The organism is Chitinophaga sp. 10T418 (assembly GCF_056394125.1).
In genome coordinates this window covers 1-57,671 of the sequence record NZ_JBFTHG010000011.1, presented here as the reverse complement: position 1 = coordinate 57,671, position 57,671 = coordinate 1, and the positions used below count along the sequence as shown (strand labels likewise).

Sequence of the window (57,671 nt, the reverse complement as noted above, 5' to 3'; positions counted from 1 at the left end):
ATCAAGGCGTATGCTTACAGAACCTTATATGGTGGTGGTAGTTATGCAGACATCAACGGTTTCTCCCAGTTCCAGATCGGTGATCCGAACCTGAAATGGGAAACCTCTAAAAAACTGGATATCGGTATCGATGCGACCCTGCTGAAAAACAGGATCACTGTTACCGCTGATTATTTCCACAGTAACATCAATAACCTGATCCTGGATGCTCCTGTACTGGCTACTGCTGGTATTCCATGGGATCCAACCGGTATTGTTGGTTCTATCCTGACCACCAACGTTGGTGCGATGTGGAACAAAGGTATTGAGTTAACCCTTAACACCCGTAACATTGAAACCAAAGACTTTACCTGGTCTTCCAACCTGAATGTGACCTTTATCAAAAACAGGGTTACTGCTACTGCTGACGGATCTGACCTGGTAAAAGTTAACAACCGCGCCAGCGTAGGTAAAACACTCGGTGTATTCCGCCTGATCGAATGGGGTGGTGTGAATCCGGAAACTGGTTTCCCGATGTACTACAATAAGAACCATGAGTTGATCATGTACAACCCAACTCCGGGTGCTACCGACAAATGGACCAGCCCTGACGGCAAAACCAAAAAGACGCCGATTTCCTCCAGTGATGCACAATATCAAGACAAATCAGGTTATCCTACCTTCTTTGGTGGTTTGAACAATACCTTTACCTACAAAGGCATTGACCTGAGCATCTTCCTGCAATACAGTGGTGGTAACTATGTGTATAATGGTACCCGCGCAGCTTTAATGACTACTTTCTTTGGTAACAACCTGGAAGAAGTGAAAAACAGATGGACACCAGAAAACAAAAACACAGATGTTCCTAAGTTGTTCCTCGCTGATGCTACTATCACACAAGCATCTACCAGATGGCTGGAAAAAGGTGACTTCCTGAGAGCACGTGAAATCAGCCTGGGTTACACTTTCCCTGGCATCAAACAAAAACTGGGTGTAAGCACTTTACGCATATACGGACTGATACAGAATGCCTTCATCATCACCAAGTACAAAGGTTCTGATCCGGAAGTAAATACCAACCGTGACAGCAATATCAACTTTGGTGTAGATAACAGAGGTGTACCTATTCCAAGAATATACACACTGGGGTTAAATGTTGGATTCTAATTGTTAGTGATTTTAAAAAAGAGAATTATGAATTTTAAAAATAAATCGAACTTCACAACAAGGCTCAATAGCCGCCTGGCCATAGGCGCTGTAGCGCTGGCTTCTACGGTGATGTTTTCCTGCTCTAAAGTAAATGATCAGCAACCATACGCCAAACTGGATCCGAAAGATGCATTCAGCAACCCTGAGAGGATTGGTAAAGCAGCGGTGGGTATGTATGATGCATTGCAAAATCCGGAATTCCTCGGCGGCCGTGTATTGTTATATGCCGACCAGCGTGGTCTGGATGCAAACAGCTCCGGCTTTTTTACCAACCTGGGTACTTTTGACATGGTGTCCAGCAATGTATATGCTTTCAACTGCTGGTCCGGTGGTTACAGAACCATCAACGAGACCAACTTCTTTAGCATGAACCTGAAGGCAAACGAAAGTGTGGTAACACCAGAGGAAGCTGCAGGTTATTACGCAGAAGCAAAGTTCATCCGCGCGCTGTCTTATTTTTACCTGGTGAATACTTTCGCTCAAACGTATACCTTCGCTCCCGGCGCTACACAACCAGGTGTGCCACTGATACTTACAGCTCCAAAAGACGGTGCAGAAGCAACGGATCCGAGCAACAAAGTACCACGTAAACCTGTTAAGGACATATATGATCAGATGATCAAGGACCTGACGGAAGCTGCAGCTGTATTACCAGTATCTACCGGCGATGCTTTTGCAAACCATGCCAGGGCTACCAAAGGTGCCGCACATGCACTTCTTTCCCGTATCTATTTATACCAGGGTAACTGGGCTAAAGCCAGGGATTTTGCGGACAGTGTATTGTTATCTACCGCCGGATACGACCTGGATGCTACCCCTGCCACGGTTTTTTCTGCAGGTAACTACCAATCCTCCAAAGAGCGTATCTTTTCTGTAGCGATGAACTCCGGTGATAACCCCAATACCAATAACGCATTGGGTCAGCATTATGGTTCCGGTGGTCGCGCCGATGTTTCCATCAGCGCCGCGTATCGTAACTTACCGAACTTTAACTACCAAACGGATCTAAGAGGTAAACCGCTGTTTAGCTATAGCATCGACAAAGTTACCAAGGATACCATTGCCTTTTATACTACCAAATTCTTTGGCACCAGCACCTTCGATGCATGGGTACCTGTGATCCGCCTGGCAGAAGTAATGCTGATCAAAGCAGAAGCACTGGCCAGACTGAATACGGCTGCTCCTGATGCCGGCGCTGTTACCTTGCTGAATACCATCAGAACAAGGGCAAAAGCCAGCGTATTAGCTCCTGCCACCCAGGCAGAACTGATCACCAACATCCTCACAGAACGCCGCATAGAACTGGCTTTCGAAGGACATGGTGTGCTGGACTTCCAGAGAACACAACGTGATATTCCTGCTCATGGTAATGTTGGCATCCAGAAATGGAATGGTAACTATACGATCTTCCCACTGCCTTTCGCTGAAGTAGAACGTAATCCAAATATGGCACAGAACGAAGGTTATTAATACTGACTGACTTCTCCTTAAATAAAAGAATCCCGGCTGCAGATGTAGCCGGGATTTTCTTTGTTTATGAAATCTATCAGCGCTTACTTGAAAAATATCTTTCTCACAGCCTTGTTAAAGCGTTCCATGATATACACATTTCCTTCCCTGTCGATAAACAGGCTGCTGATATTGGAGAACGCCGCCTGATTCAGGGTGCCATCCACATATCCGCCTGAAGGAGGCGCAGTACCACCTTTCCAGCCTGCTACGGTAATCACCGCATCATCGGTGAGCATACGGATGGCATTATTATCTGCCACGTAAAACACACCCGCAACCCTATCGCTGACAATGCCCGTCAACCCGGAGAAACCGGCGGTCAGTAAAGGACCATCGTTGTAACCGTACTGAGAACCGGCATACGCTGTTTTATTCCCATCTGCCAGTTTAAATACCCTCGGATCATTGTCGTTGGTATAAAATACATTGCCCGCGTTATCGATGGCAATACTGCTGCCCGGTGTTTCATAACTGTTACGTGCAACGGCAGTGGCATTACCTGCTGCATCTATTTTCCATACGCCTCCATACTGCGCACCTACATACAAAACACCATTTTTATCAATCCCCAAACCAATGGGCGTGAAAGAAAATTTGGCCACCGTAGTGACTACGCCCGCCGGTGTAATTTTACGCATGGCTTTGGCAAACTGTTCTATCACGTACAGGTTATCCTGTGCATCAATAGCGATGGATGTTACAAAGTTGAACGACGCTGCTGTACCCGTGCCATTCGCATTACCAGATGACCCATTCACCTGTCCGGCAAACAGTGTCACCTTGCCATCAGGAGTTACTTTCTTCACCACATTCACATCTGTTACAAAGGCATTACCGCTCCTATCTACTGCTAATGCCGCCGGATACGCAAAATCCGGCGAGTTGGGTCCACCCGCTATCGTCATTACACCAGCACGTTTAAACACCGGACCTGTGGCAGCCAGACTACCTACTTTTACTTCCACGGTTCCGGTGCTGATACCAACGGGAACCACTACACGCAGTGTAGTATCAGTAGCAGCAGTTACAGGTAGCGTAATGCCGTTAAAGGTGACCAGGTTATCACCTGCATTGGTGCTGAAGCCCATTCCTTTCACGATTACTTCTGTACCTGCCAGCCCATTATCCGGGATCAGTTGCTTTACACCCAGCGACTGCTCCTTAAACAACGGACCATCTGCCTGCTGACCATTTACGGTCACCAGCATTTTCCCGCTGCCCGCACCTGCAGGCACTTTCACGCTCATTTGTTTATCGGCGGTAGTGGTGATTACTGCCGGCTGTCCGTTGAAGCTCACGCTTACTTCATCTGCCAGGCTGCTGAAATAATCGCCGGAAATATTGACCAGCACTCCTGCCGGCGCACTCAATGGAGTTACTATTTTGATAACAGGTTTAGGTACCACGGTGAATACATTACCAATGGTTTTCTGTCCGTTGATGCTCACCGCTACCGGGCCGGTAGCCACGCCTTCCGGCGCTGTTACCAACAGCTTACTATCTGTAGCACTTACCACGGTTGCTGGTTTACCATTAAAGGTTACGGTGTTGCCCGCAGCGGTGGCAAAGCCTTCCCCACTGATAGCTACCTGGGTACCTGCACCACCCTTCACCGGCTTGATAGCGCTGATGTTCTGGAACGTAAATTCAGGACCATTTACCGCTTTCCCATTCACCGTCACCGTTATTTTACCGGTACCTGCGCCTACCGGCACCGCTGCTACCAGCAAGGTGTCTGAAGCGCCGGTAATCAATGCCGCTTTACCGTTTACCGTTACGGTAGCCGGACCATCCAGACTGCTGAAGCCGGCACCATGGATCGCGATGTTCGTACCTGCGGGACCGTTAGACGGGCTCACCTGGTGTAAACTCAGTGCCTGGTAAGTATAAGTACCCAACTCCACTTTACGGTCACCGGCCTTTACAACCAGTGTACCGGTACTCCCCTGCTCCGGCGCCAGTACCATCAGGATGGAATCCCGGGCATCTACCACTTTTGCATCTGTACCATTGAAACTTACGGTAACATCCTTGTTAAGGCCCTGCCCCTGCAGGGTTACGATGGTACCAGCATTACCGCTGTTAGGCCAGAATGTTTTTACATTCAGGGCTACGGCATCGTTGTTATTGTTTTTCCTGCAGGCAGCTAACAGTATACAGCAAACTGCCAGCAGCGATAAATATTTTCTCATGTTGCTTGTATTAATCACTTTAAAAAGAATACCGTAATCCCATCTGCACCTGTGCACGGGAATTAAAAAAGTCAACAGAATAAGGCTTGCCCGGATTTTCAAAAGTATATACCGGGTAAGCGCCCGGATTCTGCAATGCCGGGAATACCGGTGTTAAACCTGTACTGGCAGTTGAGTTGAAAGTGTTCGGTGAAAAATACACTTTCCCCCAGTTGCTGTTCACCAGGTTAGTGAGGTTCACGATATCCACTGTGAAGGTGATGAACTGTTTACCTCCGAAATGATACTCCTGCGCAAAGTGCATATCGGCCTGGATATTCCAGGGGGTGCGACCCGCATTACGTTCCGTGAACTGTCCACGGCGGGAACGCAGGTACTTATCGCCATCAATGTAGGCATTGAAAGCAGCCGCCTGTTCTTCCGCGCTGATCGTTTTGTTCTGGAAATAATTCACGGCTTCTTCTGCTCTGGGGATATATAGTAAGCTTACCTGTTGTGGTAAACCCTGTATGCTGTTATTCACGACACCATAGGTAAAGGGACTGCCCGACTGGGCGGTAGCGAATATGGTCAGGGTACTTACCCAGGTGTTGCTCCAGGCTTTGTGGTAGGTAACGTTACCGACTACACGATGACGAACATCAAAGTTAGACCATGCCAGTCCCGGGTTGTTGGGATTCAGTGCCTGGTTCAGCTGCCAGTTACTTTCCATAGAGTTACGGATACCATTGGAGATATCTTTGGAACCGCCATAGGTATAAGCCAGGGAAGCCTGTATACCGGAAGGGAAGCTCCTGTTCACGCTACCGGTGATGCTGTAACGGTACCCCTTGCTGGTATTGCTTAACAGGTAGGCATTGGAGAAATGAGGATCTACCGTACCACCGTAAACAGGTTGCTGGCGGTCTTTATCATAACCATAATATTTCGGATCATCTTTGATGTTTACCTGCTGGAACAATACATCTTTCAATGTCTTGGTGTACATCGCTTCCACTGTGTATTTAAATCCTGCCGGGCTCACATAATCCACGCCTACACTACTACGCCATACCTGCGGCATCACAAAGCTATTGTCCAATACATCGACCTGTGTTTTACCCGCATTACGGTTATTCATCAGGGCGCCGTTCTGTTCAATAAATTGTGCAATACCATTTGGATTCGGTTTCAGCGGATCGCTGCCAGGTGCGAATGCTTTGGTATCTGCTTTCTGGTCAAAAGAGCCGTAGTTGATACCGTTGTTATAATAAGCGTAAGCTATCCAGGCGAAAGGAATGCGGCCGGTAAACAGGCCCGTTCCACCACGGATGATCAGGCTTTGGTCACCTTTCCAGTCGAAGCGGAAACCAAGACGGGGCGATACCTGTACCTTGCCCAGGTAGCCGTTGTTAATACGGTTGAGCGGCGTATAGGTGTAGGTGTTACCAAAGAAACCATCGGTATATGCATGCTGTGTTTTATCACTCAGCGCCGGCTTTTGCGGCAACCAGGTATAGTCTGCACGCAGCCCCGGAATCAGTTTCAGTTTATCCGTTACCTGTATTTCATCCTGTGCATACACGCTGTGCATATTTACGCTGAACTTCGCTTCCGGATTTTCCAGGATATAATCGCGGCTGTTGTTGGTGTAGTTATAACTACCTCTTACGCGGTAAGGGTTGTTATTGAGATAGTCTTCTATGCTCAGGTAATCCACACGGCCATTCCAGCTGTTCACGAAGCCGTAGTTGATGCGGTACAATTCATTGTGGGTACCGAGTAACACCGTGTGTTTTCCTTTCCGCCAGGTCAGGTTGTCAGAGATTTCGATGGTACGTTGTTTCATATCAAAGATGCTGGCTTCACGGTCGGTACCGAGATAAATGGTGGTACCGGGAGTGCGGCCCGCAATCTGTACCTGTGGCAACGTAGGATCGGAATCCGGGTTACGTTTGTCATGTACCACGCTGTAGCCGGCAATGAAACTGTTAGACCAGCGGCTATTGAAGCGGGACTTCAGTTCCATCACGGTGGAGCTCTGGTTATTTACCTGCTGGTAAGCCATGCTGCTGAAACGGAAATCCTGCTGATCGCGGTCCATGTTCATGGCTTTGGAGGTAATGGTATTGTTGCGGACAGACAGCTGATGTTTATCGTTGATATTCCAGTCGAGGCGGTTAAAGAACTTCTGCGAGCGGGAATAGGCGCTGTAGTTGCCGGCGGTGCCGGGATCGAAAGCAGCACCGTAGCGATCAAGCGTAGACTGACGAATCTGATCCGCCTCTTTCACGCTGAGGATATGAGCCGTTTCTGCCTGTCCTGCGAGCAATTGTGAAGGGTCCTGTCGGGAAGTAATTTCTTCGTTGGTGAAGAAGAACAGTTTGTTTTTGATGATAGGAAAACCTACTCTCACACCTGCCTGGTAATCATAAAAGTCGTTGTTCATTTTAATGCCGGTGGGGCCCTTGCCGGTGAGGGCAGCATTACGGCCAAAGCCATATACCGATCCGGTAACGGTGTTGGTACCGCTGCGGGTAACTGCGTTGATACTACCACCGGTGAAGTTACCAATCTTTACATCGAAGGGAGCGAGGTATACCTGCATGTCTTCAATCGCATCCAGTGATACCGCGTTGGTGCGGGTGCTTGAGCCGGGCATACCGGAGCTGCCGGTAATACCACCTGCAGAAGGGCTGAAGCCGATCGCATCGTTATTGATGGCGCCATCGATGGTGACGTTGTTATAGCGGAAGTTGGTACCGGCGAAGGAGTTATCCCGGGACGCCTGTGGTACCATTTTGGTCATGTCCTGCAGGCTGCGGGAAACGGTGGGCATGTTGGACAACTGGGTGCGACTGATGTTCTGACCTGCACCGAAGGTGTTGGCAGAGGCGCCTTTCTTCGTGCCTTTAATGGTCACCGCCGACAAGTCGGTACCAGCTACTGCCAATATAAAATTAAGCTGCATCGGTTCCCCGAGGCGGATGTTGAGTTGTTCTCTTTTCTGCGATTGCATACCCATCATGGTCACAGTAACGGAGTAGGGACCGCCGATACGTAAGCCGGGTAAATAGTAGCGGCCATCGGTGCCGGTGGCTACGCCGTACCTGGTACCGGAAGGTTCATGCAGGGCTACTACTGTCACGCCGATGAGTGGTTCGTTTTTATCGCCTGTGATTTTTCCGCTGAGCGTACCATTTGTTTCCTGTGCCATTGCCGGGAAACGGATACAAAGCAGGAGCGCAAAAAAATAAGCTATGTATAAAATTTTATTCATCACAATTACTCGTTTTCTTTTAACAACTGATCGATGACATGTAACACGCCATTACCGGCGATGAAATTTTCTTTGGTCACGTTGGCCGCTACTTTGTTACCGGCGCCTTTGATGGTGATGCTGGTGTATTTCACGCCTTCATTGTCTTTCAGGAGGGTAATGGCTACGTTATTTCCGTTCTGCATGGCTTGCTCCGTTTGATCGGTGGCGCCGGTGGTGAGGATATAATCGTAAATAAATTTCCGGCCGCCGAAGAAGTGATACAGCAGCAGGTCTTTTAATATTTTCGGATCTGTGCTATTGATGCTGTCTATCGTAGGAAAACCCGCAACGCGGAATGCGTTGTTAGACGGTGCAAAAAAAGTATAGGTCGAATTACCCGCGATCAATTCTTTCAGTCCGGCTTGTTGCAGGGCTACATTTAAAAAAGTAAGACTGGTATCTGCAGAAATGGCGACGGAGAGGTTGGGATGTACAAGTGGCTGCAGTACGGTATTTAATACCTGTATCATGCCATTACTGGCAGACAGGTTGTAGGCCAGTACCGGGCTACCGTTGATGGTAAGCACAGTATCCGCTCCTTTCACCCAATGTGTCACAAACATTTTAGCGCCGGTGACCGCGCTAAGTTCCTGGTTAAATTTAAACGGCAGTTTATTCAGTTCCCAGGTACCATTTACGATATGATAGGATACCAGTTTATTGAGGATGTCACCACTTTCGGTGAGCACCTGTTGGGTGCTGCTATAGCCGGCTTTGATGAACGCGTTGTTATCCGGGATCATCACGGTGTATGGTCCTGTTTGTGCCAGCATGGCGCGATAGCCTGTTCTGCCCAGGGCCGTGCTGAAAGAAGAAAAGTTAAATTTATTATCGTCGATAACGTAGGTGAGGCGATTGGTTTCGTCGGCGCCGGCAAGATTATCTTTATCCTTGCTGCAGGCGGACAACAATAATATCAGCAAACCTGTATATATAGTTCTTTTCATTTTGTCTGCTTTTTAAAAATTATCTTTTAAAGAGATCACCTACTTCATGCACTACACCGTTGATCACTCTGACATTCCCGCTCTTTAAAGGGATATAGGGATAATTAGTTCCTAATCTTTTCGCGGCGGGTTGTCCGTTGTTGCTGATAAAAGACAAGTTGATCCCTATTGGCCCACTGTTATAGGGTTGCCCTGCATACAATACGAGGCCACTGAGAGCTGCTGCATTGTTGGCGAGGTCGTTGGTAAAAAATACCGGACCTACGCGGGAGGTACCGGCAACATCTATTTGCCCTGCATTCATGACTTCGGGACCACAGGCCTGCAGTATAGAATCCATTGCGGTAACCGGCTGCTGCCAGAACATATTTTCATCATATCCCGGGTCCGGCAATGGCCAGGAACGAAGACAGTATTGCAGGATATCGTCTGCATTATGAAAACCGTTTTTGATAAATGCATCATTATCAGGTGCGAACATCGTGAACTGGAAGAATTGGGAAGATGATTTCAGGAAGGGCACTATCTGGGTCATATATACAGATTCGTAGAGACTATCGTTGATACGAAGGGCTTCCGTATATAAGCTGAATTGGGGCTGGCTTTGCAGGTATTCCCACATCGACAGTGTTGGTTTGGCCATCAGGTGATCAATAGGATAAATCACCCCATTGGTACCTTCGGTTTGCTGTCCCCATTTGCTCATGGCCATACCATTCACCAGTAAGCTATCCCCATTTTTTCCCAGGAACTGGAAATCCACATAATTTTTATACCAATCTTCTCTGTCGGCAAAAGAGCGGGATGATAAAGTAGCTACGGCCGTGTTGCCTTTGAGGGCGCTGATGTTATCTGGTTTCAGGCCAGCCGGCATTACATAAAAAGACAATAAATCGTCCAGTGTAGCGGCATCAGTGGCCTGTATTTTTGAGGATGTCCATCCGGCTTCATCGAAAGCTTTGTCGGTAGGTACGAGCAGGGTATAATACCCGCTGCCACCTTGTTTTACTTTCTGGTCCATACCGGAGTGCTGCCATGCCTCCCGGAAACGGGTATGCGAAGAAGCGGCGAGTTGCTGCTGCCAGGTTTTATCCGGGCCAGCGCCATGCGGCACGGCTGCTCCTACCGGTTCCGGTTCAATATCCTGTTTGCGGCAGGCGGCAAAAGCCAGGATCAGTAATAAGAGTAAAGATATTCTTGCTGTCATCAGTTTCATTTTTATCGCTTCATTAAATCCGGGTTCAGGAAAAGGTCATCGATCACATGCACGACACCATTGTTACAAAGATGATCTGCATTGACAAGGCCATTTTTATACTGCACAGCTGAAGGGCCTTCCTCATTGGGATACCAGGTGTTAGATTTCCATTTATAGATGCCTACGCCTCCTGTTTCTCCGCCATAAGACGGGTTGTAGTCATATGAAGGCCAAAGGGAGTATTTACCTATTTTAATTCCCCTGTCTCCCGATGGCAGATTGCTGTTGAGGAGTATTCCGTCGGCACAAAAAACATGCATCTTTCTCATTTCGAGCGGGTAAATAGCAAAAACGAGGGGATCATAATCCGCTACATTCATGGCTGCAATTTTTGCAGCCGTGATACCGTATTTATCGAAGGCGCTGTTGGCGGGAGCAAATACCGTGATAGGTTTATTGGTTTTGAGGCCGTCCCATAGATTGAACTTTTTCATGGCGGCGGCAAACAATGTTAAACTGCTATCTGCGGCAATATAATCCTGCACGGTGGCTTGTGTGAGCTTTAGCGGCTTGGCCAGTACATGGACCACCCCATTGGCTAATGGAATATTCCGCTTGCTCTCCGTCAGGATCAACGCGCCGTTTATATGAATTTCCTGATCAGCCGTTGCGGTAGGTGTTTTCAATACAGACAAATATATTTGTTCACCTGCCAGGGTAACGTACTTGTTATCCAGTTGCATCGGGAAGTTGCTGGTAAAGTAACGGTTGCGGAGGATATGATAGCGGAGCATAAAGCGCAGACTATCGGTATTCATATTAGCCACATCAGCCACTCCCTTTACCCCCATTGCGTTGAAGGCGTTGTTATCGGGTGCAAACAGGGTGAAGGGGCCTGCCTGGTTCAGCGTATCCAGCAAGCCTGTTTTTTTGAGAGCTGCCGCCAGAATGCTCAGGTCATAGTTATTCTCAATGAATGCGCCCATCTCGCGCGGCGTAGAGGTTCTGTCAATGGGCGGGATGAGATTATCTTTCCGGCAGCCTGTTACCAGTGCCAGCAGCAGCAATCCTGCCATGAACTGTTTTATGATAGAAATATTCAGCATATTGAAATAATAAAGACGTTAATAAACAGGCGGTGCAAATTTTCTTTGAATCGTGGTGATGTAAAATTTGCGGTTGATATATTCCACTGTATTCACCGTAGCAAATGAGCGTGGATTGTTGGTACCGGAGTGAATACTCACTACCAGGCCTGTACGCAAATCACATTTCACTTTAAAAGGCAGGTAAGTGGTTTTACCCTCTGCGCCATAGTCGCCCATGATAACCGCAGAAAAAACGCCTTCCGGCAGGAAACCGGGATAACCGATATTATCCGGTGAAAATCCGGCGGCATAGAACCCGAACTGCTGACTCATGTTGCCCGTAAATATTTTGTTGCTGCTGCTATCCGGGAACAAAGGGAAGCTGAAATAAGGCGCTACCACCGGTTTCAGCGAATGCACGATCTGCCCCATCGGAATCCCTCTATAGCCGGGTATCGCCACCGGTGTACTACCTGCCAGTTTATTGAGCGAGTAGTAAATATTCATGGTGTCTCTCAGCTTCGTATTGGAAACATCCGAGTTAGGCACTTTATCCGGTGCCTGGGTATAAAAATTTTGTGAACTGAGGTTATAGAAGTTCACATATACCATAGAATCGGCGAAAGGTTGTTTGGGAAATGTTTCCTGGCGCAGGTACAGGAACGGACGCTGACTGCTGTATTCTTCTACCAGTGCGTGCATAGTATATACTTCGCCGGCACTCAGGTCTATAGTGGTATCGATGAGCGTCACGCCTCTTTCCAGTCTGTCCAGTTCGAAGTAAGGTGTATTGTTCTTAGGCCTGGTCTGAAAAATGATGCGGTGTTTACCGGAAGGCACCTGCGCCCAGCTGGACAAATCATAGCCATTCACGATCGGCGCGGCCAATACTCTTTTGGTACCGGGATATTCCTTTTGCCAGAGCACATTGCTGGCGGCATCCGGGTAAGGGCGTGCCCAGCTATCGCGCTGATCGAGGAAGTCGCCGGTGATGGCAGCACTTACCGGTATCCCGTACTGGTCCAGTTCAGGATCTACCAGGAAAGCGAGAAAAGGTTGCGGCGCATCTTTATTATCGAGGGAGATGTTAAATTCCAGGCAGTTGAATACCCGCAGATAAGCGGGATTATTCAATACCACATATTCTGTTTTACGACAACTACTGACAAACAGCGCGGCCAGTAACAGTGGTAATAAAAAGTATTTATTGTTCATAAGACTACTCAATTGTTATGTTTCACAATAATCATCCGGGCTTTTTCGGTGGCGTTGGCGGCGGTGCTGCCTACCAATGCTACTGTATAAATGCCTGGCTCACTCTGTGGTAATTCCGGTGTTTTATATAGTTCCGGGCTGGCAATAAAGGCACTGCTTTTCACCGGGGCAATGTTGCGGAGCCAGTCACCCGGTGTAATACCCGGTGAAGAAGCATATGCCAGGATCGTATAAGGGAAATTGACAAGCATCCTTTCATACGGTTCATTGATGGCTGGTTGGCCAAGATACAGATGCTGTGAAGCCAGTCCTGCACCGCGAATCATTTGTCCGTTATCCTGTGTAAAAGTGACTTCACCGAGATCCGGGCAGAAGTTCATGAAGCGGATCCAGAAAGGATAAATATCTATAAACGTACCATAGGAGCCATTGTCGGTAGATGTACCACTGTAGTATTTACCACTGAGATTATTCGCCACAAAAGCAATACCGGCGGTTCCGTCCTTACGGGTATACAACCAGGCAGTCTGGTTATCTGCGGGTTGCAGATCGAGTTTACTTTCAGCTATTACCTTTCCATCTTCTCCCAAAGCTTTTACGATATGCGTACCTGTTATATAGCGATTGTAGTTGGTTTGTTTACCAAAGGTGAGCGCATTTCCCAGGGCCTGTCCGTCTACCTGCCAGCTGATTTTTTTTCCGGCGGCAACGTTCACGCCCTGTAAGCGGGCGTAGGTAATATTTACCGGCTCTGAGATATCCGCGATGACACGGAAACTATTGTTTTCTGATTTGTATGTTTCTCCATTCGGGTTACCGGTAGGAATACTCGCATCATAAGTACTGGCTACTACAATGGTATAGATACCGCCGGGCTGATATGTTTTTATCGGTGCGTAAGTGAGCCAGGTATCTTTATTACCCCCAATACCAGGTGTACCGAGTAGGTCCATCAGGGTGCCGGTAGCCGGATTCAGCACGTTGTACAGGCTGTTGGATGCCGGTACCTCCTTTCCTTCTGTACTCAACACTTTGAACTGATAGGTACCATAGGGCAGTTCCACATAATCAGAATATTTGCCGGGGGCCACATTACTCAGACCGGGTACAGCAGTACCATCTGCCAGTGTTACCGACATAGGGCCTGTACGGAGAATACCGGCAGGTATACTACCACTGTTGATAGAACTGAGATTCAGCAAACGGACCTTAAATCCGGCCGGATCTGCTGCCGGTGATATACCGCGTGGCACCACGAACAAAGAGTCCGGGAATCCGTCCGGATTAGGGCGGAAACGCACAAAGTAATAATCATTCGGATGGGCGTCATCATCTTTTGCCCGGAAGGGGCGGGCCGGCGGCACATAATTCCTGGCAGACAGGCTGCTGAACATAATACTATCCAACACCCCATTTTTCACCAGTTCACGCGGCACCGTATAGGTAGTACCTAAACGACCGGATTCCGGAAACCAGAAAGTAGCTCTTGTTTCGTTCACGCCATAGTAGCCTTCCGCATCGGGTAGCATGTAGCTGGTAAGTTTTTTTCCACCCACCGACAATTCTGTGGCTCCATATAAATTCACGAGTCGGATCGTGGAAGCCGTCATCGGCTGCTGTACCACCCGGTTATCGTAACTGTAATCCAGCTTTTTGCTACAGGCACTCATCATCACTGCAGCCGCTAAGAGTATATAAGTAGTTTTCATTTTCATCATTCAAATTTTTACAGGTTGAAAGTCAATCCCAGCATAAATTCTGTTCCGCGGTAAAAACTTCTGCGTACATATTTCTTTCCATAAAAATTTCCACCGGTACCCGGGTTGGCATACACTTCTTCCACCAGTCTGTCGAGTATATTTTTAGCGAAACCTTTTAACTGCAGGCGTTTCAGCAGTTGCTGGGAAAACACGATGTCCAGCACCGGATTAGGTCTGGAATACAGATCCGGCGTACCATCCAGGTTTACCTGGATCAGGCGCTCCCCTACCATGTTAAAAGTGGTAGTGATATCTGTACCTGTTTTGCTGTTGTTATAGTTCAGGAATACGTTCACCGAATAAGGGGCCTGTTCAAACAGCGGGCTGTTGGCAGGCGCGCGGCGATCGATGGCACGGGAAGATTCCAGTCTCTCCGGTGTTTTCTTAATTTCACTTTGTGCCAGCAATAAGTTCGATCCCAGTGAAAAGTTTTTCATCATCGGACTCAGGATGCCCAGGTTCTTTACTACCTCCAGCTCTATCCCGTACACCTTTCCTTTGTTAGGATCGTTCTGGAATTCAATGGCCGGAAATTCCGGAAAACGGGCGTTCAGCCCGGAGGAATTCTGTTTGAATACCTTTGTTAACTGGTTATTGATTTCTTTATAAAAAAGAGAGGCAGAGATCACTTCTCCCGGATGCGGGAACCATTCCCAACGGAAATCATAGTTGGTGGTATGCTGGTTTTTCAGCTTCGGATTACCTACTACCAATGCAAACTGGAAAGGATCGAAATCAAATACGTTGGTGAGCTCTCTCAGCTCCGGTCTTGCCAGCGTGGTGTTGTAGCCCAGCCGGAAGTTCATGTTCTTATTCAGTGTATAGGTAAGGTTAGCAGAGTAGTAAGGTTCGTAATCTGTTTTATAGATAGAATTCGGTTCCGTATATACCAGGTTCACTTTATTACCGCTGGCGTCTTTGGTAGTGATAGAAGGATCCAGGAACACGTTAGACGTATCCACCGCCGCCTGTATATCCGTCATTTCAAAACGCACCCCACCTGTAAAGCGCAGTTGTTGGGTGAGATGCAGATCGAGCATACCGTAGAAAGCACGGGTTTCGTAGTAGCCCTTGTAGTTGTTAGGCGACTTCTGGATGTTATATAAGAATCCACCAACGCGGGGCGCCCCTTCTTCATTATAAGATGATGGCGGGCGGATACCAATACGGTCGTAACCTACCAACTGATCCAGTTGACCATTTACTTCATACAAAGGCAATGCACCGTCGGTGGAGTAGTTAGATCCGGGGAGATAGAGTACGTTCTCTGAAAAGCTTCTTCTGCGGTGCAGGTAGTTCACTCCTGTTTTAAATTCCTGCTTTTTATCGAGGGCTTTAAAAGGGATGGTCACATCTGCCTTATAGTTGTAATTATTTTCTTTGAGATGACGGAAACGGCGACCATTCGGATCTGCCTGGATGATACCGTAAGGACCGTATCCATTTACATAACCGGATACCAGGGAATACAGACTGGGACTGGATATCACCGGCGGGGTGGCACCTGGTGTTGTTATAGGACCTGTATAAGAACTCCCGCCGTTGATGCGGTAATCTGCCAGGTTCACAAAGCGGTAATCCGGATCATCCTGTGTAGACGAAGAGCTGGCCATATTGTAGCTCAGTCTTGGTGCATATTCATTTTTTCCAAACTTATGCTCACCCTGTAAGTTAAAGGTGTTGAGTGTGCGGTAGCTTTGGCGCAAGGCATAAATGAGGTTATACACTTTGCCGGGCAGACCGGTGTACTCGTAGGCGCCGTGCAGGTTGGTGGCTCGTGTTTCCGCACCACGACTGCCCAGATACTGCATACTTATTTCGTGCTGAGGGCTGAAGCGATAAGTGAGTCCACCCAAAAATCCATAGTTGAGTGTTTGTGTGCCGGTATTTTCCTTATAGTTTAAGTACTTCCCCAGGTTGATGTTGTTAGGGGTAATGTAGTTAGGAATCACGCGGGGACTGTACAATGCGCTGTTGCCCGTTAACACGCCCTGGTATACACTATACTGGGTCAGTGATCCATCGTGGATATCGTTGGTACGGTTGTAATAGTTGGCGCCGGCTATTAATCCTACCTGGTGTTTCTTAAATACCGTGTAACTGTTGCCGTAAGTGATGGAATAGATCTGGTTTAGCGGCGCCCTTTTATATTTAGTCGTTAGTACCGGGTCAAAGCCATGCATAATTTTGTTGATGCGGTTGGCTTCTGTGAGCAGTGCAGGATCGTTGCGGCTGTTGGCGATTTTGCGTTGAATATCGCCTAATCCGTTTGGGTATTGGGAGGAGAGCTGTTGAAAATCGTTGGTCAGTCCCTTTCCTTTTACCTTTTGTCCGAGGAAGCCCATGTCGCTGTTATAGAAACTGTTGACATAGCTGCCTGTTTGCGAGTTCATACCGGATTGCACGGTGATGCTCAGCGTTTGCCGGTCGGGGACTGATTTTGTTTTCAGTTCCACGATACCGGCGGCCGCATCTGCAGGTTTATCAGAGGTAGTCGTTTTATAGATGGTGATGTTATCCAGCAGGCCGGCAGGTACCAGGTCCAGGGGAATGGCGCTTCTATCCGGATCTGAAGATGCGAGGCGGATACCATTCAGCTGACCGATCACACTACGATCGCCCAATCCGCGGATGGCCACATACTTATCATCTGTTACCGTAACACCCGACACCCGTTGTAGTGCCTGGGTGGTGGTGATGCTGGCAGTTTTTTCAATGTTCTGTGCCGAGATCCCATCGGAAATCATGGCGGAGTTTTTACGGTCGTTGAGCAGCATGGCTTCCGTGTTAGCGCGTCTGCGTGCATCTACCGTTACGGCAGCGAGGGTTTTACTGTCTGCTTTCAACAATACAGATAAAACAGGCGAATTGCCGGCCTTCACCATCTTAGTAGCGTAACCTACATAATACACTACCAGTACATCGGTGGTATCTTTCACGTCAATGAAAAAGCGGCCGGATTCGTCTGCAGTAACTACGCTGCCAGTGCTTTGCGCCATGATTTCCGCGTGGGCCACCGGGTTGTTTTTAGTTGCGTCGATGACGATCCCGCTGATGGTTCTTTTGCGGGGAGCTGTTGATTGTTTTATAATGATTTTGCGGATCACAATCTTTTTGCCGTCTACTGCTTCATACTCCAGGCCCGTATTCAGGAGCAGGTAGCCAAGTACTTCCGCTACCGTTTTATTATTCAGATCGGCATTGTATTTCTTATCCAGCACTTTGATATCAGCAGGGTTGTAAAAGAAGGTGACTCCTCCTTTCGATTGCAACTGACTGAAACATTTTGCGATGCCTTCATTCCTGAAACTGATGTTGATCTTCTGCTGTAAGACGTTGTTTTGCGCCATTGCCGGGAGCGCCATCAACAGCAGGATCCACATACATCCGTGTAAAATTTTTTCCTTCATTCGTTTGATGATTTGAGACAACAGTTAGCCGTTGCCAACAGTTGTTAGCTGTTAGCTTTTAGCAGTTAGCTTGCCACATGATTTAATACCGTATACTATTTGATTAAAATGGTTCCGTCCTTCTTTTTATGTATCGTTAACCTGTAGGAAAGGGAAATTACTTTGAGCATGTCGTCGAGAGAATCACTTTGCTCGAAGGCGCCGGTGAATTTCAAACCCGCCGTAGCCGCGTTTCCGCAGATGATTTTTACCCCGTACAATTTTTCTATCTCACTAAAAACTGCTGACAATACAGACTCATTGAACATTAACTTGTTACTGATCCAGCCGGTATTCACTTCCTGCTGTGTATATATTTTTATTTGTTGCGCTGTTTTGTTGAATACCAGCTCCTCTGCTGCACCAAGCTGCCGCGTGACCGTTTCCGCTGTTACCGCTACCCTACCCGATTTCACACTTACCCTGGGCGACTGAATACCGATACTATCCGTCACTACAAACGAAGTTCCCAGCACCTGCACTTTCAGGTTAGGGCCGGTAATAATAAAGGGGGCTGTTTCCGGGGTGACATCAAAAAATGCCTCCCCATTTACTTTGATGCAGCGTTTGGGTCCCCGGAAATATTTCGGATACATCATGGTGGTACCGCCGTTTAATACTACCACGGAGCTATCCGGCAGTATTACTTTCTTTACCTGGTACTTCAGGGCAGTCACCATTTCGATGGGTATGGGATTGAGCCAGTCCTGCAGTTCAAAGCGGTATACCATAGCTGCCACCAACAGCGATACACTCGCCGCTGCCGCCATACTATACTTCCAGATACTGGTTTTGCGGGGTTCGTATATCGCTAACCGTAAGTTGTCGAGCGCCTGCTGCCGCTGTACATCAGCATCTGCCGGAAGCTCCTTCTCCACCATGGCCTTGTCCAGCCACTGCTGTAAAATTGCCGCTTCCCTGCGGGAGGCATTTCCCGCCAGGTAGTTATCGACCATTCTTTTAAACTGTGATATATTCATCCGGAACATGCTTCTATAGATATGTTCCCGGAAAGGGAGTGCTTGTCCCGAAGAAGTACGTTAAGGAATTATTAACTGATGAATTCTATCAGTAACATGGCTACAGCAATATGGTGCCGGAGCGCCTTCAGCGCGAGGTGCAGCTGATTTCTCACTGTTTTTTCAGAGAGATTTAATTTTTGGGCAATCTCTGTAATGGATAAATGGTGACGGCGACTCAGCAGAAATATCTCCCTGGTTTTTACCGGGAGGATATTTAATTGTTCATCTATCTCCCTGAATACATCCGCTTCCTCCATCTTCTCCCAGATATCATTTAATACGGGTAATATATATTCCTGTACCCGGTCCAGTTCCTCCGGGCGGTTCATGACTTCCTGCAATTTCTTCAGCGACTGAAAACGTACAGCCTGCAGCAGGTAGCTTTCCAGCGGGCCCTTTATATTTATTCTCTCCCGCCGCGACCAGAGGGAGATATACACCAGTTGTACCACGTCTTTGGCATCATCTGCCGAGCCCAGGATCTTTAGCGCAAAGGCATATAATACCGGCCAGTGACGGTTGAAACACCTTTCAAAAGCTTTCTGATCACCGGCACGGATAAGATTGAGTAACTCGATATCTTCACTAGACTGCATGGCTGGTCGCAATTTAACAACGCGAGGCAAAATAGTGGATTTGGGGTTGCCGGGATTTTAAGTTAGTGTTATCTTTTGCCTTCCATTCTTTAATAGCCATACTGCGCCTGCCATTGCAAGCAATACAATGCTCGTCCACGCAATCTGATGCACGTTCGTTCTGGCAATAGTCATTCCCCCTACCGTTGCCCCAATGGTGACCGCCAAATTGCCACAGGAAGTAAAAATACTGTTTACGAATTCCGGTGACTCCGGCGCCGCGGAAGTAACATTGATATTGCTGATCAGGAAACCACCGGTGTGGATAAATCCCCAGATGATAATAACACCAATCATTAACTCTTTATGTGCACCCGCCGTGTACAGGATGATATGTGTTATCGCTAATGCTGTTATGAATACGATGGTAGTATTGCTGATACTTTTACTCAGCATCTTCCCCGCCAGCCAGTTGCCACCCACACCTGTAATACCAAAGATCAACAACATAGCGCTGATTTCACTGCCGCTCATGCGCGTAACGTTATCCAGGTACGCCGCCAGGTAGCCGTAACTGGCATACATCGCCGATACCATCAGACAGGCGAGTAACAACTGCGTCCATAGCTCCTTTTTCTTAAGGATACTTAGTTGGCTACTGTATGATACTTTTTCTGCCGGCATAGCCGGCAACCATACTGCCATGCCTATTCCCGAAATGACATTCACCACCACGCATAAACCGAATGCCGCCTTCCAGGTAAACAGGTCCGCCATCAACGTAGACAACGGCACGCCGAGTACACTTGCAATCGTAAAGCCGCCAAAGACGATGCCCACTGCCCTGGGCGCCTCTTCCTTCTTAACGCTGGTTGCCGCCGTGGATAACGCAATAGACCAGAACACCGGATGCAGAAATGCAGGAAGGATCCTGGCGATCAGCAACGTATTAAAATTCATCGCCTCATAAGAGATGACGTTCGAAATCGTGAAGATGCCCAGCACAAAGAGCATCGCCTTCTTTTTATCCATATTACCAAACAGCAACACCATGAACGGCCCGAAGATCGCAATCACCAACGCAAAAGCACTCAACAACCAACCGGCTTTGTCTATCGTAACCTGGAAATGTGCCGCTATCTGCGGTAAAATACCTATTACGCCAAATTCTGTTGTGGCAATGCCGAAAATGCCTAAAGCCAGTAAATAAAGTGTTCGTTTCATCCTGCTAATTTTTATGCAAATTTGCAGGGTGGGGTTCATGCTTTGAGGTTGTTTACTTTTTAGTGTGATACTTACTTTTTTGAAAGTATCTTAATCAGTTTGAGTTATGCCGGAATTTTTTCATGATAGTAAGTTGTATTATACGCCGATCGAGTTTGCCCTCAAGCATATTGGTGGCACCTGGAAGATGCCCATTCTCTGGCGCCTTCATTTACGCGTGATGCGATATGGAGAACTCAAAAACGATATCCCCTACATCACGCATAAAATGCTCACCTCGCAACTGCGGGAACTGGAGGAACTGGGGATGGTGGAACGAATCGTTTATCCTGTAGCACCGCCCAAAGTGGAGTACAAGATTACTGCTACCGGCATGCTTGCAATTCCGGTGATAGAGATGATTATGAAGTATGGCGTGGAGATGATGGGGGTAGCGGGGGTGGCGTATCCGCCGGTTGCTGGTTGAATGCATTTTGGTTGCAGGGTTGTGTCTTAAATTCGGAATATGAGACGAGCACGGGTTATATTGGTTCTTATTTTCATCGCTGGGTTAGCCGGTGGGGTTTTGGCACGTTTTACGCCGACGGTTTATTATAAGCCGGCGTATGAAGGTGGGGAGTGTACGGTGGCGTTTACGCCCTATCATAGTTTGTCACCAGATACCTGGAATTCCACTTTGCAGGGGAAGAGAGTGCCATTGGCAACAGTACCTGGAACATGTAAGACTTTTGTTATTATTGGAGACTAAAATTCACCTTGACCACAACCAGAATTCCCTTAGCTAGACGATGCTCAGAAAGATCGACATTTTTCATTAAGTTAGGCAGTAAAGAGATTAACTATCATTTTGATAATTAAACTATTATACCAGTATATAAGATAAAAAGATTCCTATATCTCAATTACGTTAACTACTAATATTTCTCAACAACAATGGGAGCAGATAATGATGTCAATTGGGTGATTTAATCATCAGATTGTTTAGTCTACTATCCTTGTAAAATATCCACAGGGAAAGAGTATTTAAATAGACTACAAATACCACCCTTTTACCAATTTGATTATTTGTGAATTTTCACAACACTTTCTATGTAGAATGGTTATAATAACATTTGGACTGCAATTTGGCAACATTCATTTGAATTCTCGCTCTTAGGAAACAATTTTACCAGGGGAGTCACTTTCTTTATGTCGTTTTCATATTAAGAAAAAAATATTCTAAACGCGCTCCACATATTGAGATTAGAAATTTCAACTTCATACTCACCTAAAAGATAACTATAAAATGCTTATGATCATTTTACATGAGATTTCGACATGAGGCATATATACACCGTGATTTAATCGTCCAAAATACTTAACAATAAATAAGGAGGAGCATACAACAAGATGTAAATAGTATCTCATTCATATCAAAATGACAAAGAAAAAATCGCGCAACATTTTTAATAAATCCTTTCAAATGATAAATAAAAGTGGAGAAGTCGAAACCATTATAAAGAATAGAAAAATTTCCCAAACAAAGTTTATTATTTTGAATAAAAAATATTTATTATTATGAAACAAGCTAAAGTTGCATTAAAAGTTGTAGCACTTCTTGCTGTTGTTGGTAGTGCTGTCGCATTTAAAGCTAATAGAAGCATAAATACATTTTATGCTTATACAACAACTATAATTGGCGGTCATCTTACAGGAGTTTGTAAACCTACCGTAACATTGAGGTATATCACACATCCTGCAGGCATAATACTTATAACTTATGGAAGTCTACCATTTACAAACGTGACTACTTGCACTGCTCGCGTAGCACCAAGTCTTTAGAAACAAGAATATCTGATCAAGAGGTCTGCCGAAAAAAGGGATGCCGTTAAGTCATTTTCTACAACTAGAATAAAAATTATCGTAGCCTTGCAGTGAGAGAACGTAAGAGGTTTGGAACTGTATCTTTGATTGGACAGATAGTTAAGTACTTTTCTTTACTTTGAAGACAATGGGTAAAAAGAAAGAGTCATTGTAAAGCCACCAAGCAGATGATAGTAGAATTGCACAGGAGCGGAAAACCGATGGGAACTGTTGTAAAAGAATTGTGCATAGACCTATGTATGGTTCGCCGTCGACATGGCAGCCCTTAAATAATTTGCAGAGCTCATGTAGGCTCCCCTTTATTTAGTGCCACTGGTTTTAGAAGATTCAATTATTTTTCAAGCCTTCGTTATAGTGATCGGCATATGTTAACGGCGATAAATATCTCAGTGCCTTATGCGGTCTTTCTGTATTGTAATCGATACGCCACTCTTCACTGGTCGCTCTGACCTTTGAAAGTCGGTGGAAGATATAGGCGTTAAGTAACTCCGCCTTAAACTGCCATTTTTTCGCTCGATGTAGGCATTCTGCATTGGCCCACCGGGCTGGGTATACTGTAAGGTAACTTCATTTTCAGCGCACCATTCCTGTAGACGATGACTGATAAATTCAGGGGCATTACCTGTTCTGAGATTAGCAGGCTTCTCACGCCTGGCAATAATCTGGCTCAGCGCTCTGATAATACGTAAAGATGGTAATGACGTATCCACTTCTATCACCAATGATTCACGATTAAAGTAATCGATTATATTTAATAACTGAAACTTCTTGCCAGACTGTCACTCATAAAATCAAGGCTCCAGCTCTGATTGGGGGCAGTCGGAACAATTAATGGCTGTTTAACCCTTTCCGGCAGCCGTCTTTTAGCTCTTCTACAAATATTCAACTTCATGATCGCATATACCCGATAGATCCTTTTATGATTCCATTTGAAGCCTTTGTTCTATAACCTGTAGCAACACTGCCAATAGCCTATGGCTGCATGCTTATCCGTCAATTGAGATAAAGCATCCTGTAATTAGCCATCATCTTTAGGTTTTGAGTTATACTGGCAAGTAGTGGGGGAGATATTCATCAGTTTACACGCCTTGCGGTTACTTAGCTGCTCTTCTGTCGTTAAATAACTAACAGATTCCGATTTTTCCCGGGGCGCCATAACTTTTTTTTCTATCAGATTCTTCAAGGCCCGATATTCCAGACTCATTTCTGCAAACATCTTCTTAAGCTCGGCATTTTCCTCTTCCCAATCGCACATTTTTCCTACGTCACTTACTTCCATACCACCATATTTCGCCTTCCAGTTATAGAAGGTAGCTTCGCTGACTCCAAGCTCACGGCAAACTTCCTTGGTGGCTACACCGCTTTCCTGTTTCTTAATCGCAGATACAATCTGACTTTTGGTAAATTTCTTTCTCGTGGTTGTAAAATTTAAAGATAACAATCATTTTCTGTTACCTCTAAATCTGATGGCCGAAATTTGGGGGAGCCGACAGAGCCTACAGACGGACTTTGTGGCAAGAGAACCTGCTTGATGGACCCAAATTCAAGACGTCACCTTTAATCGATAAGTTAGTCGCGAACACCTCTTACTTGAAACCTAATATCTAATATTTTGCTGCCTACTGTACTATATTTCTATGAACTCGAATAGTTCCATTTTGCAGCATCTTTTGAATTATACGTGGTATTGTAATCTGTTTCTGAACTAAAAATCTTAGAGAAATTCTCTTTAACTGCATTACTCGAACAATTACCCTTTCTACTCATCCTCTGCTTTATAACCCTCTCTTTTAGTAAATCTCTGACCTTCCCGCTGGCATCCAGCCTCCCTCTATCTGAATGAAAAATCATACTTGGGATTGCCAGTCCATTTTTTAATAGCCATATTCCGGATGACGGTTTCTCCTACTATCATACCTATACTCATTGACCATCCAACAATCTTTCGGTCAAACAAGTCATGATTGCTGTTAAATAACGTCAGCCATTTTTGCCCGGATGTAAGTTAGATCAGATAGCCATTTCTCCGATGGCACCACGGGTGCAAACACACTATTGAGAATATTGAAAGATACTTCCAGGTCATGATTAGAATCTGTGGTAAATACGTTGAGCCTACCAGTAATAATACAGCGAAACCTTTTACTCTTCATTATTCTGACAACTCTGGATCCGGATGCGTATAGCCCCGTAGACCTAAGCTCCGCAAACCATTTGACAGCTGCCATATTAACGGCGAACCAAACATACATCTATGCCCATTCTTTTACTACAGTTTGCACGGGTTTTCCGCTCCGGTACGCCCCTATTACCATCAGTTTAGGAGATTTATCATAACAATTTCTTATTTGCATTGTCGTAAAAGTTAAGAAAAACACCTAACTATCTTCCCAATCAAAGGTAGCAGCTTCCAATTGATCATTTCTTCACAATGCAGAATCAGGCTTGCAAAATATATTCCAATATATACGATTCCCTCCTCCTAAACGTTTAGATGACAACTAATTTAGGAGTCGTCTCAAAATTGAGGCGACTCCTAATACTTAAATTACAGATCTCAGATAGAAACAAATACCAAAATATTTGATTTATCCTAAATCAAAATTAAAGTGGGCTAACTGCCACACGAGCAGTACAAGTAGCAGTACCACTTAAAGTGTTAAGTGCTGAAGAGTAAGTAGTAATTATAGCACCAGCTGGATTGGTTACATAGTCCAATTTAACCGCTTCCTTACAAACTCCAGTAACTTGACCACCGATAAGGGTTGTAGTATACTTGAAAAAGGTATTTGGTTGCCTATTAGCTTTAAATGCCAATGCGCCACCAATAACGGCCAGAAGGGCTACAGCTGTTAATGCGAATTTTGCTTGTTTCATAATGATAGATGCTTTTTAATTCAAAAAGCTAAACTTTATTTCATGAACTTGCCTACTCGTTTATAATGGTTTTCGGCTTCTCCATCTTGTTTGGCTGATCTTCCTTGCAAGTATCCAATCAGCCTATATTGCGCAACAAATTAATCTTCACTAACCTCTTTGATTTGATCGTACTTAAGAGTTCCCAGGTAAACTGAATTTAATTTTCTGTTAGCATTATAAATTGCAGTGCATGGGACAACCGTAGTATTAAAGTACTTCCCAAATTGAAGATTATAGTCAAGCCCGATTTTAATATTGTTATACTTATCCAACTCATTCTTATTGCAAAAGGATTTCATTTCCGTATATGAATATACTGTAACCATAAAGATCTCTATATGTTGCAGGGACTTTATGTGTTTAATGATATCTTCTGTTTGTGCTTGGCAATACGGGCAATATGGTCCAAAATAAAAGAGCACTATTGGCTTTCCTCCTGGAATATCTGCAATATTTATGTGTGTGGTACTATCTAACAATAAAAGGTCCACATTGGGCAATAATTCCCCTTCACGACCGGAATAAACGGGCATAACGTAACCCGCCTTCCTCGCATTGCCGAAAATGGGATATCCCATTAGCTTACATGCTCCAGCATAAAAAAGCAAACCCACAACAGATACAATAATTATAAATAAAATGCCCTTTCCCCTCATAATATACACTTTCATTTAAAGATATTTGTTTATAATATTGATACTTGCGCTGACGCCTTTACATCAGTGCTCTCAAAAAAATCCATTTCTCCATCTGTTGTTCCTCTCGCGGCTTTTATCAGGAATTCCACAAGTAAAAATGTAAATGCGAGGGAGATTATAATCGRAAACAACTGGAACCTAAGTGCAATTGGGGATGCAAAAACACTAAACCCAAAATTCACTGCCCATAATGCTGCCAATAATGTCAATCCCTTCTTTAGTTCCCGATGTTTCCTATAACCACGTAGTATGATGAAACTAATCAAACTAAACACAAGTACAACATTCATTGTACCAGTCAATACTGGATAAAAGTCAAGTACAGTTACTTTAAAATCTTTGAAATAACATCTAATCTTATTGCTTTTATAGTCAAACCAAATTTTAGCTGTTTCATTAACGCTATCCACATTAGTACTATAATGATCCAAGAACTCAACCGGAGGCGCATAATATTTTATAGCGTTAGGTATTAAATAAAATTTAGTGAACTCTATTGGATAAGATCTAATCAGGAATGACCCATAATCTTTCATCATAGGAGCAACCGACGCCCATTTCTTCAAAGCTGATGCAGTAGAATCGCTATTAAATTTCCTCTCCATGTATATTGAAAGTGGTGAGTTTGGATCCCACATATATACAGTATTCGCAATTAATGCCTCTGTTGGATGCGTTCTTATATCTCTGCTTGAATCAAAATAGTTACGCACCATTTTGTCCAATTCCTGTAATCTAGGCGGCACATCTTTTCTATTTGCACTGTCTACGAATCTATATGCATATAACGCATTATTTGCCAATTGCCAACCTGTAAAGGGCGTAAATTGTCTATGGCCAGTTCCTTTCTMATACCGATTTGTTGTTGTCCATATGAATATCCCTATTAGTAAAATGCTTACTAAAAAACCCGAAATATTCATCATTATTCTTTTCTTGGTTAATAGCAAGGCAATTATACTTATAACAGGATAAAACAAAGCATTATATCGTACTATAAATGCCATAAAAAGGAGAAGTGCATTTACAAATATCATCCATTTATTAGGCCTATTCATAATCCATATCAATAAAGTGAACCAAGACAAACTTAGTGAAAGAAAAAAAGCATCACTTGATATATAGTTCGCAAGGTATAAGTACACCGGATTAAATAGCATAATTCCAAACAACAGTATCCTTGTCAATTTTGCTGGATTATAAAAATAAAACAATGTAAATATTAATGCTAACGTACTGACTTGCAATAATACGTACTGTAATACAACAACTACTGTATCGGAGTGGGTAAAAACGCTAATCAGGCGAAGAAATTTCGAATATCCAATAGGATAAGTATTAACAAAAGAATTATGATAAGCTGCCTCTATATACACGTAGGAATCGCCATTTATAAACCCAGCAAATGGATACAAAAACTTAAAGACAATCAACTGTAAAAAAACAGCAGGAATAGCCAACCAGACAAACCATTTGTTTACAGGATTCTTAAATATATAGTCTATCAAATTTTCTTGCATAAATAAGGTTTCATCATTGTACTTTCGCGTTAAATAAATGTCTACATTCTTGGAAAATCTAGCATCCATACTCTTTCCACAATAGTCTCTTTTTTTATTAGAGCCCAAGACACCTTCTTTTCTTGCTGTATCCTCGTAAATATTATCTACTGAGACCATGGCAGCTAATATTTTCTCGCCTGAACCGCCATCCTTATACATGTTATCTCGTTCTATTATAAAAAGATTTTCAAAATGATCCGTATACTCTTTTACTATATTATTTCGTAGATGTCTGTCATTATAGAAAGAACAAATAATTCTCTACTTTTACTAGGGTAGCATCCAACAAACTTGAGGCAGTAGCTAACCCCAAACTCTCTAATTCCTCCATAGCTAATTGTTTCATCTGCTCATCCGTCAAACTCCATAAATCATCTGCTCGTCCGCAAAAGTACTCTATTCCCATCCATGTGGTGTGCGGATCATTTACCATAAACGGACTCCAATTATTAAATATTTGTAGACGTGCAGCTTTTAAACTCATTTCTTTTATATAAATCGAAGTGTCCTTTAGCTCAAGGARCTTGTATTCACCCGTTCCGACATCCTTAATAGACAAACGTTCCAACAACATACATACAGATATGCAGCACCTACTTTGAAAGCCTCCCACCTTATCCTCAGCCCCCCAGGTACATTCTCCCGCTACGTCATTAATAAACTCAGACATTGGAATAGTAGAAAAAAAAATAATCCGCTTCAAATGTGCTAATTTCCTGCGTATCAAAATTCAAAGCTCGAACTGCCGTAATGAGCTTATCTTTGGTCGACGAAATTCCAATTGCCTCAGACCCTTTTTGTATACGCCCTCCCATCTCCTCAATTTGATTCGCCACTTCCTCCCAAATTTGGCCAGGTCCCAATTTCGGATACCAAAAATGGCCAGGAGAAATCTCATCAATCAATTCCAGTCCTAATTCTGCGGGAAGATCATTGCAAGGCATACCCCACAATTTTTCTACATAATTCTCAAAGAAAAAGCTATAAAAAAAATGCCCAAATCGATTAATTAAAAAATCCTTTAAGTTATGTTCAGCTTTGCGAGGAAACAACTTCGCTTTCAAATAAGAGAAATAGAAAATAAGGGATTTAATAATTCCAAAACTAGAAATAATATTATAATTCATCCTTTTATCGCATGCAAAAAACTGGCGAAAAAAATAAAACCTTGATGAATTACTACGCCTAATCACCATGATATCATCCCCTCCAGAACTACCAACTTTTGAAACTACATCCTTGTCCACCTTTCTTGTGAAAAAAAAATCGGAACACCAGTTTGTTACTCTTTCCGACCTAGAAATAAAGCGATGCCCCCCAATATCAATAAGATTACCCTTATAGTCAATTGTCTTTGAATTCCCGCCAATAGCATCTGATTTCTCAAGAACGACTGGTATTATATCCGTTCGTGTTAATAACTCATATGCCGCCACCAACCCCGCAGGCCCCGCACCAATGATGATAGCTTTCTTACGTCTCTCTTTATCTTGGGCAAATACGCTATCMCCCAACCTATTGCTCTCTGTTGATATTGGAAAATCAGATGTATTCATCGATATTTCTTATTTAGTATCATAGCTATTCAACCAAATATTATGTAAATAATATCAATTATTATACAATACGTTTTGGCCATAATCTCATATGAATAAACAATAAAATAATGGAATTATTTTTGCTAATAAAAACGGGACACCATACCCCCAAACCAATAGATTATACTATCAGATGGAACCGTTTCAGCGTCTCTTAAATATTGACATGGTTCATGTTGTCTGAGGTTTTGGGTAACTCAATCTACAACTGTTGATGATCATTGAACTTCAACTCTTGGAAAAAAGATATTATTAAAGATTATTTATCCAAAATTATAGTTAATCACTGCAATCCCCACACAGCGATCATCTTTTATGATAAAATATTGAAACTTTCAAGCAATTATTAATTCCCAACTGATACTGCTATTAGACTGCATGTAAATTCTATTATTTACATGCACCGGTAATTTGTCAACATGAAGCAATTATTGATCTTACTATTTATTCTTTTGTTTACCATACAAGCGTTGGCACAGTCTCCTCTTACCATGCAGATTAAAGGTAGTATCCATGACAAAGAAACCAATATTGGACTACAAAATGCGTCAATTATTTGCTTATACGCCAAAGACTCATCTCGCGCAGCGCTAAGTTTCACTGACAAAAATGGAAATTTCATATTTGATAGCCTTCCTCGGAAAAATTTCATTCTATACATCACCTATATCGGATATCAACCATTGATGTACAACGCCAAAGTGCCGTTACAAACTGAGCATGTCGATGTAGGCAATATACAGATCAAAAGAACAGGCCTTACCTTATCTGAGGTAGAAATATTACAAGCAAAACCTCCGGTAAAAATCACAAAGGATACAATAGAATTCAATGCCAGTCAGTTCAAAACAAAGGATAATGCTTCGGTAGAGGATCTATTCAAAAAAATATCTGGTATACAGATAGATCAAGATGGCACTATCCGTATGAACGGACAAGTGATAAAATCAGTTATGGTTAACGGCCGCCTTTTGCTTGGTAGTGGCGATCCAAAAACTATCAGCAGGAATTTACAAGCAGATCTAATAGATAAAGTACAGGTGATTACTAAAAATACAGAAAATGGTCTAAATAGTGGCGAAACCAACAAAGTGATCAACATCACAATTAAGAAAAATAAACAAAATATAATTTCAGGCGAATTGGGAGGATCAATTGGTTCGTCTGATCGATTTGCCACGAAAGCAAATGTAAGCCGCTTTAAAGAACATCAACAGATATTGTTGATAGGTAATGGTAATAATACAAATGGTATACCTGATATTAATTACGTTAGCAGCGGTGGATTAACAAGAACCTGGAGTGCAGCGGGAAGCTATATAGAAGATCTAAGTAAAAAAACAACAATTAATGCCGGCTATTCAATGGATAATAAATTTAACACAGAGCAACAAAATAATCTTAAGCAAAATTTCATTGGTGATTCCATTCTATTCAATAACAAAAATTCAAGTACCAATAGTTATAGCACCAATCACGTAGTTTTTATCCAACTTGAATATAAGCTTGATTCTCTTCAAAAAATTACATTTTCAAGTAATAATCTATTGTCAAACAATCGGGATATTATCGCAAGCTCCTATGAATCGACTGTAAACAACCGAAATATAAACACAGGACTAGTAAACAATAGTGGAGAGAGCAAATTAAAAGCCCTATCTAGCGGCTTAACCTATGAAAAAAGATTTAAAAAAAATGGTCGCTCACTAAATATCAATTTAAGTTATTCAGCAGGCGTAAGTGTGGCATCCCAGTTTAACACGTCAAGAAATTCATATTTCCTATATAACGGAGAAACGAGCGGTGACACACTTAATCAAAATAGTAACATAAACAACAAAAATAAAAAAATACTAGTATATATTAATTACACGGAGCCGATCATAAAAGGTGGATTTCTCACCTTTTTCTTTGGGAGAGATCAGACAAATAGCTCTTACGACAAATCCACATTCAACTATAATACAACAACTAAATTATATGATAAATATATTGACACTATGAGTGTTTTGTTTAGAAACACATCTATTCAACATTGTGAGAGGATAAGCTGGTTTTTCCAAAAAGGCAAATTTAATTACGATGTTTCGCTATCCAGCCTCTTCTATAATTTTAACAACAGTGATCTAAACAGACCAAACAATCTTTCTCAGAACAATGCCGCATTATTACCTTCAGTCAACTTGGGATACACCCTTGATAACAACAAGGAATTTCGGTTACGTTATTCAAAAGAAGTTCGCTTTCCTGACATCACTCAATTACAACCCATTCCAGACGTCAGCGATCCATTAAATGTAAAACTCGGAAACCCTGGGCTTAAGCCTATGAGCATACACAGAATCAATTTTTCCTACAACACCTTCAACACAATATCATTACGTTCGTTATACATTTCAATCAGTAGTGACTTCACTAATAATCAAATCATTAATGACTCAAAAACCGACTCTATTGGGAAACAAATAACGCAGCCATTTAATCATTCTGGAGGTTACTCCATCAGTTTTAACCTAACGGGTGGATTGCCTGTAAAAAAAAGAACTAATTCAATCACCACTATTACGCAATCCACCCTTCAAAAATCTATGAACTATATTAATGGGGAGAAAAACATAAATGACAAGTTATCAATTACACAGTCAATTAGTTATAGATCTGAATCCACGAAACTATTTGATTACCTAGTATCGGGTAATATCAACTATAACAATATTCGTCTTTCCAATATGGCTGATAATAATACATCATATTTAAATTTTGGAGTATCTTCAACCGTCAATCTCAATTTTCCACTTGGCATTACCATGAGCACTTTCTTAAGCTATAATTATTCCTCTGGTCTTACAGCAGCGTATAATAATAATGTATGGATACTCAACGCCACCATATCCAAATCATTATTCAGATATAAACAAGGAATTATCGCTTTTCAAGGGATTGACCTGCTGAAGCAAAATAAGAGTATCACTCGCAACGTACAGGTTGATTACATCGAGGATATTAGAACAAATACGCTAAATCCCTTCTTCCTTGTCAAATTTTCTTATTTCCTAGGGAAAGGGAAGAATTGAATCACGAAAAAATTGCACACTCTAGTCATCAATAAGAGATCAGCTTCGCTCTCTTTAATCCAATTTACATTTAAGGGCCTAGATGAGAGGTGGCCATCCATTTAGGCTCAGGACAATCAAATAAATAATGATCGAAAAATTGTTTCATTCGCAAACTAAAATCCACGGCATCCAGACCATACAATCCATGATTTCCTTTATATAATAACATCCATGACTTCTTCCGTAAAAAACATAGCGCTGTGAAGAACTCTTCTATATTAGACAAATCACAGATCATGTCTTTGGTTGTATGCATCACTAATAATGGGGTGGTTATTGCCTTAGCTTGAAATATTGGAGAATTTTTAATATACAGTTCCGGCTTCTCCCAAAGTGTAGCCCCCATCCGAAACTGCCCGATCTCGAACATACCTTGCATGCTCTCACCTGTCCCTGCAACATTTCCATAATCGCTCACCCAATTAGCGATGCCGGAAGCGGAACAAGCCGCCGCAAACAAACTGGTATGTGTAATAATATAATTGGTTTGTATGGCTCCCCAGCTGCAGCCCTGCACACCCATTCTTTTTGAATCTACGTAAGACAATCCTCCAACATAATTGGCAGCTGAAATAACGGCATCATATGTCCCTTGCATTGGATCTCCAAAAGGATATCGTATATCAGGGCAAAACACCAAGTATCCATTACTAACATAATATGGGATATTAATGCCACAGCCGTTATCCAGAGTGTTTGGCTTCAAATATACATTTAACCCATCGGCTCGCTTTTCGTAATAATAAAAAATAACAGGATACTTCTTTGTACTATCAAAATCCTCTGGTTTATACAAAATGCCTTGCAACATAATGTTATCAAGTGATTTCCACTCATGCAACTCAGCATTATACCAATTATACGGGAGATGCGGCTGTACGTTACTTAATGGTCTGAAGGATCTAAAATCGGTCGTTAAAAAAAAATTAGGGGCTTCTTTCGCACTCATTCTTCTTACGACATATTTTTTAGCATTTGATGCTTTAACGGGGGAATAATTGATATCTTGGGGAATATCCGGATTATCCTTTATATCGTACACATAGGGGCCCATACTCAATGAATCGGGATCCCCCTTTTTACCAATAAATTTCCTGTAAAATCCATTGGTCTTTGTGTCCAAATTAAATGCAGTCAATAAAATCGATTCCTTCGCGAAAATGCCCTTCCGAGCATACTCCTCCAGCGATAAGGAAAAAATAATATTATGCTTATTTCCATATCCGTTGGTTAAGTTAATAGGAGAAATCGATCGTGTAAGATCAATTTGCCAAATATCCCGCTTCCCATTTACAAATACAAATGCATCATCCATGCCCCAGGCAGCGATATACTTTCCATAACTATCGTCGTCTTTATTTTTCTCCCAATTCTCTTCAATCCCGTTGGTCAGACATCGCTTATTTCCATTCTCTGTTTCATAGATAAAATAGTCCTTCTTCTTACTATCATAGTAAATTACATATTTTCCTAAAGGCGATAATTGTACAATCCAATTTTTGCCGATATCGATTAATTTAACTCTTCTACCATCTTTCATGGAAACAATATACCATGAAAACTCACTATGGATGTTCCAGTTTACTTCATCCACCGGTGTTATGACTTCTTGGTGACGTATCAAAGCGACGCTATCCAATAATGTCGGGAAAAATAACCAATCATTGCCACTATCTAATCTAAAAAAATGATGATCTGACAAACGAATAGCACCCGTATACTGTCTAGGAGACAGCTCGGTTAACTGTTGTGATTGAAGTTTACTATCTGTATAGCTCCAAACATTCAAAATAGATGCTTCTTGTGAAATAATAGGACTGCGCTCTATCAAATTCAAAAATAAACACTTATGATTGCTGCTAAAATGAGATAGTCCACCAAAGATATAAGCAGAGTCAATTGGCACATGTAAATTCACAACTGAGTTCATTCCCAATTTATAATAAAATAACGTATTCGAGATATTTCCGGAAACAAATGCCATCTGTCCTCCCTTATCATCTTTTATAATATTATTAATAGCCTCTCCTTCCCAAATAATTCTCTCTCTATATCCATTCTTTCCTGATCTTAAAATCAATTGATTTTTATCATTATTCTTTTTCAAAAGTAATTGTAGCTGCCGATTTCCAATGACGATTCTTACTTTCTCAGGAATGTGTTCTTTCCTTATCCTCTTCCTGAGATTAATTATGACCAATTCATCCTTGGTATACTTTGGCTGATAAGTTAAGTAGTCACCGGTAACATTAAATGATAAAATATGGGGAACATATTGTATAGTATATGTTCCCAAGGTAGCAATACAAAGGCTATCATTTGAATTTATCCAAACAGCTTTATCTGCATTAGCAGAAAAAGAGTAAGGACTAATAATAGTTGACTCAACTTTCCAATTTTTCACAGTTGATATTAAAATCAATCTAGTAGCTGTTGTTAGATTATGGTCAATAACGTAACCGCAGTATTTTCCATTATTACTTACTTTTAATAACGCAACCTGTGGCCAATCTTTTATGCTATCTAAATTCAGAGGCGGCTTTGAAACAACAACAGCCCCCTCCCTTTTACTGTATGTGATCGATTGTGTTCTACCGTTTACAAATAAAAGCACAAGCAATAATAACATGTTATATTTCATATAAAGTATGCATTATTTCCTTTCGTATTGAATGTTATAATTTTAAGTTAGCTATTATAAATGCAGGTGTACTGCACTTCCAATAACTAACTTAAAAGTTGGTGTGATCCAATTACAGTAGTATAATTTACCTTCGATCTAAAATCACCACTTTATAGTCCAACTTGAGCATACATTTACCAGTGCATTAAATACGAACCTGTTAGCACTATAAATTTTAGCGAGATCATCTTGGCTCTTTATAATAAAAATATTTGTTCACTCTAAATTTTAGCTTTTTGATACTAAAAAGCAAAATATCTATGCKAAAAGGCAAAGCTCTTTTAACTATCCTAGCAATGCTTGCTATTGTCGGCGGAGCATTAGGATATAAAGCCAATAGGGGAGAAAATGTATTCTATTTAGATACAACAACAGTACAGGGTGGTGCTCCTCACTCGATTTGTTCCAGAACAACGACATACACACTCGTCCCTAACCCCGCAGGAGTTAGAACAATAAAAGCCAGCCCCATACCACTCGATATGACTTGTCCGGTTATATCTGTAGTTCCAAGCTTATAAAAATAAAACTACTAATGGCTTTATTGAAACTTACAAGTCGAGTCACAACAAATATCATCCTCATCACATAGGAAAGCAGCTGACCAGTCAGCTGCTTTAAATCATTCACATTCAGCAATTTATTCTCAACTATTAGATTCAGCTAAATGCGACTAAATAAACTAATTCCACCAACTTTATCATTTTTTCTCTACATCCACTTTTAATAATCCATTTCCTGGAGTCACTATATTGGGATCCAAATCATATCCTTTATCTATTCCTTTTAGTCTTGCCGGAATTCCCCGAGTCATCCACTTAGGGGCCGAGGTATTCATCAAATAATGGGAGAAAAATTGACTCAGGCGTATAGCAAAATCATCTGCTGACTTTCCATCAATCCCATGGTTACCGTCTGTGTATTCCAATAACCATACCTTTTTCCCTAATCTACGTAACGCCGTATACATCTCCAAAGCCTGAGAAAAAGATGCGATACCATCATTTGTAGTGTGCATTAATAACAAAGGAGTAGTTACCTTATCAACGTGAAAAATTGGAGAATTTTTAATATATCCGTCTGGATTTTCCCATAACGGAACTGCCATCCGGCCCTGCCCTATCTCAAAATATGCTTGCATACTACGCCCCCTTCCAGGCACATCGTCATAAGCACTCACCAAATCACAAATGGAAGAAGCCGAATAAGCTGCTGCAAATAAACCAGAATGTGTTATTAGGTAATTAGTCTGAAGCCCACCAAAGCTGYAACCTCCTATTCCCATCCTATCGCTTCTAACAAAAGGTAATTCAGAGACATAGTTAGCCGCTGATATCACCGCATCAAATGTACCCTGCATTGGATCTCCAACAACATAGTCAATATCCGGCGTAAAAACAAGGTAATCATTACTAACAAATGTTGGTATGTCAATATTACACCCATTGACAATGTTCTTCGGGGACAAATACTCATTCAGGGAAAATGATTTCTTTTCATAGTAATGAAATATAACAGGATACCTTCTCGAAGAATCAAAATTCTCTGGTTTATAAAGTATACCCTGCCCCATTTTACCATCCTTTTTTCTCCAGGTATGCAACTCTGTACGGTACCAATTATATCCTTTTTCGGGAGATACATAACTCAATTGCGTAAAATGCCTAAAATCTATGGTTGAAAAATAATTAGGTGATTCATTCGCACTCATTCTTGTAACAATAAATATGGCTGCATTTTTTGCCTTTAACGGATACGCCCCTTGTCCAATTAAATATGGATTATTAATCAATTGATAAATATAATTACCCATTATCAAAAGCTCCGGAGCCTCATCACTATTAATTCTCTTTTGAAAGAATCCGTTTTGCTTATTCTGTACATTTAAACCATTCAAAATAAGGGTATCAAATTCAGAAAATATCCGACCATAAGCTTCCGGAAGAGCAAGATCAAGAACGACCCCATTACGTAGTCCATAGCCATTTGTTATATTCACAGGATTCTTCTTCCCTCTTGGGTCTATCTTCCAAATATCGAACTTATCATAAATTAATACCCACTCGTCATTATTCCCCCAACCGCAAATTCCTCTTTGATAGGGAGAAAAATCCTCACCATACATACTAGTCCAAGCAACGTTTATTCCCGATGTAATATTTCGATAAATACCGGATGCGATCTCATAAGTAAAGTAATTTGACTTCCCCTTATCGTAATATATAGCATACTTTCCTTCAGGAGAAATATCAACTATATGAAATTCCTTAATATTTAGCAATACATTTGTATTATTCCTTATGGATTTCACATAATACGTCCTTTGTGCAGATGAGTTCCAGGATAATTCAAAGCCATCCGCGTCGTCATCCACTCGCTCTACAACATATGTGTCATTGTCTCGGCTCGTACTCATTACCGACTCCCTTTCCTTACACAACTGCGTAATACGATGATTGTCACGATCGATTACAAATGGAAATGTAAGAGGTTGTTCTCCAGTCTTTGATTGCAGTGATTGTAGTTTTACATCTAAATAGCTCCAAATATTCACCGTGCTACTTTGAGTTACTAAATTAACAGGCTCAGATTTCATTCTTTCAATAGAAAAAGAAATATACTTTCCACTAACGCTAATTTCTACGTTATCAGTCAATACCCAAGAACTATCAACTCCTAAAATTTTGTTATTCACCAATAAATCCAATCCTGGTTTCCCACGTTCATATGCCCAAATAGATTTACCACGTCCATCCTTATCTAAAAGTAAGAGTACCGCTTGGGTCGCAGCAGAGTTTAGTTTCATATTAAGTAAGCCCTTACCTTTCCAAGCATTAAATAGTTTTCCGCTTCCAAGCTCCAAAAAGTCTATTGATTGAATATTATTCGTACCATCCTCCCTCCGAATTATTATTTTTTTGCCGTCTCCGCTGAAATATGAGCTTTTAACAGACGGATACACTTTCTTCTCTCCAGAACTAACATTATATACAACAAGATTATCAGACGAATTATACTTAAAACAAATCCATTCTCCCTTTCCATTAGCGGCTGTGTAAAAAAAATCAACATTTGATATTTTATCAACATAACCAACCCCTAACCGGATAGTAAATAAAGTATCTCTATTCATCGCAACCGCCATTCTACTATCTCCAGTGAATTCCACATCTGAAATATTAGGCAACCTCATTGTCCAATTTCCATTAACACTAGTTAAAACCGCAGTAAAATCATTTCTCATTGAATCATTCCTGATAATATATGAAGCAAATGCTCCATTATTGGTTATCCGCGCTCCCTCAACACATGTCCATCTCTTATAAACAGAGGTATCTATTAATTGCTTCTCTATAGGGGTAGATAAAACATTTTTATCAGGAATAATAGTTTGTGCATTGGTTTTTGCACTTTCAATTGTTGATGAAATGGTCAAAAAAATAAAAAGGACAATTTTATTCATTATGAAATATTTATTCTAGTTCGTAAATGTTACAAGATTGAACGATAAAAATATCATAAGTTAATTAATGACAATGAACTCACATTGCAGTCAATAAAAAGTTCCTTTAATTATTTTTTTAAAATAGGTACAACTTTTTAAGGAACTCATTAAAATAAAAAAACGTCATTTCAAAAACCCACATACACAGTATACTCATATTCATTGACAAAGGTACTAGAGGGGTTATAAACCAATACTTACTATCTATAAAATAATAATATGTTTAATAGAATTGAAAAACATTAGTACGAATCTATCAAACAGCGTGTATCTATATAGATAACTAGACAACAATCAAATATCCTGGCTAAAACGTTTATAAATATGAATATCACCGCGTTAGGAGTTTCCAATCATCTTAAGGGGCGTTTAATAACTGCAATGCTCATTTGTATTTATTATTCAAGTCCTGTACTAGGTATATCTAACTGTCAAACACAAAAAGTTTCCATATCTGGTAACAACATATCGTTGGAGCTAGTTTTCAAAAAAATAAAACAACAAACCGGGATTTCAATTCACACCAATTTACCTGAAGCAGAATTTAGTGCAAAGAAAAAGGTAAGCGTTAACTTCCGCCAAACTGAAATAAATGAGGTAATGATCTTTTTGCTAGATGATAAGAAGCATTTGTCGTATACATTAACTGGCCATAATATTCTCATTTTGAAAAAATCATACATGCCGATAAGTATGCCATTCTCGTTCATAAAATCTGATACTATATCAAATTTATTTGATTTATCCGGCAAAATAGTGGACAAGGACGGAAATCCAATACCGGGAGCTTCAATAAAGCTAAAAAATGATCTCAAACATGGAACTATTTCAAATGCCGAAGGCGGATTTCGCTTATCTGATGTAAACAAGGGAAGTGTGGTTGTCTTTAGTTCAATCGGATTTGAATCAAAAGATATAGTGACAGAAAATAAAACCATCCTGGTACAACTGGATTCACGTATTAATCTGCTAGATGAAAAGGTAATTATTGCCTATGGTAGTACCACCAAACGTTTGAATACAGGGAATGTTGGTAGCCTTAAAGCAATAGATATTGAAAAGCAACCTGTAAACAATCCTCTGATGGCGTTACAGGGACGCGTGCCTGGCATATTTATCGAACAAGCAAGCGGTCTACCCGGAGCGGGRGTGACTGTCCGTATACAAGGCGTCAATAGTTACACCAGTGGAAGCGATCCGTTCTATGTAGTAGATGGCATCCCTTTCATTTCACAATTATTGTCTACCAACAATTCAATAGGTGGCACTTCTGGAGTTGGAGGCATTAATGGTAGTCCCTTTAGCTACATCAACTCCGCAGATATTGAAAGCATTGAAGTTCTAAAAGATGCAGACGCCACGGCCATTTATGGCTCTCGGGCTGCAAATGGAGCGGTGTTAATCACTACAAAAAAGGGAAAGCCAGGTCTAACTAAAGTGAATGTCACATTTCAAGGCGGATGGTCTCACATTCAGAAAAAACTAGATGTACTAAATACCAAAGAATATCTTGAAATGAGACACGAAGGAAAAAAAAATGATAATGTACCAATAACCGAGGCTGACAACGATCTGAACGGAACCTGGGATACAACACGCAATATTGACTGGCAGAAAAAATTGATTGGGAACACTGCACATTATACGGATGCGCAATTTAATATTTCAGGAGGAACTCAGGCTACCCAATTCTTATTCGGAGTTGGTTATCACAAAGAAACAACGGTATTTCCCGGTCCCTTTTCGGATTCCAAAGCCTCTGTACATGTAAACTTAAATAGTAATTCTCCCAATCAAAAATTCAGACTTCAATTCACTTCCTCCTTTCTGTTTGATGATAATAAGTTACCTCTAAATGACTTAACCCCCGCGGCGCTACAGCTGTCTCCTGTGGCACCAGATCCCTACCTTCCTGACGGAAGGATCAATTGGCAACCGAACGAAAATGGCGCTACTACCTATTTTGTAAACCCTCTAATTAAAAATGAGTTAAAAAGTAAAAACAAAACCAGTAATTTAGTAAGTAATGCCATTCTAAGTTATGAGATAATGCCAGGACTAATTATCAAAAGCAGTTTTGGGTATAATAGTCTACTAACCAATGAAACTACGAGATTTCCTAAATCGGCTAACCCCCCTGAACTTACGCAATACTATTACAATGTATCACAATTCCTGACAAATCGCACGAGCTCATGGATCGTCGAGCCTCAGGCTCAGTTTCGGCAAAAGATTAGCAAAGGAGAATTGGAGATCTTAATGGGAGCAACTGTCACTCAGCAAAATAATGATCAGGAAAACCTATTGGCATACGGATTCAATAATGAATTAGTGATGGAAGATTTAGGATCAGCTCCTAATGTATCAGGGACAACCCTGAATTCTGTATATAAATACAACGCCATTTATAGCAGAATCTCCTATAACTGGCTGAATAAATATATCATTAATCTCTCGGCGAGAAGAGATGGTAGTTCCAGATTTGGGCCCGAAAGTCAATTTCATAATTTCGGAGCAGTTGGAGCAGCGTGGATCTTTTCGCAAGAGCAATTTTTCCAATCAAGTATACCTATTGTAAGCTTTGGTAAGTTGAGGGGCAGTTATGGTACAACTGGTAATGACCAAATCCCCGATTATCAATTTATGGATATCTACAATTCTATTCCTGTTACAGGGCTCGCTTACCAAGGTATACTAGGACTTGCTCCTTCACGGATAACCAATCCATATTTACAGTGGGAAGAAACTAAAAAATTACAAATTGGATTAGATCTTGGATTTATAAAAGACCGAATTCTATTCACCGCAAATTACAATCAAAACCGATCTTCAAACCAGCTATTGGGAAATAGTCTACCTGGAATAACTGGTTTTAGTTTTATAACTGCCAATTTTCCAGCAGTAATTCAAAATACAGGTTGGGAACTAACCCTTTCAACTATCAATATAAAAAAGAAAAACTTTTCTTGGTCTACCAATTTTAATATAACTATTCCAAAGAATCAGATACTTTCATATAAAGGACTGGATAAAAACAACTCCATTTTTATAGGACGGCCCCTTTCACTACAGACTCGTTTTGATTACGTGGGAGTCAATGACAGTACCGGACAATATCAATTCAGGGACGCAAAAGGAAATCTGACATATACACCGTCAGATCCCCTTGACAAAACTGTTTTAGTCCATTTTGATCCAAAATTTTATGGGGGTCTTCAAAATAGCTTCACTTTCAAAGGAGTCTCATTAGACATTTTCCTATCGTTTACAAAAAAGATGGCCGTCGATAATTTCTCTTATGGTCTTAATGGAATATATCCAGGTACTTATAACGGGGGACTAAATAATCAATCAACAAGTGTTTTGGATCGTTGGAAAAAGAGTGGTGACAAAGCTACTCATCAACTATTCAGCACAACTGGCGACAATACAAATTTATCAAATATGATGAACAGCAATGCTTATATCGTAGACGCATCTTATATCAGATTAAAAAACATTTCTATTTCATGGCAACTTCCCGAAGCTTGGAAAAAAACGGCACACCTTCAAAATGTCCGACTGTTTGTAAATGCCCAAAACTTATTCACAATTACTAATTATAAGGGAATGGATCCCGAGACCACTAGTTTTTCACTCCCCCCATTAAGAACAGTATCCGTAGGTGCGCAGGTTATATTGTGATCAATAATTGAGAAAAGTAAAATTAATAACATGAGATCAATACTATTCTTTACAAAAAGTCAAATTATAATTAGCTTAATTATTATATGCTATCCATTTATAATAACCATTAGTAGTTGTAAGAAATTGGTGGAAGTCAACTCACCTACTACCAGTATCAATGCAAAAAATATATACACGAACGATCAAACTGCATCAGCTATACTGACAGGAATATACACACAGCTTAGCGCCAGTAATCTCGTTAGCACTGACTTAACATCTATAGGTTTCACCACCGGTCTTTCGGGAGACGAGCTAACACTATACGATGGCTATGCAGACAATCGGTTACTAGCATATTATCAAAATAGACTAACCGCAAATGGTTCAGATTTCTGGGGGGATATTTACAAGAAGATTTACATCTTAAACGCAGCTATTGAAGGGCTCAGTAGTGCTAGTTCCTTAACCCCATCTGTAAAAACACAGCTATTAGGAGAAGCCAAATTCACCAGAGCCTTTTGCTATTTTTATCTGGTTAACCTGTATGGCGATGTTCCCCTGATATTGAGAACGGACTATTCCCAAAATCGAATTATGCCACGTACTTCCATAGAACTAGTATGGCGACAAATTATCACAGACTTAATCGATGCCAAGTCGCTACTTTCTTCCGACTATCTTGACGGCACTATTCTTAATAAAACACCAGAAAGGGTAAGACCTACTAAGTGGTCTGCAATTGCGCTTTTAGCAAGAAGCTATTTATATACCAGCGATTGGAAAAACGCTGAGATACAGGCTAGTGAGATTATCAATGCCGGTAACTATTCGTTAGACTCTTTACATAACGTATTCTTACGAAATAGTAATGAAGCTATCTGGCAACTGCAGCCTGTTAATGCTGGTTCCAATACGGAAGATGCAAAAATTTATGTAATCCCAGCAACTGGCTTGTCTGGCTCAACTCCTGTATATCTCAGTAGACAAATCATGAGCAGTTTTGAGTACAATGATCAACGTAAGAAAATATGGGTCGATACTGCGAGCTCTTCAGGGATCATTTATTACTTTGCTTACAAGTATAAAATAGCCACGCTAAACCAGCCTGTAACAGAATACAACACCGTGTTACGTTTGGGGGAACAATTTCTGATACGCGCAGAAGCAAGAGCACAACAAATTAATTTTGCAGGAGCAAGATCTGACTTAAATGAAATTAGAAAGAGGGCTGGATTGAAAGCTTTGGACTTAAATGAAAAAACTTCTTTATTACAAGCCATCTATCATGAAGGACAGGTAGAGTTATTCGCAGAATGGGGACACCGGTGGCTGGATTTAAAAAGAACGAAACTAATCAATGCAGTAATGACAGAGGTTACCCGCAAAAAAGGAGGATMATGGGATGCTAATTGGCAATTATATCCCATTCCGTCATTTGACATTTTATATGACGGAAATCTTACTCAAAATACTGGCTACTAGAATGTTACTATTACAATAAAAACAGCATTAATATAATTCAACTGTAAACCATTTTTTGAATAAACAGCAATCTAATGTGTAAAAAAACTGCTCTTATAGGGTTAGCGAACTTAATGATTTTTCATTGTTTTGCTCAGAATAATGCAACTAACTACCAAATGGCGCCAATCTCCTTACAGTCAAGATGGGCAAAAGAAGTGGGACCCGAGAATGCATTAAAAGAATATCCAAGACCACAATTACAACGAAAAAACTGGCTCAATCTAAATGGGTTATGGGAATATTGTATTACAGATTCGACTATCATCACTCCTATCCAGTTTGATGGGAAAATATTGGTTCCCTACCCGATTGAATCCGCACTTTCCGGTGTGCAAAAATCATTAATGCCAAATCAATACCTTTGGTATAAAAAAAGCATACACCGGCCTTCCATCAAAACAAATGATCGCATACTTTTAAATTTTGGTGCTGTTGATTGGAAAGCTACTGTTTACGTCAATGGGAAGCAAGTAGGCGAACATACAGGAGGTTATCAAAGCTTCTCTTTTGATGTAACAGATTTCCTACAACCTGGCAATAATGAGTTATTAGTAAAAGTGTATGATCCTAGTGACGAGGGACCTAATCCTCACGGTAAACAGGCATTACATCCCGCTAATATATATTACACGCCTTCCAGCGGTATCTGGCAAACTGTATGGTTAGAAATAGTACCTGCTACATATATCACTCACTTGAAAGCGTCACCCGATATAGATAAACACTTACTGAATTTAGCTATAAGCACGGTTGGTAAAACAGATAATATGATACTGGAAATCATTGTATCCTCAAATGGTAAAATGATAAACACCAGTAAAAAAACTATATACACGATCACCGAAAATGGGAAATTATCCACCATTAACTTCCCTATAAACATTCCTAATGTCAGATTATGGTCCCCTGATGATCCATTTCTATACGACCTTACTATCAAAGTATTGAAAAATAACAAAACGATTGATGAGGTTACAAGCTATTTTGGTATGCGCAAAATAGACATACAAAAAGATGAGAAAGGAACTGATCGCATTTTTCTAAATAACAAATATACCTACAATTTAGGAATTCTGGACCAAGGATTCTGGCCGGAGGGCTTACACACAGCCCCTACAGATGAAGCGTTGGCTTTCGATATTAAAACAATAAAATCACTGGGATTTAACACCATCCGAAAACATATAAAAATTGAACCTGAAAGATGGTACTATCATGCTGATAAAGTGGGGGTACTAGTTTGGCAGGACTTTGTGAATCCTCAGCAGGATCTCAGGGTAGGATCTAAATCTGCTTTTGAAAAAGAAGCACAAGAAACAATGGAGCAGTTGTATAATCACCCTAGTATCATCACTTGGGTACTCTTTAATGAGCGATGGGGAGCCTATGACCAACAAAGATTAACAGAATGGGTTAAAAAGAGCGACCCTAGTAGAATAGTCGATGGTCATTCTGGTGAGTTACTGTATGTTGACAATCAATTACGCGAACCATCTGACAACCCATGGGTCTCTAGTGACATGTCAGATGTCCATTCCTATCCTGAGCCCAGAATGGCCCCTTCAAAACCCAACCAGGCAAGAGTACTGGGTGAATTTGGAGGAGTGGGAGTACCGGTACCTGGACATGAATGGGATGATATGCAGGGCTGGGGGTACATACAAGTAACACCTGCTGATTTAAAAGCAAAATATGTTCATATGTTGCAGGAATTAAAGGAGCTTGAAAAAGCAGGATTGAGTGCATCTATTTATACGCAACCATTTGATGTAGAAGGAGAGGAGAATGGTTTACTTACTTATGACCGTGCCATCATTAAAATACCCGTACATGATCTAAGAAAAATTAACCAAGAATTGGTAACTCAATCAAGCGGATTTACATTAGATTCAAATTTTTCCATTGCCGCTGATATGGATTTAAATGATAACGACAACCGTTATGATGAACTAGTCAATGAATATAATGCTGGCAGGCGTGATTCCTTATTTTTAAGAAGGTTGATACTCATCTCGATTCGAAAAAAAGATCAAAATAAAACAACTATTTTTGGTAACGACTATATTAAAATCTTAAATGCTCCCTTCTCAAAAGAAAATTTAAGATTCCTGTCAAAAATAACCCTTACGACTCGAGATAAGGGATTTGAACTATTCCTGAAAAATCCTGAAAAAGTAGATGAAATAATGGGAGCAGGTAGCGCTATGAGGATAGTAACTAAAATAATCGATGCAGAAGAAATTACTCCACTCTATACATTAAAAACTGCCCCTGACTGGGACGCTATTTTACTACGATTAAAAAACAAGTTCGGTGAGGTAGGAGAAGAATATGGCTTTGGAAGTCGTATGATTTACTGTGGGTTTGGGCCAGATCCAAAAGATTGGAAAAACTACGGTAAATATTATGTCTTGTATTTTGAAAAAGCATTAAGCCATCCTCTTTATAATATAAACAACTTGACCTGGCTCTTATTTGAACATGTAGATGATCCCAAAGTATTGGAATTTGCTGCACAAGTAATGAAGTATGCACTCGTGACATGGGATCAAAATAATCCTGAAGCTTACGACACATATGCTAATTTACTTCATAGACTAAATCAATCCGGAGAAGCGGTCAAATGGGAAGAAAAAGCATTACAAATGAAGAAGGGTGCACCAAACGAAAAAGTTTACGCTGAAACCCTCCAAAAAATGAAATCCGGCCAGCCGACCTGGCCTACAAATAACTAAACGCATTACGCGGTACATGTGGGCGGATGGTTTACGCCCCATGTGCACTCTATGAAAACGTCGCTAATAGTCTTGTTGGTGACCTATTTTTTCAAACTGATAATAAAACTTAAAATATGATCCTATTTCACCCTGCTGCCCATAAATTCTCTAAAAAAAAGTTTAATTACTATAGTACGATGGGAATTTTGGTCGTGTATTATTAGTATATCCTAAGTAACCGTTAAAAGACACAATTAATGATACAATACTGACAGCCGATTGAAATAGTTTGTTACTGTCCTATGTGAACCTATTTAACGGGTAGCAAACTGTCAATCACCCTATCAGCAGGCTCCGGAAAACAAAATACAATTAACATTAAAATTTCATTGTTTTATGGCTAAGCCAAAGAAAACTAACCTCCCCGAAAAGATCTTGAAAATTGAAACGGATGACACGAATTTCACGCCTGTGGAAATGATTCCGGAAGAGTACCAACACCTGATTATTCCAGCAGCAAAAGTTTTCTATACCCATGATTACGACTTCGACATGGTTTGTCAGTGTATCCGGTTAGGGGTATTTTCGCTCTGGATGCACGAAATCTTTGCGATGGAAGCTATCAACTTATTACCGGTCACCTGCAGAGAAATCGTAGTACTTCATTTCATGGCGCATGGCGGTACCAAAGCAGAAATAGCTCAAAATGGTACTTATCCGCTGAATGGCAAAGAAGTAAACCTCTTTAAATTAAATTCGCTGTTTCATGAAGCCCCAATGAAAAGAGGTGATGAAATGTTCAGCTTCCATATTAATGTATTACCACAGGACCTGGCTGCGTTAGGCGAAAAGCATCCGGAGCTGGCACAACTGGCTAAAAAGGAACTGATGCCAGGTAGCGGTGCATTGCAGGACAGGCCTTATAAAATCAACCTGGTATGTAATTATCTTATTAAGGCAATCAATGAATGTAAGTATATCGAGATGCCGGCAGAGAAATTCCTGTACAGATGCTGTCTCGACCTGTTTATCAATTTCGCCAACCAGGACAAAATAGCCCATCTCCCCAATATCTATTATTCTGACGAAATGGAGTATGCCCTGAAAGAAACGGTGGAGTATATGATAGAAAACGTGGAAGAGGAATTTAACCTGGCGAAAATTGCCTATCATCTCGATGTGAATGCACAGGAGCTGAGAACGGCTTTTGAAAATACCTATCAGATTACCCTGGAGGCCTTTGACCTGCAGCGTAAAATGATCCATGCCTTTTACTTAACGGTAGGCACCAAATCAACCCCGCGGCAAATTGCTAAGTCCATCGCTATGAAAGACACCACCAAATTTATTAATCTATTCGAATCATATTTTGATTGTTCCTTCATCGCAGTTCGTAATGCCCAATGAAGTTTTCTTAATCACCCCTTTTGATTTTTTAGGTTGGTGACTCGCGGGGCTATTCCTAGTCCCGCTATTTTTTTCTTTATCCCCTCAAAATAACCCTTGCTTTTTGCAGTCAGCAAAAGAATCCTTAAATTCCTTTTCTTTTCTCACTGTAAAAAGCAAGGGTTATGTCTTTTCAGCAACGTACCATCTTAATTACCGGCGCAAGCCGCGGCATAGGCAAGGCAATCGCATTACGTTTAGCCAGCAAAGGCGCCAATATCATCATTGCTGCCAAAAGCGTGGAAGAAGACCCGCGGCTGGGAGGTACCATTTACTCTGCTGCCAAAGAAGTAGAAGAAGCCGGTGGCAAAGCCCTGGCGGTGCAGGTAGATATCCGGGAAGAAGCACAGATCGCACAAGCCGTTCAGCAGGCAGTAGAAAAGTTTGGCGGCATCGACGTAGTGATCAACAACGCCTCGGCTATTCAGCTCACCAATACAGAACAAACCCCTGCCAAACGCTTCGACCTGATGTATGATATCAATGTACGCGGCACCTTCCTGGTAACCCAACATTGCATTCCTTATCTGAAAAAAGGTAATAATCCACACATACTCACCTTATCGCCTCCCATCAACATGGACCCAAGATGGTTTAGTCCACATGTAGCCTATACCATCAGCAAGTATAATATGAGCATGCTGGCTATGGGCTGGGCAGAAGAGTTGGCGCAATATAAGATCGCCTCCAATGCCTTATGGCCGGCTACCACCATTGCTACAGCGGCGGTGAAAAATCTGCTCGGTGGGGACGCACTGATTAACCGGAGCCGTACCCCGGATATCATCGCAGATGCAGTAGAATATATTTTAGCGCAGCCTGCGTCTTATACAGGACACACGTTCATAGATGAAGAGGTATTGAAGGCTGCCGGTGTTACTGATTTTGATAAGTATGCGGTGGTGCCTGGAGGTAAATTACAGAAGKACTTATTCTTGTCGTAACAACTTAATCACAGCTTTTAAGAAGGAAATTTGTCCGGAGCCTCTTTACCTGTTAATTGCAGGTATACTCTTTCTGCAATGATGAGCTGAGCAGGAGCTAGCACTATTGTTTGCGCTTTGCCACTACTTTTCCTGATGGCCCATCTAATCATAAGCCATATAAGGCTTGTTTTGTATTGAAACCACACCTCTGCCAAATCCTGTTCATTTTGGCTAATAAGGTCCTGGAACATCTTGCTGTAGTGATTCCAATTGAGTTCGATGGTGTTATCATTGCTAAAGGCCAACCAAAAGCTCAGATACCTGGAAGCTGCGGCGCAGTTTCCTCTGCGCACCAAAATGGGCGTTAGCATTTGGTAAGTATTAACACTAGTGCCTTTCAATTCAATAGCAGTATGAATTAATGACTCGGCCAGATCCAGTTTGTAATTAAGCCTGTAAAGATCCCTGGCAATACTATTCAAACAGTCTACACCTGCCCATTCACAGGTATTATCTATCACGTCTTCAATACCGGATGCAAATGAAATCGCCTCCTCTATTTTACCTTCTTCGATGAGCAAACTCAGATACCACCTATTGGCTTCCAATATCTCGGAACGAGCTCCCGTTTCCTTTAGCGCTGCCGTGAAATGCGTTCTGGCGGCACCTAAATCATTTAGCGCGGTGAAATATAATCTTCCCAGCAAAATATGGACAACAAGTCTGTTAACATGATTACAACTAAGTGCCTGCTTATATAAGCTTTCTACTTGTATATATTGTTCTAATGCAAGATAAGCAGGAGCGACCTCTAAACAGAGGAAACCACGCTGTTTAACAGTTTCCGGGGCATTATTAAAAACAGTAATTGCTTCTGTATGTTTGCCCAGGTGTAAAGAAAGGGTCTTAATAAGAAACGAACGTGTCGTTACATCGCCGGGGCTTTTTACCAGCCGGTCTTCCCATAAGCTTACTGCCATACTATAATTGCCCGCCATATAAAAGGTCCTGGCGATCTTATACCCTCTGGAACCAGTAAGCTTAAATGTTCGCAGCCACTGCACACAATTATTTATTTGCGATTCTTTTATGGGGGGGATAAATACAGTGGCCACTGCATCCAGGTATGCTTTTCCAAATATCGCTACCTGGGGCGGGTCACCGTTCAACAGCGGAAAAGCGAGATCGAAATAATAAAGCGCGACACTATATTCCTCATTCATGGCATAGTTGTATGCGATGGTGATGTATAGGTATCCTTTCTCAATAGGTGCCCAGGTGTTTAAAGACTGTCTTTCCAGGAGTTGGAGGTCTTCATATTCCAATTTCGGGGGAGCTGGGTTCACCCGTGCTTTATCCAGTAAGAATGCCCTGATTTCCTCTTCATCGCCATTTGCGCCGGAAAGTTCGCTGGCCAATTCTATGACCGCACCAAAATCTTTACCTGCCAACCACCCCATCAACCAGCCTTTCAGTAATTCCGGCAATACAGCACTTCCAATTTTCCAACTTCTGATATTTAGATAATAGTTACACCACTCATAATACATGGGAGATCTAAAATAGAGACCTGACAAATGCGTCTCAATAATTTTTTCAAATTTTGACACTACACCATGCGTCAAATCGGGATGATTTCTACAATATTGTCTATAACTCCTCCATACCTCTTTATTTAAAACACCATTTGTAAAGAAATCACCGTCCTGCCCCAGATAAATAAGCTTATCTGTTAGCTGCTCCTTCCAGTAAGGGGTTAGCAATTCCTTGTCCATCTTTTGCAACACACACAATACAATAATATCTTGCATTTCGCCGAGGTTCGGCCTTGCGGTGTCCCGAAGAATTTTACTGGCTTTGTTCCCACTGGGATCTTCTATAATAGTCTGTGCCTCTTCGGTCTGCACTTCCCGTAGCACTACCGGCTGCGCAATTGTCATTACTGGTGATGGCATCGCGTGGTCATTTAATGTAATGCTAACCGGAGGTTTTCCCCCACCTGAAGAAGATGCTGCATCCTTACGAAGTTGCTCCAGGAATAAAGGGAGATCTGCGTGCGTTTTACCATAAACAACTATCCTGATACTATCTGGTAGTCCTGTGGGGACTTCCCCCTCTCTAACCAACAGGTAATGCTCTGTTTGTGAATTAATAAACGAGTCCTTTGCCCAGCTAAGAAAGCCATGAAAATTGGGATCATTAAGGCCCTCTCCCATCCCTACAAAAATAACGGAATGGTTGAATTCTATGCACCTCAGTAGCGTCTGTATAAAATCATTTGCTACGATCTGTCCATAAGAATTAAAATCAAATACCAGCGACTGTGGATCCTTCCAGCAGCCATGCAAGTGAAGAATCGCATCACTCTTAGATTTCAATACTTTGGCACATAACTCAGGATTTTTCCAGGTAGCAATATCGCGCTTCAATACCTGTTCAATTAATGTATCATAATTAGTAGTAAGGATAGCCAAACCAAGTGCGCCCAAAGCTTGATTTAACGCAGGATCCACCACTAGTAACTTACTGAAAATATTCCGCACCCAGATGTTAAAGGTATCAGTACCTGTTTTCCGCATCCTTGCTGTGATCTGAGAAGCCACGCTGATCTTATCAATCACATCTCCTTCTCTTATATCCCGTAATTTCCCGGTTACCCAGTCATCTTTCAATGCTCCAAATGAATGGTCCTTACAGGTATAAATGCCGTTTTCAATGAGCCCGTTCCAGTCAGCATATTTATGCTGGCTGGTAGCTTTGGCTACGCCCGCCCCACAAAGGAGAATAGCTCTTTTTTCGATGATCGTCCTTAGTAACCCTGCCATAAGATTGTTTTAAATTGGTGTTAACCGCTATCGTTATGATGCTACGTGAATATTATTGTGAGCAGATGTTACCTTACCCGTTAACAGTTGGCCTGCTATGCGTGGCAGGATATACGCAAAATCCTGACCTCGTTCATATTCATGCTAAGAATAGCATTCATTTCAAGGAATAATACACAGAAATAGCACAAGGGTACTATAAGAAAAATAATTTTTTCTAAATATAGATGGATGGCGAACAAATAAGCCGCTCTGAAAAGAACGGCTTTCTTATTGAACCAATTCCAGGCAACTGCCCAGATATACTGTCTTGCAAAAAATAGCCACCCTGGAAAGGGCAGCTGCCTTCGTACATTGTTTGTCACCCTCCGTTGAGGGAGGATTGTTAACCCATTCAAATATACTAAGAGTCCGAATAAAACATTTATTCAGTTCTATTCAGTCCGTTTTTCTTTCATTCATTCTTGTTCATTTTAAAAATCGCCAAAAACCAGATTTTTGAATAGGAAAAATTATGTATGGAGAATTTAACTGTAGCAACATATACTATGGATACCTAACTATTTAATATTACCGGCATAGCTACCTGCAGAACTGTTGACAGGTGGTGTATTGGTAACAACGAAAGCATATTCTCCGGAATCGGTTGCAATTACGTAATGCCCATCTTTATAACCCTCCGTGAGCCGCTGCCCGTTCATCGTTACATCAGAAGTAGACAATGCCGGCACATAAATAGTAGCATGGGTATTACCAGGTATTACTACATTCATGGAGAAATCCCCCTCTTCTTTTTTCCATTTTAAAAAAATGAAACCATAGGGTGATTCATAATTGGCATCAACAGCAGTTACATCTCCCACCGGCTCCGGACGGATCACGATATCGCGGAAAGCCACACTGCCTGGTGCGGGCCTGATACCGGCCAAACCGGTATAAAACCATTCCATCAGGTGCCCCAGCATAAAATGATTGTTGGATGCATTGTGATAGGCCTGCCAGGATTCTGTGAGGGCAGTAGCTCCCTTAGCCAGTTGCAGTCCATAGCCGGGAACATCAGAACGACTGTTCATATCATAGATCACATCAGAACGTCCTTCCTCATCCAGCACCCGCAGAAGATAACGGTAGCCAATATCACCGGCAGTGATGCCATTATTATGTTGACGGATATCTTCGATAATATTTTCTACTACAGCAGCTTTATCGCGGGGATCTACCAGCTCCATGTATACCGACATGGCATTGGCTGCCTGACTGCCACTCCCGTATTGTTTGGTGCTATCGTTAAAGAAGGTGGTATTATAAGCGCCTTTTACCGCATCCGCTAACGCCTGGTATTTGTGCGTCTCCTCTTTTCTCCCTAAAACACCCGCTACTTTCGTTAGGATACTGAGGTCATAATAGTACATAGCCGTAGCCGTAATTCCTTTGGGCGTAAGCTGGGATTCACCGGGGAATTTAGGTCCAATGTCGTACCAGTCGCCCAGCCCATGCCGGAGGATATGATGATCAGATTTTTTTTCGAGATAAGCCACGTAACGGGTCATCATCTCATAACTCTCCTCCAACACACTTTTATCACCATACCACTGGTACATATACCAGGGCAGTATCACGCCATTGCTGCCCCATTCCGGCGAGTCGCGGAAGCCGCCCTCAAACTGTACGTACTCTGGTGCGATGTCCGGGATAAGGCCCTCTGGAGTTTGTGCATGAATCATATCCTGCACTACCTTACGGCATAGCGTAGCAACGTCATAGTTATAGCGGATAGAGCTGCCGACTAAATGCGCCTGTTCCAGCCAACCCAGCTTTTCACGATGCGGACAATCCGTCAGCACGCTGCTCATATTGCTGCGGATAGCCCAGTCGATGAGGGTAAACGTTTTATTGAATAACTCATTGGAGCAATGGAAATCACCTCTATGCGGGGCGTTATTACGCGTATGAATACTATACACCAGGTCAATTTCCGGCAGATGACCGGGATTCGCTTGTCCCTTAGGCACCGCCCCGTATACCTGCACATAACGAAAGCCATAATACATGAACCTGGGCTCCCAATTTTCTACGCTATCACCTTTGAGGGTGTAATTAAAATACACAGGGCTGCCTACCGGCGACTGGTCCGCCAGCCCATCGGGAGTCAGCAGTTCCGAAGGTATTAATTTAACCACGGCATGTGCATTGCCTTTTACGGTGAGATGAGGAATGGCAGATGCATTTTGTCCCATATCATACAACCACACGCCTGGCTTAGGCTGGGTAATTTTCACCGGGAAAATCGGATCATACCTGCTCATCCCGTTTGTTTGTGCATGTAGTTGAGGCGAGCTGTGTACCGGCACCGCATTACGCCATGCCTCATCGGGAAACCCCGGTTTATCCCAACCTGCTTGTTCCAGCAGCGCATTATAATCTTCTCCCCCATAAATACTGGAAAAGGTAACCGGGCCCGGAGCTGCTTTCCAGGTGGGATCGCTGACAATATTATCGGTAGTGCCATCCCGGTATTGCAGGTACAGGCGGCATATCAGTTGTGGATAACCAAAAGCACCGGTGAGTTTACGGTATCTTTCACCGGGTATATAAAAGAAGCCATTACCCAGCATCACGCCCAGGGCATTAGCCCCGTTTTGCAGGTATCTCGTTACGTCAAAAGTAACATACAGTGCATGCTCGTCATATTTTGTCCAGCCGGGGTCGAGAAAACCATTTACTTTATTTCCATTGAGATGAAGATCAAACTGACCCAGACCGGAAATAAAAACAGTGGCCCTGGCCAGCGGTTTGCTGATCCTAAATTCCTTTCTCAGCAGCGGCAGTATATCGTTGCGGTGCCGGTATTTTTCGTTGCTGTCATCCGTAATGGCAGGCACTATCCGCTGACTGTCCGGCAGTACTTCATACCCTATCCATTGTGCATTTTTCCAGTCGCCGGGTGTATATAACCCGGTTTGCCAGTAGGACGGCCGACTCCAGTCGGACGGAATCCCGTTGTTCCATGCCATTACTTTCCAATAATACATGGTGGCTGACTTCAGCGTTTTGCCGGCATATGGTACCTGGATAGATTCATCCGACATGACTTTCTTCGAGTCCCAGATGTTGCCTTTGTCGTGTGCCAGCTTAGCGGAATCATCTGACACCAAAATGCGGTAGGCCGTTTGATGAATATGGGGTTTGCTGGTGGTCAACTGCCAGTTGAATACAGGTTTGGCAGCATCCATACCGAGGGGGTTATTACCCTGTCCGTTACACAACAGTCTTTGTACCCGAACTTTTTGGGCCAGTGTGGCGGAACTGAACAATAGCAACAACAGTAACAACGGGGACTTCATCATACACTGATTTTTCAGATGATTGGGCGAAAAGGGTTACATGTCCACTATAGCCTTGATCACTTCATTATGTGGGTCCAGTAAAGAGCGGAACGCGGTTTTCACTTCCCCGAATTTAATACGGTGCGTGATATAGGTTTCCGGTCGTACCAGTCCCTCTTTTATACAACGGATCACTTGTTCAAAATCGGTCCGGGTAGCATTACGGCTGCTCATCAGGGTAGTTTCCCTTTTATGAAATTCCGGATGAGAGAACATGAGCAGTTCTTTCTGCAGCCCTATCAGCACATACCTGCCTCCATGCGCCAGGTAATGAATGCCATTGTTGATGGCTTTCTGGTTACCGGTGGCATCTATGACTACGGTGGGCATGTCGCCCCCGGTAATGTCCTTTATCAGCGCGGCCACGTCCCCATTAGCATTCAGCACATGTGGGATCCCCAGCGCCGTATTCGCAAACTGTAGTCGTTTTTCGTGGATATCGATGGCGATTACCTGTGCCCCGGCAATACGGGCAAATTCCATGGCAGCCAGTCCTATCGGCCCTGCTCCCATCACCAGCACATATTCGCCGTTCTCCACCCCTGCCCTGCGGATGCCATGTGCACTCACCGACAGCGGTTCTACCAGTGCCAGCTGCTCGGGAGTGAGTCCTTCCCCCTGCACCAGCAAACGACCCGGTACAGCCAGGTACTCCACCATGCCACCGTCTTTATGCACACCCAGCACCGCTATTTGCTCACAGCAGTTAGGCTTTCCAGCCCTACAGGCAATACAGGTACCGCAGTTTTCGTAAGGAATCACCGTGACGATATCGCCGGTTTCAAATCCCGGCACCTCATCCACGGCGACTATTTCTCCGGCCAATTCATGCCCCAGGATCCTTGGATAGGTAAAATAGGGCTGTGTACCCTCAAAGGCGTGCAGGTCGGTGCCGCAGATCCCTATCTTCTTTATTTTAATAATGGCATAGCCCGGCTGCAGCTGGGGCATAGCGCCTAAGCCGTATTCAAAATTGCCGGGAATAGTGCAGATGAGTGTTTTCAATACAATTAATTTATACAAAATTCTTTGGAACTGCCAGGATATTTTCGCTGGCAGGATGAAGAGGCAAAGAAAATGGTTTCTGAGGAGATGTTTGTAGGGGATATTGGCTAAGAGGTGGGGGATATTGGCAAAGGGGGTATTGTGGGGAAATGGTTCGTGGCAACTATCGTTGGTTTTTAAATATTTTATTAAATGTTGCATTAATACTAGAATACAGGTTACCGCGATGCAGAGGAACGAAAAAACGATTATAATACAGTCGAAATATCTTGCAGGTTTAAGAAAATAAATTTAAGTGCGCAGATACATTGCGCATATTAAAACTAACTTTGAAAATCACTTAAAATGCAACCCTTATAATAATCCGACCAGGCATACTAGCTGTTAAGTAAATACATTATTTGAAATTCTTAATCAAAAAATCCATTTCAAATGCCAGAAATTAATTCAGATTTGGGCCGTGCAAGATTAGAAGGAAATCCTGATAAATGTCCATACTGTCATAAAACGATCACTCCTACGTTTCTGTATGGCCATGTAAATAATAGGACAATGGAAGTACTCAATATTTGTCCTAACCCCCAATGCAATATGAGTTTCATTGGCTATTATAATCAATTTGGTCAAAATTACTATAGATTCAATGGCCAAACAACACAAGGAAGGTTGGTAGACCAAGCTTTTAACGAGTCTATTCAATCAATATCCTATTCTTTCGTAATTATTTACAATCAAGCCTATGCGGCAGAACAACAAAATTTAATGGAGATCTGCGGTGTTGGCTATAGAAAAGCACTGGAATTTCTAATTAAAGACTATGCTATCCTTAATAATCCAGAAGATAGAGAAAAAATTGAGAGAAAATTATTGGGGCCATGCATAACAGAGTATGTAGATGACAGTAGAATAAAATCAGTATCAAAAAGAGCTGTTTGGTTAGGGAATGATGAAACACATTATATAAGAAAATGGGAAGGAAAAAACCTAGAGGATTTAAAAAAGCTAATTGATCTAACGGTTCACTGGATAGAAATGGAAATTCTAACAAAAAGTTTTGAAGCCGACATGCCAGAATCTTAAATAGAGTTATGTGCAGCAAAGCCTGCGACTAACCTGTAATAGCTAGATAATACAGAGGCTTTTGTATAGCTAAGTAGGACTATTTCAAGAAGTTCGTGGACGCAAAAAATCGGGATTCTTTTATAGGTCTGCCTCAGAAAGTCATTAGGCTGCTGACCTGTCTTAGTTTTAAAAACTCATCAGATAAGAAATCTTCTGATTGCATAAAACGGTGTATTAATTAAAATTAAAAATCGAAGCCCTTTTAAAGCCTCGATTTATATGTTTATGCAGTTTTTGAGATAGAGTCGGAAAAACTCAAATTTTCCTGGTAAAACCAGGAAAATTAGGAGACTATTACATAAAGTGTGTCAGTAAAAAGTTTTTTAACTTTAAACTGATAAAACAATATGGAAAGGCAAAACTTTGATTTCGAAACCTTCAAGAAGCAAGCGGCCAGCCGTTTGAAGAACGGAGATACGCTTTTAGGTAAGGACGG

34 protein-coding genes and 1 pseudogene (1 of these 35 running past the window's edge) are annotated in these 57,671 nt (G+C 42.0%); 12 read left to right on the top strand and 23 right to left on the bottom strand.

The genetic code is table 11. The features are described 5' to 3' along the window. Window positions 1-1,146, top strand: the 3' end of a protein-coding gene (locus AC1DCV_RS26940; RefSeq protein ID WP_477026087.1) for a SusC/RagA family TonB-linked outer membrane protein. Its footprint begins 2,001 nt before the window's first position; the window shows 1,146 of its 3,147 coding nt (coding positions 2,002-3,147); the start codon falls outside the window, past its left edge; the stop codon is at window positions 1,144-1,146. A 27-nt stretch (window positions 1,147-1,173) separates the two neighbouring features. Next, on the top strand, window positions 1,174-2,658 hold the full coding sequence (locus AC1DCV_RS26935) for a RagB/SusD family nutrient uptake outer membrane protein (protein ID WP_477026086.1): 1,485 nt from the start codon (window positions 1,174-1,176) through the stop codon (window positions 2,656-2,658). 83 nt (window positions 2,659-2,741) lie between these two features. Here AC1DCV_RS26935 and AC1DCV_RS26930 read toward each other — a convergent pair whose 3' ends face one another. The 11 genes from AC1DCV_RS26930 to AC1DCV_RS26880 form a co-directional block, all read right to left on the bottom strand. Next, a complete protein-coding gene (locus AC1DCV_RS26930) occupies window positions 2,742-4,892 on the bottom strand; it encodes an IPT/TIG domain-containing protein (protein ID WP_477026085.1) in 2,151 nt (716 codons plus the stop codon). Between the two features lie 19 nt (window positions 4,893-4,911). After that, window positions 4,912-8,151 (bottom strand): TonB-dependent receptor, encoded by a 3,240-nt coding sequence (locus tag AC1DCV_RS26925; protein WP_477026084.1) that lies wholly within the window; start codon window positions 8,149-8,151, stop codon window positions 4,912-4,914. 5 nt (window positions 8,152-8,156) lie between these two features. Beyond that, window positions 8,157-9,140: a fasciclin domain-containing protein gene (locus tag AC1DCV_RS26920; protein ID WP_477026083.1), complete on the bottom strand. Its 984-nt coding sequence runs from the start codon at window positions 9,138-9,140 to the stop codon at window positions 8,157-8,159. Window positions 9,141-9,159: 19 nt separating this feature from the next. Continuing rightward, window positions 9,160-10,347, bottom strand: a complete 1,188-nt coding sequence (locus AC1DCV_RS26915; protein WP_477026082.1) for a fasciclin domain-containing protein — start codon at window positions 10,345-10,347, stop codon at window positions 9,160-9,162. An 11-nt stretch (window positions 10,348-10,358) separates the two neighbouring features. Next, a complete protein-coding gene (locus AC1DCV_RS26910) occupies window positions 10,359-11,414 on the bottom strand; it encodes a fasciclin domain-containing protein (RefSeq protein ID WP_477026081.1) in 1,056 nt (351 codons plus the stop codon). Between the two features lie 48 nt (window positions 11,415-11,462). Further along, window positions 11,463-12,641, bottom strand: coding sequence for a hypothetical protein (locus AC1DCV_RS26905; RefSeq protein ID WP_477026080.1), 1,179 nt, complete (start codon window positions 12,639-12,641; stop codon window positions 11,463-11,465). An 8-nt stretch (window positions 12,642-12,649) separates the two neighbouring features. Next, window positions 12,650-14,350, bottom strand: a complete 1,701-nt coding sequence (locus AC1DCV_RS26900) for a hypothetical protein (RefSeq protein WP_477026079.1) — start codon at window positions 14,348-14,350, stop codon at window positions 12,650-12,652. A gap of 17 nt (window positions 14,351-14,367) precedes the next feature. Then, window positions 14,368-17,811 (bottom strand): TonB-dependent receptor domain-containing protein, encoded by a 3,444-nt coding sequence (locus tag AC1DCV_RS26895; RefSeq protein ID WP_477026078.1) that lies wholly within the window; start codon window positions 17,809-17,811, stop codon window positions 14,368-14,370. 95 nt (window positions 17,812-17,906) lie between these two features. Then, window positions 17,907-18,830 carry a FecR family protein gene (locus AC1DCV_RS26890; protein ID WP_477026077.1) on the bottom strand — a complete coding sequence of 308 codons (924 nt, stop codon included), beginning with the start codon at window positions 18,828-18,830 and terminating at the stop codon, window positions 17,907-17,909. Window positions 18,831-18,901: 71 nt separating this feature from the next. Beyond that, complete coding sequence (locus AC1DCV_RS26885; RefSeq protein WP_477026076.1) at window positions 18,902-19,468, bottom strand: RNA polymerase sigma factor; 567 nt, start codon at window positions 19,466-19,468, stop codon at window positions 18,902-18,904. A 57-nt stretch (window positions 19,469-19,525) separates the two neighbouring features. Continuing rightward, entirely contained in the window at window positions 19,526-20,671 is a 1,146-nt protein-coding gene (locus tag AC1DCV_RS26880; protein WP_477026075.1) for an MFS transporter, read from the bottom strand. A 106-nt stretch (window positions 20,672-20,777) separates the two neighbouring features. Between AC1DCV_RS26880 and AC1DCV_RS26875 the strand changes: the two genes are divergently transcribed. Together AC1DCV_RS26875 and AC1DCV_RS26870 are read left to right on the top strand one after the other, a co-directional pair. After that, a complete protein-coding gene (locus AC1DCV_RS26875; protein ID WP_477026074.1) occupies window positions 20,778-21,137 on the top strand; it encodes a winged helix-turn-helix transcriptional regulator in 360 nt (119 codons plus the stop codon). 1,091 nt (window positions 21,138-22,228) lie between these two features. Next, entirely contained in the window at window positions 22,229-22,492 is a 264-nt protein-coding gene (locus tag AC1DCV_RS26870; RefSeq protein ID WP_477026073.1) for a hypothetical protein, read from the top strand. Window positions 22,493-22,861: 369 nt separating this feature from the next. Here the strand turns inward: AC1DCV_RS26870 and AC1DCV_RS26865 are convergent. The 7 genes and pseudogenes from AC1DCV_RS26865 to AC1DCV_RS26835 form a co-directional block, all read right to left on the bottom strand. Continuing rightward, window positions 22,862-23,295 (bottom strand): annotated as a pseudogene (locus AC1DCV_RS26865) (integrase core domain-containing protein); the annotation flags it as partial. Window positions 23,296-23,552: 257 nt separating this feature from the next. Continuing rightward, the gene (locus tag AC1DCV_RS26860) at window positions 23,553-23,975 is read right to left on the bottom strand and encodes a transposase (RefSeq protein ID WP_477026072.1); all 423 of its coding nucleotides are present in this window, start codon (window positions 23,973-23,975) and stop codon (window positions 23,553-23,555) included. Between the two features lie 1,163 nt (window positions 23,976-25,138). Then, entirely contained in the window at window positions 25,139-25,411 is a 273-nt protein-coding gene (locus AC1DCV_RS26855) for a hypothetical protein (RefSeq protein WP_477026071.1), read from the bottom strand. A 140-nt stretch (window positions 25,412-25,551) separates the two neighbouring features. Then, window positions 25,552-26,124: a peroxiredoxin family protein gene (locus AC1DCV_RS26850; RefSeq protein ID WP_477026070.1), complete on the bottom strand. Its 573-nt coding sequence runs from the start codon at window positions 26,122-26,124 to the stop codon at window positions 25,552-25,554. 14 nt (window positions 26,125-26,138) lie between these two features. Next, the gene (locus AC1DCV_RS26845) at window positions 26,139-27,872 is read right to left on the bottom strand and encodes a hypothetical protein (RefSeq protein ID WP_477026069.1); all 1,734 of its coding nucleotides are present in this window, start codon (window positions 27,870-27,872) and stop codon (window positions 26,139-26,141) included. A gap of 79 nt (window positions 27,873-27,951) precedes the next feature. Continuing rightward, on the bottom strand, window positions 27,952-28,287 hold the full coding sequence (locus AC1DCV_RS26840; protein WP_477026068.1) for a hypothetical protein: 336 nt from the start codon (window positions 28,285-28,287) through the stop codon (window positions 27,952-27,954). A gap of 88 nt (window positions 28,288-28,375) precedes the next feature. Then, a complete protein-coding gene (locus AC1DCV_RS26835; RefSeq protein ID WP_477026067.1) occupies window positions 28,376-29,269 on the bottom strand; it encodes an NAD(P)-binding protein in 894 nt (297 codons plus the stop codon). Window positions 29,270-29,730: 461 nt separating this feature from the next. Between AC1DCV_RS26835 and AC1DCV_RS26830 the strand changes: the two genes are divergently transcribed. Continuing rightward, the gene (locus AC1DCV_RS26830; RefSeq protein WP_477026066.1) at window positions 29,731-32,385 is read left to right on the top strand and encodes an outer membrane beta-barrel protein; all 2,655 of its coding nucleotides are present in this window, start codon (window positions 29,731-29,733) and stop codon (window positions 32,383-32,385) included. A gap of 70 nt (window positions 32,386-32,455) precedes the next feature. Here the strand turns inward: AC1DCV_RS26830 and AC1DCV_RS26825 are convergent, their stop codons facing one another. Together AC1DCV_RS26825 and AC1DCV_RS26820 are read right to left on the bottom strand one after the other, a co-directional pair. Then, window positions 32,456-35,068 carry an alpha/beta hydrolase family protein gene (locus AC1DCV_RS26825; protein ID WP_477026065.1) on the bottom strand — a complete coding sequence of 871 codons (2,613 nt, stop codon included), beginning with the start codon at window positions 35,066-35,068 and terminating at the stop codon, window positions 32,456-32,458. A 742-nt stretch (window positions 35,069-35,810) separates the two neighbouring features. Further along, window positions 35,811-38,573 (bottom strand): alpha/beta hydrolase family protein, encoded by a 2,763-nt coding sequence (locus tag AC1DCV_RS26820; RefSeq protein WP_477026064.1) that lies wholly within the window; start codon window positions 38,571-38,573, stop codon window positions 35,811-35,813. A gap of 366 nt (window positions 38,574-38,939) precedes the next feature. On the opposite strand from AC1DCV_RS26820, the gene AC1DCV_RS26815 reads away from it, so the two are divergent. The 5 genes from AC1DCV_RS26815 to AC1DCV_RS26795 all read left to right on the top strand — a co-directional run bounded on the left by AC1DCV_RS26815 (window position 38,940) and on the right by AC1DCV_RS26795 (window position 48,915). Further along, entirely contained in the window at window positions 38,940-42,299 is a 3,360-nt protein-coding gene (locus tag AC1DCV_RS26815) for a SusC/RagA family TonB-linked outer membrane protein (RefSeq protein WP_477026063.1), read from the top strand. Between the two features lie 30 nt (window positions 42,300-42,329). Then, a complete protein-coding gene (locus tag AC1DCV_RS26810) occupies window positions 42,330-43,766 on the top strand; it encodes a RagB/SusD family nutrient uptake outer membrane protein (protein WP_477026062.1) in 1,437 nt (478 codons plus the stop codon). Window positions 43,767-43,840: 74 nt separating this feature from the next. Continuing rightward, window positions 43,841-46,543 carry a glycoside hydrolase family 2 protein gene (locus tag AC1DCV_RS26805; protein WP_477026061.1) on the top strand — a complete coding sequence of 901 codons (2,703 nt, stop codon included), beginning with the start codon at window positions 43,841-43,843 and terminating at the stop codon, window positions 46,541-46,543. Between the two features lie 378 nt (window positions 46,544-46,921). Continuing rightward, on the top strand, window positions 46,922-47,932 hold the full coding sequence (locus tag AC1DCV_RS26800) for a hypothetical protein (RefSeq protein WP_477026060.1): 1,011 nt from the start codon (window positions 46,922-46,924) through the stop codon (window positions 47,930-47,932). A 164-nt stretch (window positions 47,933-48,096) separates the two neighbouring features. Then, on the top strand, window positions 48,097-48,915 hold the full coding sequence (locus AC1DCV_RS26795; RefSeq protein ID WP_477026059.1) for an SDR family oxidoreductase: 819 nt from the start codon (window positions 48,097-48,099) through the stop codon (window positions 48,913-48,915). A gap of 17 nt (window positions 48,916-48,932) precedes the next feature. On the opposite strand, the gene AC1DCV_RS26790 is transcribed toward AC1DCV_RS26795, so the two are convergent. Then, a complete protein-coding gene (locus tag AC1DCV_RS26790; RefSeq protein WP_477026058.1) occupies window positions 48,933-51,722 on the bottom strand; it encodes an SIR2 family protein in 2,790 nt (929 codons plus the stop codon). A gap of 35 nt (window positions 51,723-51,757) precedes the next feature. Here AC1DCV_RS26790 and AC1DCV_RS26785 point away from each other — a divergent pair, with 35 nt between their 5' ends. Continuing rightward, window positions 51,758-51,895, top strand: a complete 138-nt coding sequence (locus AC1DCV_RS26785; protein ID WP_477026057.1) for a hypothetical protein — start codon at window positions 51,758-51,760, stop codon at window positions 51,893-51,895. A gap of 387 nt (window positions 51,896-52,282) precedes the next feature. Here the strand turns inward: AC1DCV_RS26785 and AC1DCV_RS26780 are convergent, their stop codons facing one another. Both AC1DCV_RS26780 and AC1DCV_RS26775 read right to left on the bottom strand, forming a co-directional pair. Then, entirely contained in the window at window positions 52,283-55,069 is a 2,787-nt protein-coding gene (locus AC1DCV_RS26780) for a family 78 glycoside hydrolase catalytic domain (RefSeq protein WP_477026056.1), read from the bottom strand. 33 nt (window positions 55,070-55,102) lie between these two features. Continuing rightward, window positions 55,103-56,113 carry a zinc-binding alcohol dehydrogenase family protein gene (locus AC1DCV_RS26775; protein WP_477026055.1) on the bottom strand — a complete coding sequence of 337 codons (1,011 nt, stop codon included), beginning with the start codon at window positions 56,111-56,113 and terminating at the stop codon, window positions 55,103-55,105. Window positions 56,114-56,545: 432 nt separating this feature from the next. Here AC1DCV_RS26775 and AC1DCV_RS26770 point away from each other — a divergent pair, with 432 nt between their 5' ends. After that, on the top strand, window positions 56,546-57,193 hold the full coding sequence (locus tag AC1DCV_RS26770) for a hypothetical protein (protein WP_477026054.1): 648 nt from the start codon (window positions 56,546-56,548) through the stop codon (window positions 57,191-57,193). Window positions 57,194-57,671 lie beyond the last annotated feature (478 nt).

Coding starts and splice junctions, on each gene's coding strand:
- AC1DCV_RS26935 (WP_477026086.1), top strand. CDS start 1,174: ATGAATTTTAAAAATAAATCGAACTTCACAACAAGGCTCAATAGCCGC.
- AC1DCV_RS26930 (WP_477026085.1), bottom strand. CDS start 4,892: ATGAGAAAATATTTATCGCTGCTGGCAGTTTGCTGTATACTGTTAGCT.
- AC1DCV_RS26925 (WP_477026084.1), bottom strand. CDS start 8,151: ATGAATAAAATTTTATACATAGCTTATTTTTTTGCGCTCCTGCTTTGT.
- AC1DCV_RS26920 (WP_477026083.1), bottom strand. CDS start 9,140: ATGAAAAGAACTATATATACAGGTTTGCTGATATTATTGTTGTCCGCC.
- AC1DCV_RS26915 (WP_477026082.1), bottom strand. CDS start 10,347: ATGACAGCAAGAATATCTTTACTCTTATTACTGATCCTGGCTTTTGCC.
- AC1DCV_RS26910 (WP_477026081.1), bottom strand. CDS start 11,414: ATGGCAGGATTGCTGCTGCTGGCACTGGTAACAGGCTGCCGGAAAGAT.
- AC1DCV_RS26905 (WP_477026080.1), bottom strand. CDS start 12,641: ATGAACAATAAATACTTTTTATTACCACTGTTACTGGCCGCGCTGTTT.
- AC1DCV_RS26900 (WP_477026079.1), bottom strand. CDS start 14,350: ATGAAAACTACTTATATACTCTTAGCGGCTGCAGTGATGATGAGTGCC.
- AC1DCV_RS26895 (WP_477026078.1), bottom strand. CDS start 17,811: ATGAAGGAAAAAATTTTACACGGATGTATGTGGATCCTGCTGTTGATG.
- AC1DCV_RS26890 (WP_477026077.1), bottom strand. CDS start 18,830: ATGAATATATCACAGTTTAAAAGAATGGTCGATAACTACCTGGCGGGA.
- AC1DCV_RS26885 (WP_477026076.1), bottom strand. CDS start 19,468: ATGCAGTCTAGTGAAGATATCGAGTTACTCAATCTTATCCGTGCCGGT.
- AC1DCV_RS26880 (WP_477026075.1), bottom strand. CDS start 20,671: ATGAAACGAACACTTTATTTACTGGCTTTAGGCATTTTCGGCATTGCC.
- AC1DCV_RS26875 (WP_477026074.1), top strand. CDS start 20,778: ATGCCGGAATTTTTTCATGATAGTAAGTTGTATTATACGCCGATCGAG.
- AC1DCV_RS26870 (WP_477026073.1), top strand. CDS start 22,229: ATGAAACAAGCTAAAGTTGCATTAAAAGTTGTAGCACTTCTTGCTGTT.
- AC1DCV_RS26855 (WP_477026071.1), bottom strand. CDS start 25,411: ATGAAACAAGCAAAATTCGCATTAACAGCTGTAGCCCTTCTGGCCGTT.
- AC1DCV_RS26850 (WP_477026070.1), bottom strand. CDS start 26,124: ATGAAAGTGTATATTATGAGGGGAAAGGGCATTTTATTTATAATTATT.
- AC1DCV_RS26830 (WP_477026066.1), top strand. CDS start 29,731: ATGAAGCAATTATTGATCTTACTATTTATTCTTTTGTTTACCATACAA.
- AC1DCV_RS26825 (WP_477026065.1), bottom strand. CDS start 35,068: ATGAAATATAACATGTTATTATTGCTTGTGCTTTTATTTGTAAACGGT.
- AC1DCV_RS26805 (WP_477026061.1), top strand. CDS start 43,841: ATGTGTAAAAAAACTGCTCTTATAGGGTTAGCGAACTTAATGATTTTT.
- AC1DCV_RS26800 (WP_477026060.1), top strand. CDS start 46,922: ATGGCTAAGCCAAAGAAAACTAACCTCCCCGAAAAGATCTTGAAAATT.
- AC1DCV_RS26790 (WP_477026058.1), bottom strand. CDS start 51,722: ATGGCAGGGTTACTAAGGACGATCATCGAAAAAAGAGCTATTCTCCTT.
- AC1DCV_RS26785 (WP_477026057.1), top strand. CDS start 51,758: ATGATGCTACGTGAATATTATTGTGAGCAGATGTTACCTTACCCGTTA.
- AC1DCV_RS26780 (WP_477026056.1), bottom strand. CDS start 55,069: ATGATGAAGTCCCCGTTGTTACTGTTGTTGCTATTGTTCAGTTCCGCC.
- AC1DCV_RS26770 (WP_477026054.1), top strand. CDS start 56,546: ATGCCAGAAATTAATTCAGATTTGGGCCGTGCAAGATTAGAAGGAAAT.